Source organism: Levilactobacillus namurensis DSM 19117, from assembly GCF_001434785.1.
Classification (GTDB): Bacteria; Bacillota; Bacilli; order Lactobacillales; family Lactobacillaceae; genus Levilactobacillus; species Levilactobacillus namurensis.
On sequence record NZ_AZDT01000068.1, the window covers coordinates 1 to 45,619 of the forward strand.

At 51.6% G+C, this 45,619-nt stretch carries 49 protein-coding genes; 41 read left to right on the forward strand and 8 right to left on the reverse strand.

From position 1 onward, the window contains the following. Positions 1–165: 165 nt before the first annotated feature. The 11 genes from dinB (at position 166) to trxA (ending at position 11,716) form a co-directional block, all read left to right on the forward strand. Positions 166–1,275 (forward strand): DNA polymerase IV, encoded by a 1,110-nt coding sequence (gene dinB / locus FD30_RS11000; RefSeq protein WP_056945061.1) that lies wholly within the window; start codon positions 166–168, stop codon positions 1,273–1,275. Positions 1,276–1,369: 94 nt separating this feature from the next. Continuing rightward, positions 1,370–2,329: a DHH family phosphoesterase gene (locus FD30_RS11005; protein WP_056945097.1), complete on the forward strand. Its 960-nt coding sequence runs from the start codon at positions 1,370–1,372 to the stop codon at positions 2,327–2,329. A gap of 1 nt (position 2,330) precedes the next feature. Continuing rightward, positions 2,331–3,689, forward strand: coding sequence for a DEAD/DEAH box helicase (locus tag FD30_RS11010; protein WP_056945062.1), 1,359 nt, complete (start codon positions 2,331–2,333; stop codon positions 3,687–3,689). Positions 3,690–3,963: 274 nt separating this feature from the next. Continuing rightward, positions 3,964–6,603, forward strand: a complete 2,640-nt coding sequence (alaS, locus tag FD30_RS11015) for an alanine--tRNA ligase (protein WP_056945063.1) — start codon at positions 3,964–3,966, stop codon at positions 6,601–6,603. Between the two features lie 304 nt (positions 6,604–6,907). Beyond that, on the forward strand, positions 6,908–7,180 hold the full coding sequence (locus tag FD30_RS11020; RefSeq protein ID WP_024746979.1) for an IreB family regulatory phosphoprotein: 273 nt from the start codon (positions 6,908–6,910) through the stop codon (positions 7,178–7,180). Beyond that, on the forward strand, positions 7,177–7,614 hold the full coding sequence (ruvX, locus tag FD30_RS11025; RefSeq protein WP_056945064.1) for a Holliday junction resolvase RuvX: 438 nt from the start codon (positions 7,177–7,179) through the stop codon (positions 7,612–7,614). The genes FD30_RS11020 and ruvX overlap by 4 nt, the downstream gene beginning before the upstream one ends. 8 nt (positions 7,615–7,622) lie before the next feature. Continuing rightward, complete coding sequence (locus FD30_RS11030; protein ID WP_024746981.1) at positions 7,623–7,934, forward strand: DUF1292 domain-containing protein; 312 nt, start codon at positions 7,623–7,625, stop codon at positions 7,932–7,934. A 121-nt stretch (positions 7,935–8,055) separates the two neighbouring features. Then, positions 8,056–8,364, forward strand: a complete 309-nt coding sequence (locus tag FD30_RS11035; protein WP_056945065.1) for a cell division protein ZapA — start codon at positions 8,056–8,058, stop codon at positions 8,362–8,364. Between the two features lies 1 nt (position 8,365). After that, positions 8,366–8,896 (forward strand): CvpA family protein, encoded by a 531-nt coding sequence (locus tag FD30_RS11040; protein WP_056945066.1) that lies wholly within the window; start codon positions 8,366–8,368, stop codon positions 8,894–8,896. A gap of 21 nt (positions 8,897–8,917) precedes the next feature. Continuing rightward, complete coding sequence (locus FD30_RS11045; RefSeq protein ID WP_056945067.1) at positions 8,918–11,281, forward strand: endonuclease MutS2; 2,364 nt, start codon at positions 8,918–8,920, stop codon at positions 11,279–11,281. A gap of 117 nt (positions 11,282–11,398) precedes the next feature. Further along, complete coding sequence (gene trxA / locus FD30_RS11050) at positions 11,399–11,716, forward strand: thioredoxin (protein WP_024746985.1); 318 nt, start codon at positions 11,399–11,401, stop codon at positions 11,714–11,716. A 67-nt stretch (positions 11,717–11,783) separates the two neighbouring features. On the opposite strand, the gene FD30_RS11055 is transcribed toward trxA, so the two are convergent. Beyond that, positions 11,784–12,311: a YslB family protein gene (locus tag FD30_RS11055; RefSeq protein WP_056945068.1), complete on the reverse strand. Its 528-nt coding sequence runs from the start codon at positions 12,309–12,311 to the stop codon at positions 11,784–11,786. Between the two features lie 198 nt (positions 12,312–12,509). Between FD30_RS11055 and murI the strand changes: the two genes are divergently transcribed. From murI to cbpB, 4 genes are read left to right on the forward strand one after another with little or no spacing between them, the layout of a single operon-like run. Further along, complete coding sequence (gene murI / locus FD30_RS11060; RefSeq protein ID WP_056945069.1) at positions 12,510–13,355, forward strand: glutamate racemase; 846 nt, start codon at positions 12,510–12,512, stop codon at positions 13,353–13,355. Beyond that, positions 13,356–13,958 carry an XTP/dITP diphosphatase gene (locus FD30_RS11065; protein WP_056945070.1) on the forward strand — a complete coding sequence of 201 codons (603 nt, stop codon included), beginning with the start codon at positions 13,356–13,358 and terminating at the stop codon, positions 13,956–13,958. 3 nt (positions 13,959–13,961) lie between these two features. After that, positions 13,962–14,495 (forward strand): YfcE family phosphodiesterase, encoded by a 534-nt coding sequence (locus tag FD30_RS11070; protein WP_056945071.1) that lies wholly within the window; start codon positions 13,962–13,964, stop codon positions 14,493–14,495. Positions 14,496–14,502: 7 nt separating this feature from the next. Next, complete coding sequence (cbpB, locus tag FD30_RS11075) at positions 14,503–14,988, forward strand: cyclic-di-AMP-binding protein CbpB (protein WP_056945072.1); 486 nt, start codon at positions 14,503–14,505, stop codon at positions 14,986–14,988. Between the two features lie 48 nt (positions 14,989–15,036). On the opposite strand, the gene FD30_RS11080 is transcribed toward cbpB, so the two are convergent. Then, positions 15,037–15,918 (reverse strand): mechanosensitive ion channel family protein, encoded by an 882-nt coding sequence (locus tag FD30_RS11080; RefSeq protein WP_056945073.1) that lies wholly within the window; start codon positions 15,916–15,918, stop codon positions 15,037–15,039. 207 nt (positions 15,919–16,125) lie between these two features. Here FD30_RS11080 and FD30_RS11085 point away from each other — a divergent pair, with 207 nt between their 5' ends. Beyond that, complete coding sequence (locus tag FD30_RS11085; RefSeq protein ID WP_056945074.1) at positions 16,126–16,530, forward strand: DUF948 domain-containing protein; 405 nt, start codon at positions 16,126–16,128, stop codon at positions 16,528–16,530. A gap of 23 nt (positions 16,531–16,553) precedes the next feature. Next, positions 16,554–16,961, forward strand: coding sequence for a hypothetical protein (locus tag FD30_RS11090; RefSeq protein WP_225426472.1), 408 nt, complete (start codon positions 16,554–16,556; stop codon positions 16,959–16,961). A gap of 125 nt (positions 16,962–17,086) precedes the next feature. Here the strand turns inward: FD30_RS11090 and FD30_RS11095 are convergent, their stop codons facing one another. Beyond that, entirely contained in the window at positions 17,087–18,184 is a 1,098-nt protein-coding gene (locus tag FD30_RS11095; RefSeq protein WP_024746994.1) for a M24 family metallopeptidase, read from the reverse strand. A 205-nt stretch (positions 18,185–18,389) separates the two neighbouring features. Between FD30_RS11095 and ccpA the strand changes: the two genes are divergently transcribed. After that, positions 18,390–19,391, forward strand: coding sequence for a catabolite control protein A (gene ccpA, locus FD30_RS11100; protein WP_024746995.1), 1,002 nt, complete (start codon positions 18,390–18,392; stop codon positions 19,389–19,391). A gap of 167 nt (positions 19,392–19,558) precedes the next feature. Continuing rightward, the gene (locus tag FD30_RS11105) at positions 19,559–20,368 is read left to right on the forward strand and encodes a hypothetical protein (protein WP_235803272.1); all 810 of its coding nucleotides are present in this window, start codon (positions 19,559–19,561) and stop codon (positions 20,366–20,368) included. A 94-nt stretch (positions 20,369–20,462) separates the two neighbouring features. On the opposite strand, the gene FD30_RS11110 is transcribed toward FD30_RS11105, so the two are convergent. Further along, positions 20,463–20,894 carry an Rrf2 family transcriptional regulator gene (locus tag FD30_RS11110; protein ID WP_056945076.1) on the reverse strand — a complete coding sequence of 144 codons (432 nt, stop codon included), beginning with the start codon at positions 20,892–20,894 and terminating at the stop codon, positions 20,463–20,465. 171 nt (positions 20,895–21,065) lie between these two features. Here FD30_RS11110 and FD30_RS11115 point away from each other — a divergent pair, with 171 nt between their 5' ends. Further along, the gene (locus FD30_RS11115) at positions 21,066–21,638 is read left to right on the forward strand and encodes an NADPH-dependent F420 reductase (protein WP_056945077.1); all 573 of its coding nucleotides are present in this window, start codon (positions 21,066–21,068) and stop codon (positions 21,636–21,638) included. A 332-nt stretch (positions 21,639–21,970) separates the two neighbouring features. Beyond that, positions 21,971–25,798: a leucine-rich repeat protein gene (locus FD30_RS11120; RefSeq protein WP_056945078.1), complete on the forward strand. Its 3,828-nt coding sequence runs from the start codon at positions 21,971–21,973 to the stop codon at positions 25,796–25,798. A gap of 75 nt (positions 25,799–25,873) precedes the next feature. Here FD30_RS11120 and FD30_RS11125 read toward each other — a convergent pair whose 3' ends face one another. Together FD30_RS11125 and FD30_RS11130 are read right to left on the reverse strand one after the other, a co-directional pair. Beyond that, positions 25,874–26,614, reverse strand: a complete 741-nt coding sequence (locus FD30_RS11125) for an amino acid ABC transporter ATP-binding protein (RefSeq protein WP_056945079.1) — start codon at positions 26,612–26,614, stop codon at positions 25,874–25,876. Next, positions 26,607–28,079, reverse strand: a complete 1,473-nt coding sequence (locus tag FD30_RS11130) for an ABC transporter substrate-binding protein/permease (protein WP_056945080.1) — start codon at positions 28,077–28,079, stop codon at positions 26,607–26,609. The genes FD30_RS11125 and FD30_RS11130 overlap by 8 nt, the downstream gene beginning before the upstream one ends. A 273-nt stretch (positions 28,080–28,352) precedes the next feature. Here FD30_RS11130 and FD30_RS11135 point away from each other — a divergent pair, with 273 nt between their 5' ends. The 18 genes from FD30_RS11135 to FD30_RS11210 all read left to right on the forward strand — a co-directional run bounded on the left by FD30_RS11135 (position 28,353) and on the right by FD30_RS11210 (position 42,676). Further along, entirely contained in the window at positions 28,353–29,090 is a 738-nt protein-coding gene (locus tag FD30_RS11135) for a YebC/PmpR family DNA-binding transcriptional regulator (RefSeq protein WP_024747002.1), read from the forward strand. A gap of 281 nt (positions 29,091–29,371) precedes the next feature. Further along, positions 29,372–29,767 (forward strand): hypothetical protein, encoded by a 396-nt coding sequence (locus FD30_RS11140; protein WP_056945081.1) that lies wholly within the window; start codon positions 29,372–29,374, stop codon positions 29,765–29,767. 209 nt (positions 29,768–29,976) lie between these two features. Next, a complete protein-coding gene (gene comGA / locus FD30_RS11145) occupies positions 29,977–30,945 on the forward strand; it encodes a competence type IV pilus ATPase ComGA (RefSeq protein ID WP_056945082.1) in 969 nt (322 codons plus the stop codon). Continuing rightward, entirely contained in the window at positions 30,875–31,936 is a 1,062-nt protein-coding gene (locus tag FD30_RS11150; RefSeq protein ID WP_056945083.1) for a type II secretion system F family protein, read from the forward strand. Before comGA ends, FD30_RS11150 begins: the two co-directional genes overlap by 71 nt. Next, complete coding sequence (locus FD30_RS11155) at positions 31,933–32,235, forward strand: prepilin-type N-terminal cleavage/methylation domain-containing protein (protein ID WP_082604921.1); 303 nt, start codon at positions 31,933–31,935, stop codon at positions 32,233–32,235. Before FD30_RS11150 ends, FD30_RS11155 begins: the two co-directional genes overlap by 4 nt. Positions 32,236–32,275: 40 nt before the next feature. Next, positions 32,276–32,704, forward strand: coding sequence for a hypothetical protein (locus FD30_RS11160; protein ID WP_147000009.1), 429 nt, complete (start codon positions 32,276–32,278; stop codon positions 32,702–32,704). After that, the gene (locus tag FD30_RS11610; RefSeq protein WP_147000010.1) at positions 32,652–32,885 is read left to right on the forward strand and encodes a hypothetical protein; all 234 of its coding nucleotides are present in this window, start codon (positions 32,652–32,654) and stop codon (positions 32,883–32,885) included. Before FD30_RS11160 ends, FD30_RS11610 begins: the two co-directional genes overlap by 53 nt. Continuing rightward, positions 32,882–33,322, forward strand: a complete 441-nt coding sequence (locus FD30_RS11165) for a prepilin-type N-terminal cleavage/methylation domain-containing protein (RefSeq protein ID WP_056945085.1) — start codon at positions 32,882–32,884, stop codon at positions 33,320–33,322. The genes FD30_RS11610 and FD30_RS11165 overlap by 4 nt, the downstream gene beginning before the upstream one ends. Then, positions 33,274–33,522 carry a hypothetical protein gene (locus tag FD30_RS11615; protein WP_147000011.1) on the forward strand — a complete coding sequence of 83 codons (249 nt, stop codon included), beginning with the start codon at positions 33,274–33,276 and terminating at the stop codon, positions 33,520–33,522. The genes FD30_RS11165 and FD30_RS11615 overlap by 49 nt, the downstream gene beginning before the upstream one ends. A gap of 39 nt (positions 33,523–33,561) precedes the next feature. Then, complete coding sequence (locus FD30_RS11170) at positions 33,562–34,617, forward strand: class I SAM-dependent methyltransferase (protein ID WP_235803273.1); 1,056 nt, start codon at positions 33,562–33,564, stop codon at positions 34,615–34,617. Between the two features lie 16 nt (positions 34,618–34,633). Further along, complete coding sequence (locus FD30_RS11175; protein WP_024747010.1) at positions 34,634–35,830, forward strand: acetate/propionate family kinase; 1,197 nt, start codon at positions 34,634–34,636, stop codon at positions 35,828–35,830. Between the two features lie 211 nt (positions 35,831–36,041). Continuing rightward, positions 36,042–37,484, forward strand: coding sequence for an amino acid permease (locus FD30_RS11180; RefSeq protein ID WP_056945086.1), 1,443 nt, complete (start codon positions 36,042–36,044; stop codon positions 37,482–37,484). A 143-nt stretch (positions 37,485–37,627) separates the two neighbouring features. Beyond that, positions 37,628–38,476: an aldo/keto reductase gene (locus tag FD30_RS11185; RefSeq protein ID WP_056945087.1), complete on the forward strand. Its 849-nt coding sequence runs from the start codon at positions 37,628–37,630 to the stop codon at positions 38,474–38,476. 11 nt (positions 38,477–38,487) lie between these two features. Then, positions 38,488–39,096: a metallophosphoesterase family protein gene (locus FD30_RS11190; RefSeq protein WP_056945088.1), complete on the forward strand. Its 609-nt coding sequence runs from the start codon at positions 38,488–38,490 to the stop codon at positions 39,094–39,096. Between the two features lie 59 nt (positions 39,097–39,155). Beyond that, the gene (locus tag FD30_RS11195) at positions 39,156–40,568 is read left to right on the forward strand and encodes a bifunctional metallophosphatase/5'-nucleotidase (RefSeq protein ID WP_056945089.1); all 1,413 of its coding nucleotides are present in this window, start codon (positions 39,156–39,158) and stop codon (positions 40,566–40,568) included. Beyond that, on the forward strand, positions 40,549–41,247 hold the full coding sequence (locus tag FD30_RS11200; protein ID WP_056945090.1) for a YutD family protein: 699 nt from the start codon (positions 40,549–40,551) through the stop codon (positions 41,245–41,247). The genes FD30_RS11195 and FD30_RS11200 overlap by 20 nt, the downstream gene beginning before the upstream one ends. Before the next feature lie 12 nt (positions 41,248–41,259). Further along, positions 41,260–42,054 carry a TIGR01457 family HAD-type hydrolase gene (locus FD30_RS11205; protein ID WP_056945091.1) on the forward strand — a complete coding sequence of 265 codons (795 nt, stop codon included), beginning with the start codon at positions 41,260–41,262 and terminating at the stop codon, positions 42,052–42,054. Between the two features lie 28 nt (positions 42,055–42,082). Beyond that, positions 42,083–42,676 (forward strand): TIGR01906 family membrane protein, encoded by a 594-nt coding sequence (locus tag FD30_RS11210; protein ID WP_338088339.1) that lies wholly within the window; start codon positions 42,083–42,085, stop codon positions 42,674–42,676. Positions 42,677–42,727: 51 nt separating this feature from the next. Here FD30_RS11210 and FD30_RS11215 read toward each other — a convergent pair whose 3' ends face one another. Both FD30_RS11215 and FD30_RS11220 read right to left on the reverse strand, forming a co-directional pair. Then, entirely contained in the window at positions 42,728–43,411 is a 684-nt protein-coding gene (locus FD30_RS11215) for a VTT domain-containing protein (protein ID WP_056945093.1), read from the reverse strand. Positions 43,412–43,496: 85 nt separating this feature from the next. Continuing rightward, a complete protein-coding gene (locus tag FD30_RS11220; RefSeq protein WP_056945094.1) occupies positions 43,497–44,003 on the reverse strand; it encodes a phosphatidylglycerophosphatase A family protein in 507 nt (168 codons plus the stop codon). A gap of 125 nt (positions 44,004–44,128) precedes the next feature. Between FD30_RS11220 and FD30_RS11225 the strand changes: the two genes are divergently transcribed. Together FD30_RS11225 and FD30_RS11230 are read left to right on the forward strand one after the other, a co-directional pair. Then, a complete protein-coding gene (locus FD30_RS11225; RefSeq protein WP_056945095.1) occupies positions 44,129–44,716 on the forward strand; it encodes a peptidylprolyl isomerase in 588 nt (195 codons plus the stop codon). Positions 44,717–44,748: 32 nt separating this feature from the next. Continuing rightward, positions 44,749–45,138 carry a CvfD/Ygs/GSP13 family RNA-binding post-transcriptional regulator gene (locus tag FD30_RS11230; RefSeq protein WP_056945096.1) on the forward strand — a complete coding sequence of 130 codons (390 nt, stop codon included), beginning with the start codon at positions 44,749–44,751 and terminating at the stop codon, positions 45,136–45,138. Positions 45,139–45,619 lie beyond the last annotated feature (481 nt).

Consider the following 45,619-nt stretch of genomic DNA (forward strand, 5'->3'; position numbering starts at 1 on the left):
CATAGGAGCACCCCGTCGGGTAACTTCTATGCCTCTAAGCTTAGTATTTTTTTTGTTGGGAAAGATTGCGAGGGAACGTTCGTTCGAATATAATAAGGTTAATTTACAGGGAAGACCTTGGAATCATCGTTGAGAGCAGACATGACGGGAAAGGAGTGGGGCGGAATGCCGCAACCGGAAGCGAAGTACACCCAGCGTAAGATTATTCACGTGGACATGGATGCCTTTTATGCGTCCATTGAGGAGCGGGACCATCCGCAGTTCAAGCACCACCCCTTAGTGATTGCCAAGGATCCCCGCAAAACGGGAGGACGTGGGGTGGTAGCAACGGCTAATTATGCTGCGCGCCGGCATGGTATCCATTCGGCCATGAGCGCCAATGAAGCCCTAAAGTTGTGTCCGGAAGCCATCTTTCAGACGCCCAATTTTCCCCTTTACCGCGAGGTCTCCGCACAGATTCACCGGATCTTTCACGAATATACGGATAAGATCGAACCCGTGGCCTTCGATGAGGCCTATCTGGATGTGACTGAAAATAAGCACCATCTCCGCTCAGCCGTCCAGGTTGCTCACGAGATTCAAGCGGAAATTTACGACCAGACGCACCTGACTTGTTCCACGGGCATCTCATACAACAAATTTTTAGCTAAGGAAGCTTCAGATTACCGTAAACCGGTGGGCGTCAGCGTGATCTTGCCGGAAGATGCCCATGACTTTCTGATGGCGTTACCGATCAAACGGTTCCGGGGAGTGGGGAAGAAGACGGTGCCCAAGATGTATGATTTAGGCATCCAAACGGGCGCCGACCTGTATCAGCGCAGTCAGCTGGCGTTGATCCATGACTTTGGAAAATTTGGCTACGTGCTCTACCAGCGGGTACGGGGAATCGATGAGCGTCCGGTCGCCTATCTGCGGGAACGCAAGTCAATCGGCAAAGAGCGCACGTACGGGCCACCACTGACCACGGCGGGAGAAGTGGAGAACCAGTTAACGTTTCTGGCCGAACGGGTAGCCCAAGCGGTCGCACAGAAACAGCGCCACGGGAAGACCTTGGTTTTGAAGTTACGGACCAGTGACTTTACCACAGTGACCAAGCGGGTAACGCGAGACGACTTTATCGCGAACGACGCCACGACTTATTATGAGTTGGCCTGGGAACTTTACCAGAGCGTGGCGACACCAGACGAGCAGATTCGCTTACTGGGCATTACAATCACGGGGCTGGCGTCACAGACGTTCGAGAACGTCAGCCTGCCACTTTGGGGTGATCAGTGAGTTTCTTTTGAAATTACCCGCTAAAACTTGTATACTGAAACGCAGTATTGTGGCGGAGTTCGCCACTAAATCGGAAAGAAAATGGGTGAAGAACATGGCGATTGAAGCTGCCATTTTAGAACAAATCAAACACTATCAAACAATTATTATTCACCGACACCAGCATCCAGACCCAGATTGTATTGGGGCACAGTTGGGACTACGGACCATCTTACGGGCTAGTTTTCCCGATAAGACAGTAAAGGCCGTGGGGAAACATTACCCGGGTTTTGATTGGCTGGGGCAAGCCGACACGGACGTGACCGACGCGGATTACCGTGAAGCCTTAGTCATCGTGGTCGATACGGCCAACCAACCTCGGGTGGACGATGACCGGTGGCGAACGGGGAAGGCCGTAGTTAAGATCGATCACCACCCCAACGACGATGCTTTTGGGGACCTGCAGTGGGTCCGCGACCAGGCGTCTAGCACGTCAGAACTGCTATATGACTTTTACGCGGCCAACGCTGATGAATTAACGTTACCGGTCGAAGCTGCGCGGCTATTCTATGCCGGCATTGTGGGCGATACGGGTCGCTTCATGTACCCGGCCACCTCGGCGCACACCTTAGAAGTGGCCGGTAAATTGATGACCACCGGGTTTTCGGCCAGTGATGTCAATCAGGCCGAAGACGAGATTTCACCTGCCATGGCCCGGTTGTCCGCGTACGTCTACCAGCACTTAACGATTCTGCCTAGTGGAGCGGCCTACCTGAAGTTGAGCGATGCTGATCTGGAACCCTTTGAGTTAGGGGAGACCGATTCAACGTCGGCGGTCGTGCCTTTACCAGGTAAGATCACCACGGTCAAGGCCTGGGCCTTCTTCGTTGAAGCTAAGGACCACACGTACCGGATTCGCCTACGTTCCAAGGGACCGTCCATTAACGGCTTGGCTAAGGCGCACGGCGGTGGCGGGCATGCTTTGGCCAGCGGCGCGACCGCACACGACCAAGCAGAGATTGACCAAGTCGTTCAGGAATTAGACGCCTTGGTTGCACAAGATAAAGGAGAATAGAATGACCGCAGATTTTACACAGTTTCACCTCCAAGACTACCTGATGAAGGCCTTGGATAAGATTGGGTTCCAACACCCTACGGCCGTCCAAGAAAAGCTGATCCCCATCATTGCTTCTGGCAAAGACGTGGTGGGTCAGTCCCAGACGGGGAGCGGGAAGACCCACACGTTCCTCTTACCCATCTTTAACCAACTGACCAGCGATGACCAGGTACAGGCGGTGATCACCACGCCTAGCCGGGAGTTGGCTTATCAGATCCATTCGGCAGCGGAACAACTGGCCGCGGAAGCGCCCTTTGAGATTCGCATTGGAAACTACGTCGGGGGAACGGATAAGAAGCGGCAGATTACCAAGCTGACCCATAACCAACCCCAATTGGTGATTGGGACGCCTGGCCGGGTCATGGACCTGATTCAATCGGACGCGTTGAACGTGCACACCACGCGGCAATTCGTCGTGGATGAAGCCGATATGACGCTGGATCTAGGGTTCTTGGACCAGATTGACAAGATTGCTAGTCGGATGCCTAAGCACCTGCAAATGATGGTCTTTTCCGCAACGATTCCGCAAAAGCTGAACCCGTTCTTGCGGAAGTACCTGAACCATCCCGTGATCGAAGAGATTCCCGCGTCAGCGATTATCAGCGATACTATCGATAACTGGTTGATTTCAACCAAGGGTCAGGACCGTAACCGGCTGATCTACCAACTGATCACGATGGGAGAACCCTACCTGGTCCTAATCTTCGCGAACACCAAGACGCGAGTCGAAGAATTGCACCATTACCTGCAATCCCAAGGGTTAAAGGTCGCCATGATTCATGGGGGCATCAAGCCGCGGGAGCGGAAGCGGGTCATGCGTGAAGTGAAGAACTTGCAGTTCCAATACGTCGTAGCAACGGACTTAGCGGCACGGGGAATTGATATCGAAGGTGTCTCCCACGTCATTAACGACGATATTCCGGAAGACCTAGAGTTCTTTATTCACCGGGTTGGCCGGACAGGACGTCAGGGGATGCCGGGGACGGCCATCACGCTGTACTCGCCCGGAGAAGAAAAGTTGGTCTCCGAGATTGAAGCCTTGGGCATTCATTTCCAACCTAAGCGAATTCGCGATGGTGAAATCGTTGATTCTTACGACCGGAATCGCCGGACCAAGCGGCGGAAGTCCACGCAACATTTGGACCCGACGCTGATTGGGATGGTCAAGAAGAAGAAAAAGAAGATTAAGCCAGGGTACAAGCATCAGATCAAACAGGCCATTCACGCGAAGAAGGACCAAGAACGGCGAATCGAGCAACGGGCCGCGGCTCGTGCCGAACGGAAACGGCGTAAGCGTAATTCGGACCGTTACCAATAAACAATGATTGACAAGCATTCTGGGGCCACCTATAATTTCAAGTGGACAATTAAATATCAACAGAGGATATACCGCTAACCGCCGATTTTCAGAAACGTTTTGGGTGCTGTGAAAAACGATTCGGCCGTTAGTTGGCGCTCCCTCGATTTATCGCGACTCAGCGTTATGAGTTCAAGAGGTTAACGATCAAACATCGTTGCAAGTAAAGTGGTACCGCGTTTCGGCGTCTTTACGGGCAACGGTGTTTTTTATCTTTTTTTGGAGGTTTTAAGAGATGAAAGAGTTAAGCAGTAGTCAAATTCGACAGATGTACCTCGACTTTTTTCAGAGCAAAGGGCACACCATCGAACCAAGTGCGTCACTAGTCCCTAAGGATGATCCATCGTTACTGTGGATCAACTCCGGGGTTGCGACCATGAAGAAGTACTTTAGTGGGCAAGTCGTTCCAGAGAATCCACGGTTGACCAGTTCCCAGAAGAGTATCCGGACCAACGATATTGAAAACGTTGGTCGGACAGCGCGGCACCATACGTTGTTCGAAATGCTGGGGAACTTCTCAGTGGGGGATTACTTTAAGAAAGAAGCCATTACTTGGGCGTGGGAACTTCTGACGTCCCCAGACTGGTTCGGTTGGGATCCTGACAAGTTGTACATGACGGTCTACCCTAAGGATACCGATGCCCAGGAATTCTGGGAAAAGGCCGGTGTAGCCCCAGATCACATTATCCCCGTTGAGGATAACTTCTGGGACATTGGTGAAGGGCCTTCGGGTCCCGATTCCGAAATCTTCTACGACCGGGGAGAAAGCTTTAACAACCTCGCAGAGGATGATCCCGAGAATTACCCGGGTGGCGAGAATGAACGGTACCTGGAAGTCTGGAACATCGTATTTTCACAATTTAACCACGAACCTGACGGCAGCTACAAGCCACTTCCCCGGAAGAACATTGATACGGGGATGGGCTTAGAACGGGTCGTTTCGATCTTCCAGAACGCCAAGACGAACTTTGAGACCGACCTCTTCTTACCGATTATTCACAAGACGGAAGCACTCAGCGCGGGGAAGAAGTACGGCGCTGATGCAGAAGACGACATTTCCTTTAAGGTGATTGCGGACCACGCCCGGGCCATTACCTTTGCCATTGGTGACGGTGCTTTGCCTGGTAACGAAGGTCGCGGCTACGTCATCCGGCGGTTGATCCGGCGGGCCGTTGTCAACGGCCAGAAGCTGGGGATTCAGGGCGCCTTCTTGGACCAATTAGTCCCAATCGTAGGCGAAATCATGCAATCCTATTACCCAGAAGTCTTACAACAAAAGGACTACATTGCCAAGGTCGTTCGGTCGGAAGAAGACCGGTTCGGTGAGACCTTGAACGGTGGGCTGGACCTGTTGAACGGCTTGATTGCGGACTTGAAGCAAAATGGTGGTCAGGAGATTGCTGGGGCGGACGCCTTCAAGCTTTACGACACCTATGGGTTCCCGGTTGAATTGACGCAGGAATACGCTATCGACCAGGGCATCTCTGTCGACCAAGCTGGGTTCAAGGCTGAGATGCAAAAGCAAAAGGACCGTGCCCGGAATGCTCGGGGTAAGCAAAAGGCTATGGGCTTACAACACGACTTGTTGATCAACGTTAAGACGCCAAGCGAGTACGTTGGCTATACCCAATTAGAGACCCAAAGTACGTTGACGGAACTGGTCGTTGATGATCAGTTGGCGGACGAAGCCGTTAGCGGGACGGCCGAGGCGATGTTTGATACCACGCCATTCTACGCTGAAATGGGTGGTCAAGTGGCCGATAAAGGGGACATCTACGACCTAGACGGCCACGTAGTCGCCCACGTTACGGACGTTCAACACGCCCCTAACGGACAAAACCTGCACACCTTAGACGTGGTGGCACCTTTGAAGAAGGGCACCAAGTATGCCCTGAAGGTCGACCAAGTCTTCCACAGCAAGGTGGAAAAGAACCATACGGCGACCCACTTGCTGGATAAGGCCTTGCGGAACGTCTTCGGGGAACACACGCAGCAAGCCGGTTCCTTGGTTGAAGGGGACTACTTGCGGTTTGACTTCACCCACTTCGGTCAAGTTGACCCTGCTGACTTAGCCAAGGCTGAAGCCATTGTGAACCAGCAGATCTTCGCAGAACTTCCTGTTACGACGGTGGTTACCGATATTGAAAGCGCCAAGAAGATGGGTGCGATTGCCCTATTTAGCGAGAAGTACGGGAAGACTGTCCGGGTCGTGAGCGCAGGTGATTTCGTGACCGAATTCTGTGGTGGGAACCACGTTAAGAACACCAACGAAATCGGGCTGTTCAAGATTACCTCGGAATCCGGGGTCGGTGCAGGTGTCCGGCGGATCGAAGCCGTGACTTCCGGGGCCGCTTACAAGTATTTGAACGACCACGACAACGTCTTGCGGTCAGTTGCGAACGACTTAAAGGTCACGCAACTTAGTGACGTGGCGGGTAAGGTCCAAGCCTTACAAGCCCAGGTCAAGGAATTGCAACAGAAGCAAGCTACGTTGGAAGGCAAGTTGGCCGGCGAACAAGCTGGTGCGGTCTTCGAAAAGGTCATCCAAGCGGGTCAGTATCGCTTGATCAGCGGGACCGTCCAGGTTTCGAAGATGGACCAATTGCGGGCTTTAGCCGATACTTGGCGTGAAAAGGCCTTATCCGACGTCTTGGTCTTGGGAGCTGAAGTCAACGGCAAGGCGAACTTGCTGGTGGCCGTCAGTGCCGATAAGCAAAAGCAGGTCAAGGCGGGCGACTTGATCAAAGCCATTGCACCGAAGATCAACGGTGGTGGTGGCGGTCGGCCAAACCTGGCTCAGGCCGGGGGAAAGAACCCAGCAGGGTTGCCGGATGCCATGGCCGCAGCAGCGGATTGGTTGACGACCCAAGCTTAGTGACCGAAAGGATCCAACACAAGCTGTAAAGAACTGAAGAACCTGGGACGGAGATGGTCTCAGGTTCTTTTGCTTGTTGTGGAAGCCCCTTGGCCATTTTCCCCAGCGTTATCGTCCCGAATCAACCGGTCGGGTGGTATCATAGAACTGGGGAAATTAAACGGTATTTCAAGACCGATGCTGAGTATTGGGCGATGGCAAGTTGTTGTATTACGAAAACATTACATCGGGGGTCGGTCGTTGTAGTTTGCTAGTCAATCGAGTAAAATTGACACTAAGTGAGGAAGTGCGGGGGTGTTATATAGTGAGTTCATTAGACAAAACGATGTATTTTGACTTTGGTGCCAACCAACCAAAGGATGTGCACGATACGCTGGTAACGGTCTATCAGGCACTAGAAGAAAAGGGATATAACCCAATTAATCAGATTGTCGGGTACCTACTATCAGGCGATCCTGCGTACATCCCGCGAATCAATGATGCGCGGAATTTAATTCGCAAGCACGAGCGTGACGAGATCATTGAAGAGCTCGTACGCTTCTATCTGAATCAGAATGGACCGGTGAAACCTTCATGAAGTTAATGGGATTAGACGTTGGCTCACGGACCGTTGGGGTCGCCATCAGCGACGCCCTGGGTTGGACGGCTCAGGGGGTAGAGATTATCCCCATTGATGAAGACACAGAAGTATTTGGGTTAGACCGGGTGGCCGAATTGGTCACTGAGCATGAGGTCGGCGGTTTTGTGGTCGGCCTCCCCAAGAACATGAACAATACGTTGGGCCCGCGGGTCGCCGCTTCTCAGCGGTACGGCCAAATGTTGACGGATCGCTTCCATTTACCTGTGGACTTTGAAGATGAACGGTTGACAACGGTTGAGGCGGAGCGTATGTTAGTGGAACAAGCTGACACGTCACGGCGGAAACGCAAGCGGGTCATTGATAAATTAGCAGCTGGGTTAATCCTGCAGAACTATTTAGATCGGCACGGTAAGTTAACCCGAGAAAAGTGAGGTTTCCCATGAACGAAGACCAAGAACAAATTACGTTAGTAGACGAAAATGGTAACGAAGAGTTATACGATGTGTTATTTACGTTTGAATCCGACGATTTTGGTAAGTCCTACATTTTGATTTACCCTTCTGGTAAGCGTGATGATGAAGAAGTTGACATCCAAGCTTATGCTTTACCAGCCGATGATGATCCGGCTAACCCATCCGGGGGCGATTTACAATTAATCGAGTCCGATGAAGAATGGGACATGATCGAATCTGTTTTGAATACGTTCTTATCAGACGGAACGGTTGATCCGAACGCGGGCAAGCAAAAGTAAGTGACACCAAAAGGGCGGATTTCCGCCCTTTTTGTTTGCCGTCAGGTTCGGTCGGCTGGCTACTGCTGATGGCGGATTAATGGTAAAATAAGACGTTGTGGAAAACAGGAGGAATAACCAAATGGCAGAACAAACACACCGGTTTAAAGCAAAAATTGCGGGGAAGACGTACACGATTGTGGGGAAGGCAACGGACGCCCACATGCGGGCGGTCACCCAGGTGTTGAATGAACAGTATGATCAATTGAAGAACCAGTTGCCAGCTAGTGTGACGAAAGAGGATGCCGCGGTTTTAATGGCGTTCAACGCGATTTCGGACCAGTTGAAGTTACAAGCGCGGTTAGATGCGCAAACAGCTCCAGCAGATACGACTGATGAGCCGGCCACGCCTTCCGCCACGGATTCAGCCAACTCGGAAACGGGGGATTAGGGTGGTTCTCAGCTTGGGCATTCTCCTGGTCCTGTGGTTAGGGTTTCACCGGGGGTATCGGCGGGGACTGGTCCTACAGGTCCTGCTGTCGCTAGGGTACCTGGCGGTGTGGCTGGTGGCCCGGGTCGGTGCTCGGCCGTTAGCCAGTGGATTGGGACAGTTTGTGGGGGGTCTTCCACTCAACGCGACCGTCAGTCCCGTAGCCGTGAGTCAGAGCAGCAGTTTCTTTTTGAACGGGCTCGCATTCTCGGCAATCCTGACCGTAGGCTACTTTGTGATTCGCCGGTTAGCCTATGGGTTGAACCGAGTGACTTGGTTACCAGTCATTCACCAGGTAAATTCCTTAGCGGGTGGCCTCATCAATTTGGTCATTCGGTATGTCTTAATTTTTTTAATTTTAAATTTATTGATCTTGTTACCCAGTACCAGCTTTCAACACAGTTACCAAGCGTCTCCCGTGGCGCAGTGGATTGTGAAGCAGACGCCGCTGTTGTCTAAGCGGGTCCTCCACTGGTGGCTGGTTGAGCATTAAGGATGCGAGAGAGGAGTCAAAATGAATCAAAAAACGCTTAATATTATGGAATATGACCGCATTAAGCAGGCGATTCGCGGCTATCTGGTCTCTGCAGCGGGTCAGCACGAGCTGGCTAAGTTGCACCCAACGGCCGACCGTGACCGTCTGCAACGGTGGTTAGATGAGACCCAAGACGGGGCTGACATCTACCGACTAGAAAGCGGTATCCCGTTACCTAAACTAGATGATATTCGCCCGCACCTGAAACGGTTGGCGCTGGAGGCGGTTTTGAACGGCTTGGAGTTGGCCCAGATCAGTCGGGTTCTCTGGACCACCAGTTCCGTGGTTCGCTTCTTCGATCAACTCGCAGACAAGGAAGTCACGTTGCGCCAGCTTAACGATGAAGTTCATGAGCTGGTCACGATTCCGGACGTCACACGACGGCTACGGACTTCGCTGGAGGGCGATGGGCACCTGACCGATGACGCGTCGCCAGAGTTGCGACAGATTCGTCAACACATTACGCAAACGGCGGCCGCTATTCGGCAGACCATGGATCAGTACACACGGGGAAAGGATGCCAAGTACCTTAGTGAAACGATCGTGACGATTCGTGACGACCGGTACGTTTTACCGGTGCGCTCGGAGTATAAGCAACACTTTGGCGGAATCGTCCATGACCAAAGTGCCAGTGGTCAGACTCTGTTTATCGAACCGCAGGCAGTGGTGGGGTTAAATAACCAGTTGCGGCAGAATCAAATGGCGGAACGTCACGAAGAACAGCGCATCTTGGCAGAGTTAACGGCGTTACTGGATCCGTACCAACATGAGATCTTGCGGAACGCACAGATCTTGGGTCACCTAGACTTCGTGAATGCTAAGGCGAAGTACGCCCACCAGATGAAGGCCACGGAGCCGCAGTTATCAGCGGATGACCAGATTAACCTGCGGCAAGCCCGCCATCCGTTGATTGACCCCAAAAAGGTGGTCGCCAACGATATTACGATGGGGCAAGACTACAAGACCATCGTGGTCACGGGGCCAAACACGGGTGGGAAGACCATCACGCTGAAGACTTTGGCGCTCCTACAATTGATGGGGCAATCCGGCTTGTTTATTCCCGCTAATGAGCACAGTACGATTGGTGTCTTCGACGATATCTTCGCGGATATCGGGGATGAACAATCCATTGAGCAGAGTCTGAGTACGTTCTCCGGTCATATGGAAAACATCGTCAGCATCTTGGCCCACGCCGATGAGCATAGCCTGGTGGTCATTGATGAACTGGGGGCCGGAACGGATCCGCAGGAAGGGGCCGCGTTAGCGATTGCCATCTTAGATGACCTGGGGACCCTCGGCAGTTACGTGATGGTTTCGACCCACTACCCAGAATTAAAAGCATACGGGTACAATCGGCCGGAGACCATCAACGCTAGTATGGAGTTTGACGCTCAGACGCTGCAACCAACGTACCGGTTACTGATCGGGATTCCCGGACGCAGTAACGCCTTTGACATTGCGGCACGGCTCGGGATGCCGGAGCAAGTGGTTGCGGCGGCCCGGAGCTTGACGGACCAGGATAGCCAAGACTTAAACGCCATGATTGCGGACCTAACGGAACAGAAACGCCGGGTGGATGCGGATGCAGATAGCTTGCAGACGCAACTCCAAGAAGCAACGGAACTTCACCAGGACTTACAAAAGCGCTTTGACCAGTATGAGCATCAGAAGGATCAGTTGATGCTGGATGCTAAACGTGAGGCTAACCGTTTAGTGGATGAGTCACGTAAACGGGCTAACCAGATTATTGCGGATATTCGCAAGAAGCAGCTAGCGGCTGGCCAGAGTGTGGTCAAGGAAGACGAACTAATTGCCGCTCAGGGAGCCTTGAACGCCTTACAGCAGGACACCGGGTTGAAGAAGAACCGGGTTTTGCGACGAGAAAAGGCCAAGCACGCCTTCAAGAAGGGTGATAACGTCTTAGTTAAGTCTTACGGGCAACAGGGTGTCTTGATGCAGCAGTTGGACGACGACCATTGGGAGGTTCAACTGGGCATCTTGAAGATGAAGATTGCGACTAGTGACCTTGAAAAGGGGGCCGACCCGGCCAAGTCCCGTAAGCAGCCTAAAGCAACGGTTCGGCGTACGGGGTCAAGCGGTATGTCACCGACTCTGGATCTCCGGGGCCACCGTTACGAAGAAGCTATGGCCGAAGTGGACCGCTACATTGATTCGGCATTGTTAGCCGGCTATCCGTCCGTTACAATTATTCACGGGAAAGGGACCGGTGCGTTACGCCAAGGTGTCACGAATTATCTGAAGGGCAACAAACGCATTAAGAGCTTTGGATTCTCACCAGCCAATGCGGGTGGTGACGGGTCAACGATTGTACGCTTCAAGTAAGTGGCAACTCAATTGTGAGCAATCTAGTTGTTTTTTCAGCGTAGTCTGGTAGACTAATTGGTGAACGGAATTTTGTCTCATGAAGTTAACTTGGGAATTTGAAAGGGAGGCAGCAAAATGGTTACGGAAACCACTGATAAGACATTCGAACAGGACACAGCTACGGGTGTGACCTTAACTGACTTTTGGGCAACTTGGTGTGGTCCTTGCCGGATGCAATCACCAGTTGTTGAACAATTGTCTGAAGAAATGGGTGATCAGGTGACGTTCAACAAGATGGACGTTGATGCCAACCCGAACACGCCGCAAAACTTCGGTATCATGAGTATTCCAACGCTCTTGGTCAAGAAAGACGGCGAAGTGGTCGACTCCATCGTGGGGTACCACTCTAAGGACCAATTGAAGAAGATTTTGGACCAATACGTGGAAGCGTAAGGGTCGATAACAAAAGAGTTCAGGACGGATGCGTCCTGAACCCTTTTGTGGTCTGATGGAGAAATCATTATTCAGCTGAGTCCGGGTCAGTGTCCGGCGCATCCGGCTCCCCGAGAATGGTCAACGGTGTCGGGGCATCGTAATCGGGAATCACGTCGTCCGGATCCGTGTAGACGTCGAAAGTGACGGCTTGGTTCCGTAACTTGCGGGGACTGTCGACCAGTTCGGCTTCCGTTGCAATTCCGAGTTGTTGGGCCATCATTTCAGCTAAGAAGCCAGCCTCTAACGTAAAGTCGGGGGTGGCGGTCAGTTGTTTGCGCAGTGCGACGGGTTCCCCGCTGAGTTGCCACCGGGTCATCTGGCCGCTTTGCTTGATCAATGCCAAGGTGCCGAAGCCGGCTTGACGGAAGAACGTGGTGGCGTCTTTGGGATTGGCTAAGGGAAACTTACGCGCTAGGGATTTACCTGCCCAATACCCAATGGCCCCCTTGTCATCTCCGAGTAATTCAGGTAAGAGGGCGTCTCGAAATAGTAGTTGTGGCAAGTAGGGCGCGCCCGCCGCGTCGCTCATGACGGTTTGGTATAAGTTCTTCACGATAGTAAGCTCCTTTAATAGATTTCAATCGGTTGTTACCTCAGTATTATTATAACCCATAAAGTCCGTTACACGGCGCTCGTCATGAATTTAACAGATTCTTAGGGGGAATTGCGGGTGGTGAACCCGCAAACTTGAAACCGGTTCATAAATGGGTGATAATATAGATTCAAGCAAAAAACGAAGGAGCGTAGCCTCATGAGAAATCATCCGATTGGGTTAATGGATTCAGGGGTTGGCGGTTTAACGGTTCTTAAGGAAATTCAACGGTTGTTGCCAACCGAGGAAACGGTTTATTTAGGGGACCAGGGTCGGCTACCCTATGGTCCCCGGTCAGCGGCGGAGGTTTTGCAGTTCACCCGCCAAATTGAAGCTTTTCTTGAGCAACAGGCCCAAATCAAGTTAATGGTCATTGCTTGTAATACGGCCACTGCGGCGGCATTGAAACCATTACAAGCTGAAGTTGCCATTCCCATCGTGGGGGTCATTGCCCCGGGAGCGCAAGCGGCTGTTCAGACGACCCGAAATCACCGGATTGGCGTCATCGCCACGGCAGGAACGGTCAAAAGTGACCAGTACCATCAAGAAATTGTCGCGCAAGATTCTCAAAACACGGTCATTAGTTTAGCCTGTCCGGAATTCGTGACGCTGGTCGAGGCCAACGACCTGACTTCGGCGCACGCGCAGCAAGTGGTGGCCCAGAAATTGGCTCCCTTAGTGGCGCAGAACTTGGATACCCTGATTCTGGGATGCACCCATTTTCCGCTCTTACGGCCGTTGATTCAGTCCGTGATGGGACCCCAAGTCACCTTGGTTGATCCGGGGACGGCTACGGCCCGGCTGGTTGCCACCTTGTTGGCGGATAAGGGACTGACCAATGATCAAGGGCGGGTACATCCAGTTGGCCGGTATTACACGACAGCGGCAGTGGACCACTTCGATTTCTTAGCGAATCAATGGTTGGCCCAAGAACCCGTCCACGCCCAGACAGTGAGGGTCGCTACGCTGGAGCAGCTCGCACCGCAAATAACGGAGGTCAATTAAATGAAAGATGAAACGATTGTGATTGCAACAACGAATGCCGGAAAGGCCCGTGAATTCCGCGCGATTTTTGAGCCTAAAGGCTTAACGGTCAAGACCTTGGCAGACTTCACCGCGCTACCAGCCATTCAGGAAACCGGGCAGACATTTACTGAAAATGCCAAACTGAAAGCGACGACGGTTGCCCAGGCGACGCGGTTACCCGTCTTGGCGGATGACTCGGGGTTGATGGTCGACGCCTTGAATGGTGAGCCGGGTATCTACTCAGCAAGGTATGCAGGCGATCACGATGACGCCAAGAATAAGGCGAAGCTTCTTAAAAAGTTACAGGGGGTTCCCGCTCCCCAGCGGACCGCGAGCTTCCACACGTCGTTGGTCCTGGTCAAACCGAACGGTCGCGAATTAGTCACGACCGGTGAGATCAAAGGTGAAATCCTGACAGCGGAACGGGGGGCGGACGGCTTCGGTTACGATCCCTTATTCTACGTTCCGGCTGAGGGACAGACCTTTGCGGAGATGCCATTAGCGCGGAAGAACCAGATCAGTCACCGCGCCCGGGCGACCGCAGCGATGTTAGCAGAGTTTGACGAATGGTGGGAGGCATAACACATGGCACGTTGGTTGATTGTGAGCGATAATCATGGCGATACGGATATTTTACCGGAACTGACCAAACGGCTACGGCCGGACGTGACGTTCCATTGCGGAGATTCAGAAATGCAGTTGCAGGATGCCTGGTTCCAAAAGCCACAGACTTATGCGGTCCGTGGAAATATGGACATTGATGAGGCCTTTCCGCTGGTGCAAACGCCAACGGTCGATGGGTGTCGGGTCTTATTGACCCATGGGCACCGGGATGCGGTTCATTGGGATCTGACGAAGCTTAAGCTACACGCCGAGGCGGTGCAGGCCCAAGCCGTCTTCTTTGGACACACCCATGAATTAGCTGTGGAAGAATTGGATGGCCGGTTGTTCCTGAATCCGGGGAGCATTAGTCAGCCTAGAGGCGAATTTCGGTCGTTGGGCGGGACTTGTGCGCTGGTGACGGTGACGCCGGAAGCTTGGCACGTGCAGTATTACACCCGAGATTGCCGTCCCGTGACCCGCTTGCAATTTACGTTTGAGCGCCCCCAGAAAGGATGAGTAGTCAATGATTGATGCTGCGGTCGAGCAGCTTCTCCGCCAAGACCCTAAGAGTTACGTGATTCCCGCGGAGGTCGTGGCCAATGTGACGGCGACCAATACGCTAGAGCACGCGTTAATGGTGCTCTCAAAGGTTGGGTATACGCGAATTCCGGTTCTCGCCCCGGATGACCATCTTCAAGGCCTGTTGGCGTTATCTGACGTGACCGACAATCTGTTACGGGTTCCAGGAGCCGCCGTAGAGAATCTGAATCAAATCCTGGTGAGTGATGTGATGCGACCGGTGACCCATTGGGTGGATGATCCCACGAAATTAGAGAAGATTTTGAACCTTTTAGTGGACGAACCCTTTTTGCCACTGGTGGATGACCAGATGATTTTCCAGGGAATTATTACGCGTCGCGAGATTCTTAAGCGCGTAAATTACTTAGCACATAATTTAAATCGCCAATATACGGTCACCCCTAAGATGATTGATACGCCGGCGAACTAAAAAAGAACCTTCCCAGGGACTAGGGTGTCCGGGGAAGGTTCTTTGAATTTAGGCGTTTGATGACGTGGTCACGGTGTGGGTGGGAAGGGTGATTCCTGCTTGCCGAATTGCGCGCAGGTAGGCCGTCAGAAACGTTGCTTGGAGGTTGAACTGCGCACCGTTTTTCGTGAGCAGAACCACCTGGTAGACCAACTCCCCGGAAGGCAGTGTCACGACCCCGGTGAGCAGGGGGTCGTCGATGATGTGGGGATGTTGGGGAACGAGTTGCGCGTTGACTTTCTCGATAATGGGCGTTAGCTGCTCAACGGGGGTCGTTGCGGCAATCGGAATGTTGACTAAGGCTCGCATATTATTACGCGAACGGTTCGCGATGATGGTGATATTGCGATTGGGAATGTAGTTGACGGTCCCGTCAACGCCGGTGACCTGAGTGGTCCGTAAGCCTAAGGCGGTGACGGTCCCCTCAATCGTGCCGATCTTCACGGCATCACCGACGTCGAATTGTTGTTCGATGAGGATGGAGATTCCGGTGACCAGGTCGCTCACAAAGCCTTGGGCCCCAAGCCCTAGTGCCAAACTGAAGATTCCGGCCCCAGCGACTAACGTACCTACGGGAACGCCCAGCGTTGACAGTAACGCGTAGATCCAGAAGAATAGGACCGTGTAGTGGAAGAGGTTCAGGGTCAGCATGCTGATGGTCTGCAGCCGGTTACTGGTCTGATCGCGCTTCGCGAGGTAACGTTTAAAGCTACGACTGAGAATGGCTTTTCCAATCAGGTTGATCAAGAAGAACAATACCGTTAGGGCAATCAAGTTCAAAAAGCGGGTCGTGATCAGGTGGAAAAAGGATTCCCAGTTAAAAGAACGGACATAGTTTTGAAACCACTTGGACGTTGTGGCCGTCGTGGTGACTAATAGTTGCGGCGTCAAGAGACGAGCCTCCTTTGAAGTAAAATAAACTGAAGATTAGCGCCAATCAATAGCGTTAAATTCGCAGAACTTCTCCTAGTTTAGCAGATTTTAAGGACGGCGCCCACCGCTACCGGGAAAATCTTGGGACGGGCGGGGTTTTAATTGCGCGGGACCGGTGAGAATGCTATTCTAGTGGTAAGTAACCGAATACAAGGAGGGGTTGTCATGACCGGTGGACAAGTAGCGGGCCTCATTGCAGCAATTGCTGTGCTGATTTTAGTGCTCTTCATTGGCATGTTCTTAATGAAGTTGAATAAAACGTTGGGTGAGTTGAATCGCTCAATGAAGACGATGACGAATGATGTGGATACCATTAGTCATCAGGCGGAGAACATCATGGCGAACGCCAATGAATTGCTCGAAGACGTTAACCAGAAGGTCGCTACGATTGACCCAGTCTTTCAGGCGGCGGCTGACTTGGGTGAAAGTGTCTCCGATCTGAATTCAGCGACCCGTAAGTTAACTGATCGCGTGAGTGATACGGCAAAGACTTCGCTGGCCGCACGGGTCGGGAAGACCGCGTTCGACCTTTATCGCAACCATAGTCGGAAGCAGAACACACAAGATTAAGTCATAGAAGGGAAGTCAGCATCATGGCAAAACACAAATTATTAGCAGGTTTAGTATTGGGTGGCGCAGCGTTTGCGGCGTACCACGCTTTAGATTTGGAACAACGGGAAGCCTTGAAGGACACTGTTCGGGATAAGGGCAACGCCTTAAAGGACCGGGCAGTGGATTATGCCTTTTACGCCGCTGACGCCTTAGATGACTTTAAAGAGGGTTTAAATGACCGTCAGGCAGCGAAGACGGATGATGTCTCGACCGATGAAACGGTCACCGATGATGCGCCGGAAGATGATATCGTCTTGAGCAGTGACGATGTAGCCGAGCTCAATAAGACCGTTGAGCAGCATGCCCAAGCGACTGATGACGATACCGATCAAGCTGATTCAACTGATTCAACTGATTCAACCACGTCAACGACGGACCAAGCTGAATAATCATACCAGTGTTGGTAGCGCGTCTCGCAGAAGTAGCATCTTCTGCGAGACGTTTTTTGATTCGGCAGCCATTCAAAAAGGACTTGAGACCGCGGTCTCAAGTCCTTTTACGTTGACGTGGGTAATTAGCCGACGTAGGTTAATTCTTTAGAGGTGTGCGTGAATGGTAAAGAACCGTCCTCCGTGACGTGGACGCAGTCTTCGATCCGTACGCCAGCGACACCGGGGATGTAGATCCCTGGTTCAATGGAGAAGCACATGCCTGGCTCCAAGACTAAGTCGTTACCGGCCATGATGGATGGGAATTCATGGTCGCTCATCCCCATGCCGTGACCCAGACGGTGAATGAAGTATTCGCCGTAGCCGGCCTTGGTAATGATGTCCCGGGCAATCTTGTCCAATTCAGCGGCAGTCATACCGGGCTTAACCGCTGCTTGAGCGGTCAATTGGGCTTCTAGACAGACGGCATAGATTTCCTTTTCTTTAGCCGTAGGGGTTCCCAGAGCCACCGTCCGGGACGCATCACTGATGTAGCCGTCGTAGACCGTTCCGAGGTCGAACAGTACCAGTTCGTTGTTGGCGAACTTGGTGTCGTTGGTTGCCCCGTGGGGTTCAGCAGCGTGGGCACCGGCTTGAACTAAGCTTCCAAAAGACATTTCCATAATGCCTTCTTGCATCAGCGCGTACTGTAACTCGGCAACGGCGGATTGTTCCGTCTTGCCCGCTTTCACGGCAGCAAAACCGTGTTCAAACGCGAAGTCGTCCCACTTCCCAGCAATTTCCAACTTCTTGATTTCAGCGGGAGTTTTGATGAGCCGCATGTGGTCAATGAAACTGGTGATGTCGAGGTCGAATTGGGGATTGGTGAACTGAGCCGCGAGGGCTTCCATCCGGGCAACGGGTAGCTGCCCCTTTTCCAAGGCAATCCGGCCGGGGTTCACGTGACGCTGCTTGATCTGGTCGCCAATCATGGCCCAAGGGTCTTCGTGGTCCAGGTACCCAATGACTGGGAATTGCCAACCGGTGGACTTGATGACTTCCACCTCTAAGGCTGGTGCGAAGATAAATGGATCTTGGTCGGGGAAGATGACCAACGCGAGCACCCGTTCAATCGGGTCGCTTCCAAAGCCAGTCAAGTATTGAATGGTTTTAGGGTTGCTCAGATAGGTGAGATCTGCGTGGTGTTCCGCCGTCCATTGTTGAATCTGTTCGAGTTTTGACATAAAATCACCCCTTCAAATGATAGACATATTATAGCATAGTCGGACTCAAGGCTTGAAAATTCCTTGGAAATAGGGTATTCTTTGATGTGAAAGCGTTTTCACACTTGCGCATGAAACACAGGTTCTGTATACTAGTTCAGGTCGCATGAAAACGAATGAAAACGAATGAAAACAACTTAAATCACTGAAGAAAGGGCTATCGCAAATGGAAAAACAAACAGTAACAATTTACGATGTGGCGCGCGAAGCAGCGGTCTCTATGGCTACCGTTTCACGGGTGGTTAACGGGAATCCAAACGTTAAGCCAGCAACGCGTAAGAAGGTACTTGAGGTCATTGACCGCTTAGACTACCGGCCAAATGCCGTTGCACGGGGCTTGGCTAGCAAGAAGACCACGACGGTGGGGGTTATTATTCCCGATGTCACCAACGAATATTTTGCTTCGTTGGCACGGGGAATCGATGATATTGCTATGATGTACAAGTACAACATCATCCTGACGAACTCCGATGAAAATGGAGGAAAAGAAGTCCAGGTCTTGAATACCTTGATGGCTAAGCAAGTCGATGGCATCATTTTCATGGGGAACCAAGTGACGCCAGAATTACGGGACGAATTCAAACGCTCAAAGGCGCCAATCGTTTTGGCGGGTTCCGTGGATGCCGAAAAGTCTCAGCCTAGCGTCAACATCGATTATGTTGCTGCGGTTGCGGAAGCTGTTAAGAACTTGATCGATCACGGAAATCAAAAAATTGCCTTTGTTTCAGGACCGATGGATGAAGCCATTAACCATGATTACCGGTTAAAGGGTTACAAGAAGGCCTTGAAGGATGCGGGCTTATCCTATGATGATAAGCTGATCTTTGAGACGGATTACACTTACAAGGCCGGCCAAGCCTTAGAACCAGCCTTAATGGCTGCCGGTGCGACGGCAGCTTTCGTGGGCGATGATGAGTTGGCCGCTGGGGTGATGAACGGCTTGACGGACGCTAACGTGGACGTTCCTGGTGAATTCGAAGTGATCACCAGTAACGATACTAAGTTAACGGAATTAGTCCGGCCTAAGATGAGTTCCATCACCCAGCCGTTGTATGATATTGGTGCCGTGGCGATGCGGTTGCTGACTAAATTAATGAATAATGAAGCGGTTGATGAAAATACCGTCATTCTACCTTACGGGTTGATGAAACGGAGCTCAACCAAGTAGTCTTTTCAATTTCATGAAAATTGGAAGACGTCTGAAAGCCGAGACGGTCGTCTCGGCTTTTTTGCTGAATTTAAGCGCGCCTTAATCTTTTCGGGGAACGTGTGTGCTACAATGGTAGAAACTTAAAGTAGGGATGGAGGTGGCTTTTGGTGAGTGCCAATAGTCGAATGGAACGTTATCATTCAACGCGAGAGGCGCCAACGCCTCAGCCACAAGCGTCACAGCCTTATCGCCGCCGGCCTGCCTTAGCGCGGTGGGTCGCATTACTGATGGCTTTACTCACGTTAACGGTGGGACTTAAGCTGACCGTCTTTAATGCCTCTTATACGGCGGGAGTGGTGTCCCGGTCTAGTACGGGTGAGAAGGTCATGAATCGTGTGAATAACGAGTTAACGGATCTAGGCATTAGCGGGGATCCCGTGTCCGCCACGTTGATTCAGCCGTATCTGGCTCAAGGAATTGCCCAGTTGTATGGTCAGTCAACGGCGACCGTCGATGATACGGCGTTAGCGAGTGCGATTCAGAGCCAGGCCAGTAGTGTGGGCGTCACCGCTAGTACAGCGTTGACTCGAAAGCTAACGCAGCGGGCCCAGAAACTGGCGACCCGAGCGTTTACGACTACCGCGATGCAGACGGCGGCGACCCGAGTTCAATGGGCGATGCGGTTGAATTGGCTGGTCATGATTGCCGTGGTGCTGTTGAGTATCGTGACCGTTATTTACGCGGCGGGGGTTCACCATTTCTTAGCCAGTCTGGGGCCGGGACTAGCATTAGGGGGCGGCTTGACCGTGATCTTAAGTGGCCTGGGCTGGTTCGTCGGACTTCCTATGGTGACGGCGGCACTTTCGGGGCCTGTCGCGAGTCTTTGCACTGCGGTGGCACAGAGTGGCCTAGGCGTGATTCTTTTTGCGGGCGCCGCTGAGGTGGTCTTAGGATTCCTGGTCTTGCTGGGACACCGGACCTTTCGGCGCTCGTAAGGGCTAATTGAATACGATTTAAACCAAACAGGTTTCCCAGTGTGTGACGTTGGGAAACCTGTTTTTTAGACGAGATTGACTTGAGAGGGGACGCTTAGTGTGGCGTGGTGGCCTGATGAAGGTTAACGTCGTTTAGGATGTCTTGCAACGTGATTTTGGCCATTTGTGCTTCGGCGGCGGCTTGAATCTCGTGGTAATAGTGATCTAACGTCTGGGGCATTGCCACCCCGACTGGACACTTTTGTGAAGTGTGTTGGTCGACGTTTAGCAAGAGTGGCGTTCCAGGGAGGGTGTGGTAGATGTCCTGTAATGTAATCTCGGCGGGGTCACGGGCAAGTGCGAGCTGAGTCGGCCCATGAGTGGGTGCGAGTAAGTTATTTTTTTTGAGAGTTGCCATGATCTTACGAATCAGACTAGGGGAGGTTTCGAGACTACTGGCGATTTCTGGGCTGGTCATTTTTTGTCCCTGAAAATAAGCGATATAGGTCAAAACGTGGATGGTGTCGCTGAACTGAGTATTGGCCATGGTAACACATCCTTTCACTTTAATTGTGTTCTATTCTATAACAGTTTTTATCGTTCGTCAGCTATCAGTCCACGGAAATATTTTTTAAGCGCTTGAATTGACAAGTGACTTTTGAAACGGTATTCTAAAACTGTACTTAAAAAACATACAAAAATATAGGGGGTCTGTATCATGACAGCAGTGACGATTTTTGGTAAAGGAAACATGGGACAAGCAATTGGTGACGTTTTTCAGCAAGGCGGCAATCAGGTAACCTTTATTGACCAAAGTGATCCGGTAGAGAACTTGGGCGAGCTGATTGTCTTAGCGGTGCCTTACTCGGCAGCACTGGTGATTGCGAAGGCCAATCAAGCGAAGTTTGCGGGTAAGACGGTCATTGATATTACCAATCCGTTAAACTTTGATACTTGGGATGAGCTAGTGGTACCGGCAGATAGTTCAGCTGCCGCGCAGATTGCGAAATTACTGCCAGAGTCTCACGTCGTCAAGGCCTTCAATACCACCTTTGCGGCCACACTAAAGAGTCGCCAGGTAGCGGGCCAACAGACGACGGTCATGGCTGCTTCGGATTCTGCGGACGCCAAGGCCCAATTACGAGAAGCTTTAACGGATAGCGGCGTTGCTTTTGTGGATGCCGGCAAATTGAAGCGGGCGCGGGAATTAGAAAGCTTCGGCTTCTTACAGATGACCTTAGCGGCTCAAGAACAGATTGGCTGGACCGGGGGCTTTGCAGTTCTCAAGTAGCCGGTTTGTTCTGATGCTGGATAGAAAATAGCTTGATTTAAAACGGGTTTTCAAATGACTGCGGTCGTTTGGAAGCCTTTTTTAGTCGATTGGTAGATTAAAGTTGACACTGAAAAGTCCTGGCTTGACGTGGCCTAACGATGTCGATATTTTAAACTGTAAACGGAATTAGTGCGGTTAGAAACCCAACCAGCATGCGATTTTTAGCAATAACATGTATACACTTGCATTTATTAGTTGCATTAATTGAATTATCGGATATGATAAGAGCATAAGAAATAATTGAGATGTTGAAAAATCTCGAGGGAGATTTTTCGAGGGGGACGACACACATGTACAGTACACACACATTTCGAAAACCAGAAACGCGTTATTGGCTGGTCGCAGCCATGACTTTGGCGACATTAAGCGTGAGCTCGGGTATTACGGCGAACGCGGATACGAAGTCGTCAGCGGATGAGTCGACGTCGCAGGTTGGACAAGCCACAACCACGGCAACTTCCACGACGACTTTGACGAGTCATTCGGACGATGCATCGTCTGTGGATACCACGGAACAGACCGAAGACACCACCAAGCAGACTGCGGACGTGGTAACTCAGGATACGACCACATCACAGAATTCGACGCGTGATCAATCGTCAGCGGCCTCGACGACGGAAGATCCAAACACTGCAACGAAGCCAGCCAATGCCACGACTGACTCTGAACCGGAAGATGCGAACACCGCAACGATGCCGACGGATACCACGGCCGACTCCGAGTCGGACGATGCGGCCTCCCAGAAAACTGTGCAGAACCAGGGGGATGAAACTGGAACGACCCTGCCAGAAGCCGATACGGAGACCGTAGAAGACGCCGATGCGGTGGTCCAGGACGCAGCGCCAGCACCGGAAAATTCGAGTTCGACGTCTTCGGTGAAAGCTAACGCCCAAAAAGCGGCGGCACCAGCGTCAGCAACGTATAGCGATAGTAGCTGGTTTAACTGGCAAGTCGATGATGCGACGGGAACGGCCACGGTTACGGGCGCTACTAAAAATTTAAGTGGTGCCATTTCGATTCCACCAACTTATACGGTCAATGGGAAGACTTATCAGGTGACGACGATTGGCCGGGCGGCCTTTGCCCAAAGCACGAATCTGGTCAATGGGCTGACTAGCGTGACCTTTAATCAGGGCCTCACGACCATTGAAGATTCGGCGTTTGCTTATCTAGATAGCCTAGAAGCTGTTGATTTCTCAGCGGCGACGACGTTACAGAAGATTGGGTACCAAGCATTCGTATCCACCAAGCTAACGACGCTGACCTTACCGGACAGTGTCACCACGATTGGTCAAGAAGCCTTTACCTACGTGCCGTTGACCAGTGTGACCTTGCCGGCGCAGTTGACATCGCTGGGCAGTGCGGCCTTTTCTAGTGGGGGCTTGCAGAGCGTCGATCTTAGTCACGCCACGCAACTGACCAGTATCGGGGACCACGTTTTTGAAAACGACCAACTGACTAGCGTGGTTATCCCGGCTAACATCCAGACAATCGGGGTGAACGCTTTTGCGGCCAATCATGGATTGGCGAGCCTGACGTTTGCGCCGAACAGTCAACTGCTCAGTATTGGGGAGGGTGCCTTTATCTATGACGGTGCCTTGGCAGAAGTGGTCTTTCCGGATTCGTTGACGACGATTGGGAAGAATGCTTTCTTATCAGATATCGGATTAACACAGGTAACGTTTGGCGCTGGCCTGACCAGCATTGGCGACCAAGCGTTCACTTACGATGATCAGCTCACCACGGCCGATTTTAGCCGGGCGACCCAGTTGAAGACCATTGGAACGGGCGCCTTTGAATATACGGGCCTTCATCAGGCCTTGACGTTGCCGTCATCGGTGACGACGATTGGCGACTTTGCCTTTGCAGGGAGTCAGTTAACCGATTTGACGTTAAACGAGGGCTTACTCACGATTGGTGAAAGTGCCTTTAGTTACAACCATTTGAATAAGACGTTGACGATTCCGAAGTCGGTACAGACGGTGGGGGACCGGGCCTTCTTTGGAAACGAGTTGACCGCCGCAACGATTTTGGGGGATGAAACGGTACTAGGACAGGACGCGCTTTCCTATAATCGAATCACGCAGTTGACCAGTCCTAGCGTGACCACCATGCTAGCGGATGAACAGACCGTGACGCATTTTACGGATTCTAACGGGATTCACTTGAACGACCTCTTTACCGTGAATATGGGCGGCCAAACGGAGCAGAATCTGGTGATTACCAATCTCTCTAGTGAGACGGGAACCGTGAGTCTGGTGAACGGTGGTTTTGTGGTCACGGAAGGAACCAAGCGATTTAATTTTGATTGGACGTTACCAGTCAATGGCGTGGCGGTGTATCAAGGACACTATACGGTCGTTTTGGATGACCCAAACATTAAGGTAGCCGATTCGACGATCTTCGTGGGAACGCCCTGGACACCAGCGGATAACTTCGTGAGCGCTGAAACGGATAGTGGTACTTCGATTCCGTTAGACAAGTTGACCGTTGAGTCGAACGTGGATACCAGTAAAGCCGGAAAGTATACGGTTACGTACCGGTATGGTTCCGAAGTCGAAACCGCTACGGTCACCGTGCTGAAACGGTTGGCCACCTTAACGCTGGAAGGCAATCAGCAGGTCGTTTATAACGGGACGGCTTGGACGCCTGACGCTACGCAATACTACGTTGACCTTCCAGATGGCAGCCGGTATCAACTGCAGGCGGGAGATTTGAATGCCCCAACCGTGACTAACGTGGGAGATTCACCCGTGACGGTCACGTTGTCGGCGGCGGGAATTGCCCATCTAAATGCCCTGCAACAAGCGGATATGTATGATTGGCAATTTGATCCTAGTGAGGCTACGTTTGCGGTGACGCCGGCGACGGTCCAGGTGACCGTGAATTCGGCTGATAAGATAGCGGGGCAGGATGATCCGACCTTTGAGACGACCGTTACCGGGATGCCGGCCGATGGTGTGGCGCTTCATTATACGGTCGTTCGGGAACCGGGTGAGACGCCAGGAACTTATCGTTTGACGGTCGACTTGGGGCAGAACACCAATTATCAGGTACTGGTCACGGATGGTACCCTAACGATTCGGCCCAACCAGCAGACGTTGACCGGGAAGGATTACACCATGTACGTGGGCGATCCGACCCCAACCAGCACTGACTTTGGCGCCACTGCGACGGATGCGGAAGGCCAACCTACGGACGTGATGGTGGATTTGGCGCATGTCGATTTAACGTCGCCACAGACCTATCAGGTCGAGCTGAGTACGGCGGATGGTCAGAAATTAGTGGTGAACTTGCATGTTTTGGCGAACTTAACGACGCCCCTGACTGGGCAGGATTACACCATGCACGTGGGTGACGCAACGCCGACAGCCGAGGACTTTCAAGCGACGGCTACCGATAAGACTGGGGCGGCACTGACCCCGATTGCGGTGGACTTGACGCAAGCGGACTTGGCAACGGCTGGTGACTATGCCGTCACCCTAAGCGTAGGGGATCAACAGATCAAGGTCTGGTTGCATGTATTAGCGGCATCTACGGGTGGAGAGACGCCTGAGGAACCCGACCCGGGCAATCCTGGTGATGGCGGCAATCCTGAGGAACCCGACCCGGGTAACCCTGGTGACGGTGGCAATCCTGAGGAACCTGACCCAGGTAATCCCGGCGATGGCGGTAATCCTGAAGAACCTGACCCAGGCAATCCTGGCGATGGCAGTAACGTCGTTGATCCTGAACAGCCAATTGATGGTGGTAATGGGGACACTAGCGTGACGGGTCCCGGTAACGGGGCTACCGATACGCCTGATGGTGAACAATCAGGACGGCCTGATGTTAAGCCAACGGCTCCGGCTACTGGAAGTCAAGTTACGTTAAATCAGCAGCCACAACAGGGCGCTCAGCCGGCTAAGGTGACCACACTGGCCAATCAGGCGACTTCGATGCAACGGTCGACGACTCAAACTGCGTCGACAACAACGCCAGCGGCCACGCCGGAATACCAAGCAACTACGTTACCCCAAACTGGTGAGCAGAAGACCGGTTGGGCAGCGGTGCTGGGACTCCTGTTAGGAAGCTTAGGGTTAGCTGGGCATCGCCGAGTACGGCGGCACCAAGATTAAAGTAGACAGTAATAGGACAGCAAAAGGCGTTCAGAACTGGGAAATATCCCAGCTCTGAACGCCTTTTTGACGGTCTTACATTAGAATCTTTGAGAGGAAGTCCTTGGCCCGTTCCGTTTGGGGATGCGCGAAGAACTCGGCGGGCGTGCTGTTTTCTTGAATATAGCCGTCAGCCATGAACCAGATACGGTCGGCTACGGACTTCGCAAAGCCCATTTCGTGGGTGACCACCACCATGGTCATCCCTTGATTGGCCAATTGTTGCATGACGCTTAAGACTTCGCCGACCATTTCGGGATCTAGCGCGGAGGTCGGTTCGTCGAAGAGCATCACCTTAGGGTTCATTGCCAACGCTCGAGCGATGGCGACCCGTTGGGCTTGACCACCAGACAGGCTGGCGGGGAAGGCGTCTGCGTGATCGTCAAGGTTAACCTGTTGGAGCAATTCGTGTGCCTGCTTAGTTGCTTCGGCGTCACTGATGCCCTTTACTTTCATTGGTGCTAACTTGATGTTTTCGAGGACACTCATGTTGGGGAAAAGGTTGAAGCCTTGGAAGACCATGCCCATTTGTTCCCGCAGGGCGTTGACCCGCTTAGTATCCAAAGTAGTGAGGTCTTCACCGTTGAAGGCCACGTGGCCGCTGGTGGGCGTTTCTAGCAGGTTCAAGCACCGGAGAAAAGTACTCTTCCCACTTCCGGAGGGGCCGATGACCACGATTACTTGGCCGGCGTCGACCTGTTCCGTAATGTCTTTTAAAACACTGTTTTTACCGAAATCTTTCGCGAGGTTTTGAACCTCAATTACTGGTTTAGTCATGTTGCATGCTCCTTTCGAAGTGGTTCAAGATCCGTGAGGCGGTAAACGTCATGATAAAGTATAGCACCATGATGACCGCGATTGGGGCGACGCCTCGGTAGGTATCTGACCGGACGATGTTGCTTTGGAAGATAAGTTCGGATACCCCGATGATGGAGACGATAGAACTGTCTTTAATCAAGGTAATAAATTCGTTCCCCAGTGACGGCCAGATATTCTTGAGGGCTTGAGGCAAGATGACGAAGCGCATGGTAGCACCACTGGTCATCCCTAGGCTTCGAGCGGCTTCGGTTTGACCATCATCCACGGAATTGATACCGCCCCGGATATATTCAGCTACGTAGGCACCGGAGTTTAAGGAAATAGCGATGATCCCAGACGTCAGGGCGGGAAGGTTCACGATCAGGCCTAAGCCAAAGTAGACGAACATCACTTGGACCATCATTGGCGTTCCCCGAATGAACTCGACGTAGGCCGTTGCTAACCAACGAATCAACGTTTTGACGACGCCACCATGGAGCATCCGTGCGAGGGAGAGAATCACACCCAGGATGAATCCGAAGAAGACGGAGCACACGGTGATGATCAGCGTGTATTCAATCCCCGTTAAGAAAGCTTTCCAATAGTGCCACATGCTAGTGTTCACAGTGTTGGTCTTTAAGTATTTCCCAGCGGCTGGTAAGTAGTCTTGGTTGACCAGGTCCTGCTTACGAATCTGATCGACGGATTTGTTGGCGGCAGCCACTAGAGCGGTCGAACCTTTCTTGAAGGCGACGGCGGCGCTGGTGTCTGAAGCACTCAAGTCGAAATGACTAGGAATCATGGCCAATTGCTTGTTGTTGGCAACGTAGGCCTGAGCAGAAGGCTTTTCCATGGCGACCCCAGCAATCTTGTGACTCTGGAGGGCTAAGATTAGGTCGGAAACGGAGGTCATTCCTTTGACCTTAGTATCAGTGGTTTGTTTCTTGGATTCGTTGTACATGGTCGACCCAGTTTGGGCACCAATGGTCTTGCCTTTAAAAGAATCTTTGTCGTGGTAGAGCCCTTTTTCGCTCTTGTTAACTACGATACTATACCCACCTTGATAGTAAAGATGGGTGAAGTCCACGTTCTTTTTCCGAGCAGGTGTGGGGTTCATCCCCGAGATGACCATGTCGACCTTACCAGTTTGTAAAGCGACTAACAGTGAATCGAAGGACATGGATTTGACTTTAAGTTTAACGCCTAGGCCCTTGGCGATTTTTTCACCAACGGCAACGTCCATCCCGACGATTTTGCTCTTGCCATGAACTGTGGCTTGGAATTCGTAGGGGGGATAGTCGGGCGAGGTCCCCATGACCAGCGTCCCTTTCTTTTGGACGCGGACCAGAGAATCATCGGCAGCGTGGGCCGTAGTTGGGCGGGTAGCCCATCCTAAGGTAATGGCGAGAATCAGGGTAATGAAAATAATGACTTTTTTCTTCATGGCACGGGCTCCTTGTTTTGAAATGATGGTACTTAGTATAGCTATCAATGCGTATTTATGCAATAACTAATTGGAAAAAATACGTTTTATACATAAAATATCCATTTTTTAGCCATAAAATGCCTTTTATACAGGATTTTGCCAGTGAATATTCATTGAAAGCGGATTCAGAAACGCCTGATAAGATATGATTGAAAAAAAACAAGGCCGGTGCTAAACTTAACAATGTCTGTTTTATATGGATATATAAAAACTTAGAAAAGAGGAGTTACGATGTCAGGACATTCTAAATGGCATAACATCCAGGGTCGGAAAAATGCCCAGGATGCAAAACGTGGAAAAATTTTCCAAAAGATCTCACGTGATTTGTACCAAGCTGCAAAAGCAGGTGGTGTTGATCCCGACGGTAACCCTCAACTTCGTTTGGAAATGGATAAGGCCCGGGCTGCTAACATGCCTAAGGAAAACATCAAGCGTGCGCTTGACAAGGCTTCCGGTGTTGGCGGTGCCAAGTTCGAAGAAATTACCTATGAAGGTTACGGCCCAGCTGGGACTGCCATCATGGTTGCTGCCTTGACGGATAATAAGAACCGGACGGCTGCCGCTATTCGTTCCGCCTTTACGCACCACGGCGGTTCTCTTGGCGCAAACGGTTCCGTTTCCTACATGTTCGATCGTAAAGGGTACATCGTGATTTTGCGCGATGGCCTGGACACGGATGAAGACACGATGTTGATGGATGCACTTGATGCCGGCGCTGATGACATGGATACGACCGATGACGAATTTACGATTTGGACGGATCCTTCTTCAGAAACTGCTGTCCGGGACGCATTGCAAGCCAAGGGCTACAAGCTCGATACGGCTGAAGTGCGGATGTTCCCACAAACTACGACGGAAGTTCCCGAAGATAAGGTCAGCCAATACCAAGGCTTAATTGATGAATTAAACGCCAACGATGACGTTTCTGACGTTTACGAAGCGGCCGTCTTACCAGAAGGCGTTGAATAAACGAAGTTGATTGAGTAGTCGTTGTTTTAAAATCCCCTACATTGACGGGTAACCGTTGACGTAGGGGATTTTTAGTTGTTGGTCTCGGTGGCAAGGGGCCCTTTACGGTGTGAGCTGCTAGGGTGGTATCGGAATTTAAGAGCGTCAGCACTTGCGTAAAAAACGAAAATGGTTCACTATGAGTTTAGTGGAAACCATTAATCTGCTATACTAATAATCTACTATTTAGGTTTAACGACTAACTGATTGATAGAGTCGTTAACACAAGGGACGATTTTGTGATGAATTCAGCACATAAAGATCAAGCGCAACGAATTTACTATAACCGAATGCCCATCGCTGACCAGCTGGCGACTATCGCGCACGTCATCCGGTTGTGCGGTGAAGACCTGGTGTTTACCGACTATCTCAAGAAGCAGCTTGCAACGGAACACCGGACGATCGATAGCGATGAGCTAAGTCGCATCCTCAATGATAGTCAGTACAACATTATTGGGGTGACCAAGACGCCCCATGATACTTATACGGATGTCCGCTATATCTTGCAAGGCACCCACGTTTTTTCTGCGGAATTGAATGGACGCCCCATTAAGGCGCTTTTGCGGTTAGTCCTGTCGGAGACCCGGCGAAGTATCGTGACGGCCTACTACAGTGACGTGACACGGTTTTATGATTAAGTGATCTGGTGACGTGGGGACTGGACTGACTTTTGGCACACATGCCGTTATGGTGATCGTGTAAATTTAAGGCGACCGCCTTTTACCTGGTAACTGTCAGGTGAAGGGCGGTCGCTTTGTGGTTTTATTGGATATTTTGCAAAGTTTTTCGAAAAAGATCAGACCATTTACGGAGTTCACACGTAAGCGACTAAAAGGGGGAACGAACCATGTTGCAAGCATTGGTCACGGAGTTATTGACGGCGGCGGTGACGCAACGGGCAAGTGATATTTACCTGGTACCGGCCGGACAGGCGATGGTCATTCGGCTACGAACGACCGAAGGATTGCGTAGGTGGCGAACGGTGCCACTGGCGACGGGAAATCAATTGCTGACTTATTTCAAGTTTCACGCGGATATGGCGGTCAGTGAGCGGCGGCGACCGCAATCCGGGGCGTTAACTTGGCAACGGACCACGCCACCAGTTGATTTACGGTTCTCAACGGTCGGGGATTATGCCGGTCAGGAGTCGTTGGTCATCCGGGTGATTTATCCGTATCAGCACTTGGCAATGGCGTATCTGGTCCCCGAGCAGGTCCTTAGACTACAGGACCTGACGACCCAACGAGGACTATGCCTGTTCGCGGGGCCGACGGGGTCGGGAAAGACCACGACAATGTACACCCTAGCCCAGCAGATGACCACTACGGCCATGGTGTTGACCATTGAAGACCCCGTCGAGATTAAGGAGCCGCAGTTTCTACAACTCCAGGTGAATCCTACCGCGGGGATGGATTACGTAGAGTTGCTTAAGGTGGGGTTACGGCACCGCCCCGACGTCTTTATCATTGGCGAGATTCGTGACACCGAAACAGCCCAGGCTGCGGTCCGGGCGGCACTAAGCGGCCACCTAGTCCTGAGTACGGTTCACGCACGTTCGGCAGGGGGAACGGTCACGCGACTCCTAGAATTAGGGGTCGATCGTCAGCAGTTACGTCAGACTTTGACGCTGGCCTGTTATCAACGATTGATTCCCCGTGTTGATCAGGACCCCGCCGTCTTATTTGACGTGGCCGCGGCGGACGACCTCTGGCAAGCATCGATAGGGATGCAGAAAGGATGGCACGATGCCTTGGAAAACGCGGTTACAACGCGGACCATTACGGTGGCTACGGCGCAGCGCTACGCCAACGGGTAACTGGTCTTTAACGCAACAAGCTCGAATCTGTCAGCTGCTGGCTGATCAGTTAGCCAGTGGGTTTTCATTAAAACAGGCGGTGGGGTTCTTACAAGCCACACAGCCACAAATGGCGGCTAGCTTAGCACAAATTGCAACGGGGTTGGCGGCAGGACAATCGTTAGTGACCTGTTTGGAGCCTTATTTAGTGGCCCATGTGTGGCTTCAATTAGAGCTAACGGCGACCCATGGGGCGTTACGTCCGGCATTGCAGCACGCGGCTACTGTCTTACGATTATTGGCCACGCAACGGCGGCAATTACGGCAGCTTTTGGCTTACCCAGTTGGCTTGCTGGTGGGAATGGGGCTACTCTTCGGGACCCTGCAGTGGGGAGTCTTGCCCCAATTACAGACCAGTTTGGCCCCGCAGCTCCCAGGCCGTGTGACTTGGTCGTTACGCGGATTGGGCATCTTAGGCCTGTTGGGGAGCGTGGTGGTCGCTTGGTTGGGGTGGACCGGTTGGCGGCGCGCAACGGCAATTCAGCGGGTGACCTTCTTAGTCCGTTGGCCGGTCGTGGGGACATTGGTGCAGGCCTACTATGGCTATTATTTGACGGAGACACTTAGCCGATTGGTCCAGGGCGGCTTGAGCGTCCAGCAGATGTTGCACGTGCTGCAAGACCTCCCGCCACAAGCGTTGCTTCATCAGATGGCCGATCAGTTGACACAGCGGCTAAATCAAGGTCAAGGACCGGTGGATTGGCTTAAGGCCCAGCGCTATTTACCACCCCAATTAGGAATGTTTCTCGAAAAGGGGAGTTCTACGAGCGTGCTAGCGCGAGAATTGACGGCTTACAGCCAACTTCAGTACCGAGAACTGGTCCGTCTGACAGAACGGGCCTTAGCCTGGGTTCAGCCGATCTTGTTGACGGTTGTGGCGGGGCTAGTGGTCACGGCTTACTTAACGTTATTGTTACCGCTCTACCATAATTTACAGGAGGTCTATCCGTGAAAGAACGTCGAGGATTTACGCTAGTTGAGATGACGATTGTCTTGTTTATTATTTCATTGTTGATTCTGATTATTTTGCCCAATTTGAACGGACAACGGCACCGGGCGCAGGGAATCCATCAGCGGGCGATGCAGACGGTGGTCCAAGGGCAGGTGACGGCCTATTTGGATGACCATCCAACGAGCGAGACAATCACCTACGATCAGCTGTTGAAAACGGGGTATTTGACCCGCCAGCAGGTGGCCCAGGCCCAACAGGAGCATTTGAAGATCACGGGGAATGAGGTGACGGGTGGTTAGGCGTCGGTCGGGGTTTACGGTGTATGAGATGGTCTTGGTGTTGATAGTCGTTGCAGGGATGCTGACGCTGCTTGCTCGTCCAGCCCGGGTGACGCAGGCCGTTTACGCCGAACGGGCCTTTTGGCCAGCGTTCCAGCGCTTCTGGCAGAGTAGTCGGCAGACGGCTATGCGTAAGCATCGTCAGGTGCAGATTAAGGTGGTCAGTGACCAGCGACAGCTCCAGTTGTGGACCTATCCACCGAACGAACGGATCATTCAGCGCTTACCACTACCGGGAAGCTTGCGATTGGAAGCGGGGCAGGGGGATAGCTTCCTCTTTTACCCCTCCGGCTATGTCCGTGCGCGAACGGTGATCTGGCGGAGCCGGGAAACCCAACGTTGGTGGCATCAAGCGATTCAGTTAGGGGGACGAGTATTTGAAGTTACGGAAACGACGACGCCGTGGGTGCGTACGCTGGGGGAGCGCTGAGCGGCAGGGCTGGTTATTGCCGGATACTCTGTTGGCGTTAAGCTTAGTGGCGGGAACCTTGGCGATGACGCAACAAACTGTAGTGATGACGCGACACTGGGCCGTCCGTGATGAGCAGCGACTGCGGGTGGCTCGGCAGACGCGGGACCAGGCCCTTCTTCAGGTTGTGCAGGCACCATGAGTCAGCGGCAGGGGTTTACGTTAGTCGAAGCACTTCTTAGTCTGGGGGTCGTTGCGTTACTCTTGGGTTTGACGACGGGCTGGGGGCGGTACTTAAGCCGACCATCAGGAGTGGATACGACGGCCCCCTACGTCATGATTCAGGCGTTAGAGCGTCCGGAGCGCTATGAATACGTGGGGCTAAAGGACCAGGGGATTTTATTAAAAGATCACTTTGACGCAGAAAAAGTCGTTTGGTTAACGGTAAATGAGCGAGGAATCCTAGGAATTAGCGATCAGCTGGGGCGGGGGCACTTGCCAATTCTAACTGACGTGACGGCACTGGAATGGCGACCCGTAGCGACTACGGGAACGGTGATTTTACGAGTGAAACGGGGGAGACGAGCTAAATGGCAAACCGCACTGCTGGACTTGCGGGCACCAAGCGGGGATTTGTGACCGTTTGGGCGCTCGCCTTTTTGGCCATGATGACGGTCATCATGAGTTTAATGTTGATGGGACAAAGTGCTCGGCACCAGACAACGGAGCGGTTGATTCGCGTCTATCGGCGTGAGACACGACATTATCGCGAAGAGTTGGCGCAACGACTAAGGGAGACTCCGACCGTGACCAGCCGGGACGTTCACAAACATGCTTGAATAGTGCTTAAAAAATCGGTAATATAGACAACGGATACATTGTGTTATGGAATTTTCACAAGGAGGCGAAGCGTCCTGTCACAAGAACAGACAGAAGCGCTCTTTAAAGTTCTGGATCAGTCCACAACGACTTTACAGAAAGCGCTTAGTACATCTTATCTAGATGCCTTTATCGAGACGGGCGATAATTTGCTTAACGGTGAGGTTCAAGTTGAAGATGGGCGTCCTGATCAGGCGACGGTTACTGCATTAACGGCGCTTTACCAGCAAGCGCCTTGGCAGAGTTATGATGCTGAGACGGTTCGACGAGCGATTCAACTGGTCATGTTGAAGGCAATTCGAGTCGACGAGATTCAAGCCAATCATCAATTAACCCCTGATACGATTGCGTATATTATGGGGTATCTGGTGACCCGGTTGGAACACAATAAGCAGCATCTGACTCTGTTGGACCTGACGGTTGGGACGGGGAACTTGCTGACGGCAGTAGTTTCCCAGTTGAAGGCAGTTGTTGCTGGTAAGATTGAGGCGTATGGGGTCGATAACGATGACACCATGTTGTCGATTGCCCAGTTGTCTAGTGATCTACAACGGTTACCGATCGAATACGTCCATCAGGATGCTCTGGAGCCTTTATTGGTTCCGGCCAGCGATTTGATTGTGGCGGACTTGCCAATTGGGTATTACCCCGTTGACGCCAACGCCGCGACGTATCAGACCCATGCAGCTGAGGGCCATTCGTTCGTCCACCATCTCTTGTTGGAGCAGGCCGTGCGGCAACTAACGCCAGGTGGTATCGGGGTCTTCTTGGTTCCGTCGCAGTTGTTCCAGACTGCGGAGGCCAAGGGACTCTTGAAATGGTTGCCAACGAACGCTTACCTACAAGGGTTGTTGAACCTCCCGCGTGAATTGTTTGCCAATGCGAATGCTCAGAAAGCCATCCTGATTCTCCAGAAACCAGGGGCGGGAGCACAGCAGGTCGAACAAGTCATGCTGGGTGAATTTCCATCATTTAAAGATCAATCAGCGTTTCAAAAGTTTATCGCAGAAATCGTCCAGTGGGAAGAACAGAACTTACTGACCGATCACGCGTAAAAGGAGAAAAGACCACATGGGAAAATCTATTGCAATTAACGCCGGTAGTTCGACGTTGAAGTTCAAACTGTTCCAAATGCCAGAAGAGTCCGTTATCGCTGAAGGGGCCATTGACCGGATCGGGTTAGGGAACTCCTTAGTTGAAGTTAAATATGGTGACGGTCAAAAGTATGAAACGCGTCAAGATGTGAATGACCATAAAGAAGCCATTCAATTGATGTTAGACCAATTGACGGAATTGAAGATCATTACGAACTTTGACGAAATCACGGGTGTGGGTCACCGGGTCGTTGCCGGTGGTGAAGAGTTCAAGGACTCCGCTATTATTGATGACGATGTCTTGAAGAAGATTGAAGACTTAGCGGAATATGCGCCACTGCATAACCCAGCCGCTGCGATGGGCATCCGGGCGTTCAAGAAGATTTTGCCAAACGTCTTAAGTGTGGCCGTCTTCGATACGTCCTTCCACCAGTCCATGCCAGAAGTTAACTACATGTACGGAATCCCTTACGAGTACTACCAGAAGTTCGGTGCCCGGAAGTACGGGGCACACGGAACTAGTCATCGTTACGTGGCAAGCCGGGCCGCTGCCATGTTAGGCAAGCCGCTGGAAGACTTGAAGTTGATCACCATGCACTTGGGTGCTGGGGGCTCAATTACGGCCATCAAGAACGGTAAGTCCTTCGATACGTCCATGGGCTTCACGCCACTGGCTGGGATTGAAATGGCGACCCGTTCTGGGGATATTGATGCGTCATTAGTGGCTTACTTGATGGAAAAGTTAAACATTGAAAAGCCAAGTGATATGATCAACATCTTGAACAAGAAGTCTGGTCTCCTGGGTGTTTCTGGCGTGTCTGCTGATATGCGGGACCTGGAAAAGGTTCAGGATAAGAATCACCGGGCCAAGTTGGCGCGGGACATGTTCATCAACCGGATCGTGCGGTACGTTGGTGCCTACCTGGCTGAATTAGGTGGCGCAGATGCCATTGTTTACACGGCCGGTGTTGGTGAGAACGATATCATGATTCGTCAAGAAGTTGCGGATAAGTTAGGTTACTTTGGCATCGGGGTTGATCCTGAAAAGAACAACATCCGGGGTGTCGAACGAGACTTGAGTAAGGCGGGTTCGAAGATTAAGACCCTGTTGATCCCAACGAACGAAGAATTAATGATTGTTCGGGATATCGAACGGTTACGTAAGCAAGCTTAAGCTTGACTAAATGAAGACCTCCATTGGATGATGACCGGTGGGGGTCTTTAATTCACATTAAGATGAATAAAATTCATGAAAACAAATATAAAGTGAAACGAATGCGATTATGGTGGGGCTCAGCCCCGCTAAAGCTACTGAACTAACCAGCGTCGTCTCTGGTATTGTGCCCTTGAGCGTGTATAATATACTTCAACAAGGGGGAAGTAAAATGAAAAACACTCAATCAACTTCAAACCAAAACTTTTCTCGTGAACTCAAAAGCCGTCACGTTCAGTTGATTGCGTTGGGGGGCACGATTGGAACCGGGCTATTCTTAGGATCTGGTCAAGGTATCCACTTAGCTGGGTCATCGATTCTACTTGCTTACTTAATTACGGGAATTATGTGTTTCTTACTGATGCGGGCGTTGGGGGAACTCCTGCTGTCGGATTTAAACGTGCATTCGTACATTGATTTTATTCAGCGCTACTTGGGGTCGAATATGAGCTTTGTGGCTGGATGGACATATTGGGTCTGTTGGATCACGATTGCGATGGCCGAGATTACGGCGGCTGGGCAGTACATGCAGTATTGGTTCCCACAGTTGCCGCAATGGGTTACCGGCTTGGTACTCCTGGGGATTCTGTTGCTTTTGAATTCCGTGACCGTTAGTGCGTTTGGCGAAACGGAATTTTGGTTTGCCATCATCAAGATTGTTGCCATTGTGGCGTTGATCCTCGCTGGGGTCTACATGGTCAGCGTGCAGTTTCCAACGCCGGTTGGTCACGCCAGTGTCAGCAACTTAGCGCAAGGCGGCTTCTTTGCTAACGGTTGGAAAGGATTCTTCTTATCCTTCCAGATGGTGCTCTTTAGCTTCGTCGGTATTGAAATGGTGGGGATGACGGCTTCCGAAACGGCGGATCCTAAGAAAGTCATCCCTAAGGCCGTCAACGAAATTCCTATGCGGATTATTCTCTTCTACTTGGGTTCACTATTGGCCTTGATGTGCATCTACCCATGGCAATCGATTTCGCCGACCAGCAGTCCGTTTGTCCAGGTCTTCAAGAATGCCGGGGTTCAAGCGGCGGCTTCAATCATTAACTTCGTGGTGTTAACGGCGGCGGCTTCGGCCTGCAACAGTTCGTTATTCACAACGGGGCGGATGCTCTTTTCTCTGACGTATCGGGGGAAGGGACGGTTTGCTAAGCGGATGGGCACCCTGTCTAAGGCGCAGGTACCTGTACACGCATTACGATTCTCTACGGTTATCATTGCCGTTTCGGTCTTCTTGAACCTGTTGATTCCGGGACACGTTTTTGCCTTTGTTGCCAGTGTTGCGACGACCTGCTTCCTGTTCATTTGGGGTGCAATCGTGGTGGCTCACCTGAAGTATCGGAAGCATTTACAGGCGACCAAGCAACCGGGCCACGGCTTTGCGATGCCATGGTTCCCCTTCACGGACTACTTGGTCTTGATCTTCTTGGCGGGAGTCGCCATCGTCCTCTTGTTCCGGACAGATACGCTGATTGCGTTGATCGGGTCTGCAGTATGGCTGATGGCGTTGTGGTTAGGTAAACGACTACGGGACCGTGAGAAGACCAGTGCTGTGGTTGCCGAACACGTGTCGTCCCAGACGCACACTGACGTAGAGTCTGATAATTCAACACGTTAGAACTGCTAAAAAACGTGGGTCACTGGACAGAAATTGTCCGGGGGCCCACGTTTTAACGTGGCGACTTTTTCCGGCATGTATCCGGCGGAAAGTGGGGGAAAGTGCTACGATAAATGTAACGAGTAAAATGGAGGGATCATAGCATGAAGACGTTATCACTAGCTGGGCGGACGGTTCCAGCAATCGGTATTGGAACTTGGCATATGGGTGATCGTCCAGAATTACGGGACCAAGAGATTGCGGCGATTCGGGCTGGCGTTCAGGCTGGCGCGCGGGTCATCGATACTGCCGAGATGTACGGCTCCGGTCGCTCGGAGCGATTGGTGGGGGCGGCGATTCGGCCGTTGGACCGCCAACAACTCTTTTTGATTTCTAAGGTCCTCCCGGAAAATGCCTCGCGTGAGCGAATGGCTGCGAGTTTAGAAGCCAGTCTACAACGCTTGGGAACGGACTACTTAGACCTTTATCTGTACCACTGGCGGGGAACCGTCCCTCTGGCAGAAACGGTGGCGGAGTTAGAACGCCTGCAGAGCACCGGGAAGATCAAGGCGTGGGGCGTGTCTAACTTTGATCGTGATGATTTGGAAGAACTCTGGCAGTTGCCAGGTGGCCCCCACGTTCAGGCAAATGAGGACTTGTACCACCTGGGAAGCCGAGGAATCGACTATGCCGTGCTTCCCTGGCAACGGGAACATCAGGTACCGCTAATTGCGTATTCTCCGGTTGCTCAAGGGGATTCTTGGGGACAACACCTCACGACGAATCCGGTGGTGCGAAAGCTGGCTCAGCGCCATCAGGTGAGTGTCTATCAATTGCTTTTGGCGTGGGTCATTCGGGACCCGCAAGTTTTAGCGATTCCCCAGACCAGTTCGGTGGCCCATATGCGGCAGAATTTAGCCGCTTTGTCTCTAGAGCTACGTCCGGAAGAGTTAGCGGCGTTGGATGAACAATTTCCACGGCCAACGCATAAGGAACCGTTGGACGTCATTTAGGAGGCTACAGGATGCAATATTTTACGTCAGATACACACTTTTTTCATAAAGACCTTTTGGGGAACAACGAATTTGCCCCGCGGCCCTTTCCGTCCGTCGAGGCTATGAATCAGACGATTATTGATCACTGGAATGCACGGGTCGCCCCAACCGATACGGTCTACCATTTAGGCGATATTGCGCTGTACTTTACGCACCCGGCGAGTCAGTCGAATCAGGCGGTGGGGGAGGTACTGTCTCAGCTTAACGGCCATTTGGAACTCATCAAGGGTAATCACGATAGTCGGGCCCTGTTTAAGTACTTAGCCGCGAATAATCCGATTGACCATGGTCGGCCGAAGTACGCTTTTCATGACGTGGGCGTGCTGATTAAGTACGATCACCGTCAGTACTATATGACCCATTACCCGATGATGTTGGGAATCGTCAAGCAGATTATTAATCTGCACGGACATATCCACCATTATGCGGTGCCGGTCAAGGAGAATATCAATGTTGGGGTGGACACGCCGGAACAACGGTACTTAGATGCGCCACTCCCGTTTGGCACGCCGTTTTCTACGGCTGAGATTGAACAGATGGTGACGGGGAAAGCCGCTGAGTTCAAGGCTAAACAATAGCTTGACCGAATTCAGGGGATGCCGTAGGATTAAATTCAGTATGATGAGGGGGGCGCCGCATGGAACGAGTGACCATTTTACACACCAATGATTTGCATTCACATTTTGAGAATTGGCCGCGGATTCGGCGCTATTTAGCCACTACCCGGGCGTCAGCTGAAGCGGCGGGGGCCAGCGTGTACACCGTTGACTTGGGAGATCACGTCGACCGGGCTCATCCCATTTCCGAGGCCACTGCGGGACAGAAAAACGTTCAGTTAATGAATCAGGTGGGTTACGATGCCGTGACGATTGGGAATAATGAGGGGTTAGGTTTTATGCGCCCCCAGTTAGATCACTTGTATGACCACGCCAACTTTCCCGTTGTTTTAGGAAACTTGAAGACTTTAGATACGCGACAGACACCAACGTGGGCGGTCGACCATCAATTTTGGACCACCTCTGCTGGAACGCGTATCCTGGTGCTGGGCTTGACGGCCCCCTATCAACTAACGTACCCACTGGCAGGATGGTGGCCGATTGCGGCAAGTCAGGCTTTGGACCACTTGTTAAAGACCTATCGGGACCAGGCGGATGTCTGTGTCTTGTTGTCCCACTTAGGGATAACGGTCGACCGACAGTTGGCCAAACGTTTCCCACAAGTTGACGTCATCATTGGGAGCCACACGCATCATTTACTCCCCCACGGAGAGCAGGATCAGCACAGCTTACTGGCGGCTGCCGGAAAGTACGGACAGTACGTGGGTAAGATTGAGTTGGACTTAGATGTGCACCACCGGATAACCACGGCCACGGCTGGTGTGGTGGCTACGGCTGATCTGCCCGTTGAGGCGGAAGACGCGGACGAAGTGAGGGAGTTGAGCGACCTGGGCCGGTCCATGCTGGCCAAACAGCGGGTGGCAACGTTGCCCACGGCACTTGAGACCAATTGGACGGGACATCCACAACTGGTCCGCGAAGGGTTGCACGCCATTGCGGAGTATGCGGGGACCCAGGCAGCCGTGTTGAATGCCGGCCTATTCTTGACGGATCTTCCTCAAGGCTTGGTGACCCAGCGGGATTTGCATGACTTGTTGCCCCACAGTATGCACGTGATGCGGGTGACGTTAGATGGATATAACCTATGGCGGTTAGTTCAGGAATTCGAGATGGCCCGGTTATTTCTCCGGCATTTTCCGCAACGGGGTATGGGCTTTCGCGGTAAGGTGTTTGGTGAATTGAACTATCTGGGAATCGGGTACAATGCGCAGACCCATGCGGTGACTTGGCGGGGAGAGCCCGTGTCACCGTTAAAGACGTATCAGCTCGCTGTTGTGGATCATTACCGGTTCATCCCGTTCTTTCCAACGATCACGATTGCCGGGCATAATGAAATTTTATATCACGACTTGTTGCGGGAGGTCTTTGCCCAATATCTGAGCAAGCACTATCCGGTAACCGGGTCTAGAAAGGATGAAATCAGTGGATCGTAAAGATTTAGAGGCCTTAGTTGCTGAGCAACGGGAAAAGCGCGAGCCTAGTGCGGAAGTGGTTCGGGTTGACGAGACCCACCTACAGATCAACGGGCATGGTTATGAAATCGTAGCGAATGAGCACGATGGATTCAACCTTGAGGAATTTGCTCAGCGCTATAGCACGATTTTAAGTAAATATGACTATTTAGTCGGTGATTGGGGCTTCGAGCAACTGCGGTTAAAGGGCTTCTATGCGGAAGACCGCGCGGGGGCGAAGCAAAATCAGATTGATGCGGTTCAAGATTACCTTTATGAATCGTGTAATTTTGGGTGTGCTTACTTTATCCTGCACAATTTGGATGTAAAACCCATTCAAAAGCCGCGGCGAAATCGCTCGCGACGGCGCAATAACAATAATCATAATGGAAATGGTGAGAATAAGGCGGCGCGCAAAGGGAATCAGACGACGGCCAACGCAACCAAGGGTGCTGCGGCTGGTTCTGCCAAGGACGGCCATACAGGCAATGGTCATCGGCGGCGTTCCCGTCATTCGCGGCATCGAAATAGTAATCATCCGTTCACGGAGGGCCAACGCTCAACAACCCAAGCCACGACTAAGAAGACGAAAACTGTCGCAGTGGCTTCTGGTGGCCAGGGACGGCGACACTTTACCATTCGAAAGAAGAAGGAAGATTAGGAGGGACAACGCGTGAAAGACTATCAGGCATACATGATCGATTTGGACGGGACCGTCTACGCGGGGACACAACGCTACCCTGCGGCCAAACGGTTCGTCGAACGGTTACAGGCTGCACGGATTCCTTTTAAGTTCGTGACGAATAATACGACTAAGCTACCAGTCGACGTGGTCCGTAACCTGGCGGATAACCATGATATTCACGTGACGGTGGATAACGTCTACACGGCGGGGTTGGCAACGGCTGATTATTTAGATGGCTTAGCTGGTGAGACGGGTAAACGGACGGTGTACGTCGTCGGTGAGATTGGGTTGCGCCAAGCGCTGGCTGCAAAGGGCTTCACGGTAGATGAGGAACGGCCGCAATACGTGGTTGTTGGCTTGGATAGTGATGTCACTTACGAGAAATTTGCCAAGGCCATCTTAGCGATTAAGCGTGGCTCGACGTTTATCGGAACCAATTCTGATTCGAATATTCCCAAAGCACGGGGCCTCATGCCAGGTGCGGGTGCTTTGGTGGACTTGGTACGCTATGCGACCCAGACGGATCCCATCTTTGTGGGAAAGCCGGAGCCGATTATTCTACGTAACTCGTTGGCTCAGCTAGGTGTCTCGGCAGAACAAGCCCTCATGGTTGGCGATAATTACCAGACGGATATTCTGGCAGGGATCCATGCTGGCACGGATACGTTATTAGTGTATACGGGGGTTTCAACGCCAGAGCAAGTGGCCCAACAAGCGATTCAGCCGACCTATACGGTTGCCTCACTAGATGACTGGGACCTTACCCGGGGGCCTCGTGTCTAGGTGGGAACGGTGGTTAGGCAGTGGTGCATTGCTGTTAGCGTTACTCAGCTTAAGCATCACGCTGACCATCAACGCCACCTGGTTATACCGGCTAGATATCCAGTGGCTGCATATTTCACGGACGGTGGGATTATCACCGGCAAGGTTAATGCACAATTACGGGCAATTGTTGGCCTATTTGGAGTTGCCATGGGTCACGAATCTGCAAATGACGGATTTCCCGACTTCATTTACGGGGATGGTTCACTTTGAGGATGTTAAGCGGCTATTTCTGGTCGACCATGGCGTTCTGCTAGTCAGCTTGGGCCCAGCCATCTGGTACCTTCGGCAGTTGCGCAGTCGCGCTGAACAGTGGCGATTATTGCGGTTGACGCAGATCGTTGCGGTAATTCCGCTGGTTTTAGCGGGCTGTATGGCGGTCAACTTTAACGGGTTCTTTATTGCGTTTCACCAGCTCCTATTCCGGAATAATGACTGGCTGTTTGATCCCCGGTTAGATCCGGTGATTACGGCTCTTCCGGATACCTTCTTCTTGCATTGCTTCGTCTTAGCCTTTGTTCTCTTTGAAGCGGGACTAGCGGGGCTATACTGGTGGGCCCACCGAGCTATTCAACGGGCATAAAAAAAGTCTGTCACCTCTAGGGGATGACAGACTTTTTGAGTTGGTGAATAGTTAGTTGTCTTCGGGAACGTTTTGGGAGTGTGGTTTAGGTGCTTGCGGTGTACTGTGGCGGCCTTTGAGCCAGCCGACTAGTGCAGGAATCAAGGAAATCACGATAATTCCCAAAACGACAGCGGAGAAGTGTTCTTTGACGAAGGGGATGTTACCGAAGAAGTAACCGCCCCCACAGCAGATGATGATCCAGGTGACAGCCGCACTGACGTTGTATTTTAGAAAACGGTGGTACGGAAATTGGGAGCCGGCAGCTGTGAAGGGGACGAAAGTCCGGATGATCGGCATGAACCGGCCTAGGAAAATTGCGAGGGGACCGTGCTTTTTAAAGAAACGTTCCGACTGGGCAAGTTTGTCCTTGTTAATGAGACGACCAAACCAAGAATGATTCGAAAGTGCCGCGCCCACCCGGTGCCCTAGATAGAAGTTTAGGGAATCGCCGCCGATCGCCGCTAGTAAGAAGAGGGCGATGAACAGCCAGATGTTTAAGCCATAGGCTGGATTCGCAGCTAAGGCTGCTGCAGCGAAAAGTAGGGAATCTCCAGGCAAAAACGGGAGAATCACAGCGCCGGTCTCAATAAAGATAATGGCAAAAAGAATGAGGTAGGTTGAGCCGCCAAAGGTATTGACGATGTTAACGAGGTGATCGTCGATGTGTAAAACAAAATCGATTAAATAGCCCATTACAGTCTCCTTAGTAATTTGTACTGCCTACATTGTAATGACTTTTGACCCAAACGTCAGCTGGTATGGCCAAACTTAAGGAAATTTATGAACATTCTGAGTCGGACTGGGGTGTGTCGTGAGCTAAGCGGGCCGCTGCGGCCGCGGCTACAGCACCAACGAGGTCATCTAAAAAAGTATGGATGATTCCGGGTTGGTGAGCGTTGAGGAGCTTGAGAATTCCCGGTTTCAGGCGATCAATGTAGCCATAGTTGGTAAAGCCGATGGAGCCATAGAGGTTGACGATGGACAATGCCATGGTCTCATCTAGACCGTACAATCCTTCGTCTTCTTCGACAATGGTCTGTAGGGGTTCTAGTAAGGTGTGGTGTTCTGCGGCTAAGTCGAGTTGGATACCGGTCAGAATGGCGTTTTGCACTTCACGCTTTTGAAGGACAGTCAAGACACTTGCGCGTGCTTGGGCCAGAGTGAGGCCGGCAAGATAGTCTTTTTGTAGGAACATGACTAGGTTGGCGATGGCTTCGATGGAGACCCCACGTTCTGAGAGTAGGGCAATCGTTCGCGCTTTAAGGTGGGCACTAGCTTGAGACATTGAAATTCCTCCTAACGGTTTTGGAACAATGCCTCTAGTATAGCACTGAAGTGTTCGGTTGCTTTTTTGGCGGCTGGCGGTGATAATGGATACAGATGTTTTTGACAAGGATATGGAGGATAATTATGACAAAGTTTCCACAAATTGATTTAGCAAACGCCAAGGGCCCCCAAGTGACGCTTGAAACGTCAATGGGTTCCATTCAACTGCAACTGTTTCCGGAACAAGCCCCAAAGACGGTTGAAAACTTTGTAACGCATGCAAAGGCCGGCTACTATGATGGCTTAACGTTCCACCGGGTCATTCCTAACTTTATGATTCAGGGTGGTGACCCAACCGGGACCGGTATGGGTGGCGAAAGTATCTGGGGGCATCCGTTTGAGGATGAGTTCTCACCAGAGCTATATAATTTAAGAGGTGCGTTATCCATGGCCAATGCGGGTCCTAATACTAATGGAAGTCAGTTCTTTATTGTACAGGACACGGATATGACTGAACAGATGCAGAACCAGATGAAGGATGCGGGCTTCCCAGAAGAAATCGTGAAGGCCTACCAGAATGGTGGGACGCCATGGTTAGATTTTCGGCACACGGTCTTTGGCCAAGTCATTAAGGGCATGGACGTTGTAGATGCGATTGCTAAAGTTGACCGGGATGCAAGCGACCAGCCAACCACGCCAGTAACGATGGATAAGGTGACGGTCACGGAATAACCCGATAGTCGCCTATATAAGGAGGAAACGAAATGGCTTTTAGAATTGGCCAACGGGTTTCCGGACGAATTACGGGGATTCAGCCCTATGGAGCCTTTGTAAGCTTAGGTGGCCATCGTCAGGGACTCATCCATATCTCGGAATGTCACTGTGGTTATGTTAAGGATATCCATGATTACTTAAAGGTTAACCAGGAAGTTAACGTGGTCATTTTAGACATTGATGAGTTTACGGGGAAGATTAGCTTATCACTCCGATGTTTGGAGCGGTTAGATTTGGAGACGCCGGTGGATGAGCATCGGCACCGTCACTACTGGACCAACCATCATGTAAGCATTGGGTTTAAGCCTATTGCGGATCGATTAGAGGGATGGAAGGCCGAGGCACAGCAACGTTTAGATAATCAGCAGACATCGAATTAAGGATGTCTGCTTTTTTATTGAAAAAATGCTTGACCGAATTGGCAATGATTGATATAATATTATCTGTTGTCGCAAGGACAGCCAATTGCATAAATAACAAGTTTCTGAATGTTCATACAAATTTGAAATTTGTGCTTGACGCTGTAAACGTCAACTGATACAATGATTTATGTTGTCAGGGCGACCTTGATAAGAAACTTAATAAACGAGATTTTGAATAAACATTCAAAATTAAATTTAAAAAGTTGTTGACAGGTTTTAACCGACATGATATACTTTAAAAGTTGTCACGGAGCAATTGCTTCTGATAACTTGGTAGACCTTTGAAAACTGAACATTGTTTCGACAAACCAAATATGTGTAGGGCGGTTTGAATTTTAGATTCAAACCCAAAACAATATTTGCGAAGTCAATTCGCTTTAAAGATGTAACAACAATCGATGAGCTATTCGAGCTTATCATCTTTAAGATGAGAGTTTGA

Coding starts and splice junctions, on each gene's coding strand:
- dinB (WP_056945061.1), top strand. CDS start 166: ATGCCGCAACCGGAAGCGAAGTACACCCAGCGTAAGATTATTCACGTG.
- FD30_RS11005 (WP_056945097.1), top strand. CDS start 1,370: ATGGCGATTGAAGCTGCCATTTTAGAACAAATCAAACACTATCAAACA.
- FD30_RS11010 (WP_056945062.1), top strand. CDS start 2,331: ATGACCGCAGATTTTACACAGTTTCACCTCCAAGACTACCTGATGAAG.
- alaS (WP_056945063.1), top strand. CDS start 3,964: ATGAAAGAGTTAAGCAGTAGTCAAATTCGACAGATGTACCTCGACTTT.
- ruvX (WP_056945064.1), top strand. CDS start 7,177: ATGAAGTTAATGGGATTAGACGTTGGCTCACGGACCGTTGGGGTCGCC.
- FD30_RS11030 (WP_024746981.1), top strand. CDS start 7,623: ATGAACGAAGACCAAGAACAAATTACGTTAGTAGACGAAAATGGTAAC.
- FD30_RS11035 (WP_056945065.1), top strand. CDS start 8,056: ATGGCAGAACAAACACACCGGTTTAAAGCAAAAATTGCGGGGAAGACG.
- FD30_RS11045 (WP_056945067.1), top strand. CDS start 8,918: ATGAATCAAAAAACGCTTAATATTATGGAATATGACCGCATTAAGCAG.
- trxA (WP_024746985.1), top strand. CDS start 11,399: ATGGTTACGGAAACCACTGATAAGACATTCGAACAGGACACAGCTACG.
- murI (WP_056945069.1), top strand. CDS start 12,510: ATGAGAAATCATCCGATTGGGTTAATGGATTCAGGGGTTGGCGGTTTA.
- FD30_RS11065 (WP_056945070.1), top strand. CDS start 13,356: ATGAAAGATGAAACGATTGTGATTGCAACAACGAATGCCGGAAAGGCC.
- FD30_RS11070 (WP_056945071.1), top strand. CDS start 13,962: ATGGCACGTTGGTTGATTGTGAGCGATAATCATGGCGATACGGATATT.
- cbpB (WP_056945072.1), top strand. CDS start 14,503: ATGATTGATGCTGCGGTCGAGCAGCTTCTCCGCCAAGACCCTAAGAGT.
- FD30_RS11085 (WP_056945074.1), top strand. CDS start 16,126: ATGACCGGTGGACAAGTAGCGGGCCTCATTGCAGCAATTGCTGTGCTG.
- FD30_RS11090 (WP_225426472.1), top strand. CDS start 16,554: ATGGCAAAACACAAATTATTAGCAGGTTTAGTATTGGGTGGCGCAGCG.
- FD30_RS11095 (WP_024746994.1), bottom strand. CDS start 18,184: ATGTCAAAACTCGAACAGATTCAACAATGGACGGCGGAACACCACGCA.
- ccpA (WP_024746995.1), top strand. CDS start 18,390: ATGGAAAAACAAACAGTAACAATTTACGATGTGGCGCGCGAAGCAGCG.
- FD30_RS11105 (WP_235803272.1), top strand. CDS start 19,559: ATGGAACGTTATCATTCAACGCGAGAGGCGCCAACGCCTCAGCCACAA.
- FD30_RS11110 (WP_056945076.1), bottom strand. CDS start 20,894: ATGGCCAATACTCAGTTCAGCGACACCATCCACGTTTTGACCTATATC.
- FD30_RS11115 (WP_056945077.1), top strand. CDS start 21,066: ATGACAGCAGTGACGATTTTTGGTAAAGGAAACATGGGACAAGCAATT.
- FD30_RS11120 (WP_056945078.1), top strand. CDS start 21,971: ATGTACAGTACACACACATTTCGAAAACCAGAAACGCGTTATTGGCTG.
- FD30_RS11125 (WP_056945079.1), bottom strand. CDS start 26,614: ATGACTAAACCAGTAATTGAGGTTCAAAACCTCGCGAAAGATTTCGGT.
- FD30_RS11130 (WP_056945080.1), bottom strand. CDS start 28,079: ATGAAGAAAAAAGTCATTATTTTCATTACCCTGATTCTCGCCATTACC.
- FD30_RS11135 (WP_024747002.1), top strand. CDS start 28,353: ATGTCAGGACATTCTAAATGGCATAACATCCAGGGTCGGAAAAATGCC.
- FD30_RS11140 (WP_056945081.1), top strand. CDS start 29,372: ATGAATTCAGCACATAAAGATCAAGCGCAACGAATTTACTATAACCGA.
- comGA (WP_056945082.1), top strand. CDS start 29,977: ATGTTGCAAGCATTGGTCACGGAGTTATTGACGGCGGCGGTGACGCAA.
- FD30_RS11150 (WP_056945083.1), top strand. CDS start 30,875: ATGCCTTGGAAAACGCGGTTACAACGCGGACCATTACGGTGGCTACGG.
- FD30_RS11165 (WP_056945085.1), top strand. CDS start 32,882: ATGAGTCAGCGGCAGGGGTTTACGTTAGTCGAAGCACTTCTTAGTCTG.
- FD30_RS11615 (WP_147000011.1), top strand. CDS start 33,274: ATGGCAAACCGCACTGCTGGACTTGCGGGCACCAAGCGGGGATTTGTG.
- FD30_RS11175 (WP_024747010.1), top strand. CDS start 34,634: ATGGGAAAATCTATTGCAATTAACGCCGGTAGTTCGACGTTGAAGTTC.
- FD30_RS11180 (WP_056945086.1), top strand. CDS start 36,042: ATGAAAAACACTCAATCAACTTCAAACCAAAACTTTTCTCGTGAACTC.
- FD30_RS11185 (WP_056945087.1), top strand. CDS start 37,628: ATGAAGACGTTATCACTAGCTGGGCGGACGGTTCCAGCAATCGGTATT.
- FD30_RS11190 (WP_056945088.1), top strand. CDS start 38,488: ATGCAATATTTTACGTCAGATACACACTTTTTTCATAAAGACCTTTTG.
- FD30_RS11195 (WP_056945089.1), top strand. CDS start 39,156: ATGGAACGAGTGACCATTTTACACACCAATGATTTGCATTCACATTTT.
- FD30_RS11200 (WP_056945090.1), top strand. CDS start 40,549: ATGAAATCAGTGGATCGTAAAGATTTAGAGGCCTTAGTTGCTGAGCAA.
- FD30_RS11215 (WP_056945093.1), bottom strand. CDS start 43,411: ATGGGCTATTTAATCGATTTTGTTTTACACATCGACGATCACCTCGTT.
- FD30_RS11220 (WP_056945094.1), bottom strand. CDS start 44,003: ATGTCTCAAGCTAGTGCCCACCTTAAAGCGCGAACGATTGCCCTACTC.
- FD30_RS11225 (WP_056945095.1), top strand. CDS start 44,129: ATGACAAAGTTTCCACAAATTGATTTAGCAAACGCCAAGGGCCCCCAA.
- FD30_RS11230 (WP_056945096.1), top strand. CDS start 44,749: ATGGCTTTTAGAATTGGCCAACGGGTTTCCGGACGAATTACGGGGATT.